General features: G+C 26.8%; 38 protein-coding genes (2 of these 38 running past the window's edge). 8 read left to right on the forward strand and 30 right to left on the reverse strand.

Features of this window, described 5'->3' with window-relative positions; all coding sequences use genetic code 11:
- A protein-coding gene (locus tag ACYQ1T_RS03830; protein ID WP_459831997.1) for a sensor histidine kinase crosses the window boundary here: on the reverse strand, positions 1 to 459 show its 5' end (the start). The gene continues 1,296 nt to the left of window position 1, outside the view; the window shows 459 of its 1,755 coding nt (coding positions 1-459); it begins with the start codon at positions 457 to 459; its stop codon lies off the left edge, out of view.
- Between the two features lie 206 nt (positions 460 to 665).
- Between ACYQ1T_RS03830 and ACYQ1T_RS03835 the strand changes: the two genes are divergently transcribed.
- Complete coding sequence (locus ACYQ1T_RS03835; RefSeq protein ID WP_459831999.1) at positions 666 to 1,394, forward strand: YesL family protein; 729 nt, start codon at positions 666 to 668, stop codon at positions 1,392 to 1,394.
- Positions 1,395 to 1,420: 26 nt separating this feature from the next.
- Positions 1,421 to 2,701 (forward strand): glycoside hydrolase family 125 protein, encoded by a 1,281-nt coding sequence (locus ACYQ1T_RS03840; protein ID WP_459832001.1) that lies wholly within the window; start codon positions 1,421 to 1,423, stop codon positions 2,699 to 2,701.
- A 280-nt stretch (positions 2,702 to 2,981) separates the two neighbouring features.
- Here the strand turns inward: ACYQ1T_RS03840 and ACYQ1T_RS03845 are convergent, their stop codons facing one another.
- The 4 genes from ACYQ1T_RS03845 to ACYQ1T_RS03860 all read right to left on the reverse strand — a co-directional run bounded on the left by ACYQ1T_RS03845 (position 2,982) and on the right by ACYQ1T_RS03860 (position 5,592).
- Positions 2,982 to 3,611 carry a DUF998 domain-containing protein gene (locus ACYQ1T_RS03845; protein WP_459832003.1) on the reverse strand — a complete coding sequence of 210 codons (630 nt, stop codon included), beginning with the start codon at positions 3,609 to 3,611 and terminating at the stop codon, positions 2,982 to 2,984.
- A gap of 150 nt (positions 3,612 to 3,761) precedes the next feature.
- Positions 3,762 to 4,508 (reverse strand): GNAT family N-acetyltransferase, encoded by a 747-nt coding sequence (locus tag ACYQ1T_RS03850; protein WP_459832006.1) that lies wholly within the window; start codon positions 4,506 to 4,508, stop codon positions 3,762 to 3,764.
- 34 nt (positions 4,509 to 4,542) lie between these two features.
- Positions 4,543 to 5,130: a signal peptidase I gene (gene lepB, locus ACYQ1T_RS03855; protein ID WP_459832008.1), complete on the reverse strand. Its 588-nt coding sequence runs from the start codon at positions 5,128 to 5,130 to the stop codon at positions 4,543 to 4,545.
- Positions 5,131 to 5,265: 135 nt separating this feature from the next.
- Entirely contained in the window at positions 5,266 to 5,592 is a 327-nt protein-coding gene (locus tag ACYQ1T_RS03860) for a DUF6054 family protein (protein WP_459832010.1), read from the reverse strand.
- A gap of 170 nt (positions 5,593 to 5,762) precedes the next feature.
- Between ACYQ1T_RS03860 and ACYQ1T_RS03865 the strand changes: the two genes are divergently transcribed.
- The gene (locus ACYQ1T_RS03865; protein WP_459836446.1) at positions 5,763 to 6,317 is read left to right on the forward strand and encodes an Rpn family recombination-promoting nuclease/putative transposase; all 555 of its coding nucleotides are present in this window, start codon (positions 5,763 to 5,765) and stop codon (positions 6,315 to 6,317) included.
- A 182-nt stretch (positions 6,318 to 6,499) separates the two neighbouring features.
- On the opposite strand, the gene ACYQ1T_RS03870 is transcribed toward ACYQ1T_RS03865, so the two are convergent.
- Positions 6,500 to 7,384 carry an ROK family protein gene (locus ACYQ1T_RS03870; RefSeq protein ID WP_459832012.1) on the reverse strand — a complete coding sequence of 295 codons (885 nt, stop codon included), beginning with the start codon at positions 7,382 to 7,384 and terminating at the stop codon, positions 6,500 to 6,502.
- Between the two features lie 31 nt (positions 7,385 to 7,415).
- Positions 7,416 to 8,792 (reverse strand): glycoside hydrolase family 1 protein, encoded by a 1,377-nt coding sequence (locus ACYQ1T_RS03875; protein WP_459832015.1) that lies wholly within the window; start codon positions 8,790 to 8,792, stop codon positions 7,416 to 7,418.
- Positions 8,793 to 9,533: 741 nt separating this feature from the next.
- Here ACYQ1T_RS03875 and ACYQ1T_RS03880 point away from each other — a divergent pair.
- Entirely contained in the window at positions 9,534 to 10,706 is a 1,173-nt protein-coding gene (locus ACYQ1T_RS03880) for a hypothetical protein (RefSeq protein WP_459832018.1), read from the forward strand.
- 147 nt (positions 10,707 to 10,853) lie between these two features.
- Here the strand turns inward: ACYQ1T_RS03880 and ACYQ1T_RS03885 are convergent, their stop codons facing one another.
- The 9 genes from ACYQ1T_RS03885 to ACYQ1T_RS03925 all read right to left on the reverse strand — a co-directional run bounded on the left by ACYQ1T_RS03885 (position 10,854) and on the right by ACYQ1T_RS03925 (position 21,928).
- Positions 10,854 to 11,942 carry an N-acetylmuramoyl-L-alanine amidase gene (locus ACYQ1T_RS03885; protein ID WP_459832020.1) on the reverse strand — a complete coding sequence of 363 codons (1,089 nt, stop codon included), beginning with the start codon at positions 11,940 to 11,942 and terminating at the stop codon, positions 10,854 to 10,856.
- 60 nt (positions 11,943 to 12,002) lie between these two features.
- A complete protein-coding gene (locus tag ACYQ1T_RS03890) occupies positions 12,003 to 14,258 on the reverse strand; it encodes a bifunctional diguanylate cyclase/phosphodiesterase (protein WP_459832023.1) in 2,256 nt (751 codons plus the stop codon).
- Between the two features lie 173 nt (positions 14,259 to 14,431).
- The gene (locus ACYQ1T_RS03895) at positions 14,432 to 14,623 is read right to left on the reverse strand and encodes a hypothetical protein (RefSeq protein WP_459832026.1); all 192 of its coding nucleotides are present in this window, start codon (positions 14,621 to 14,623) and stop codon (positions 14,432 to 14,434) included.
- Between the two features lie 511 nt (positions 14,624 to 15,134).
- Positions 15,135 to 15,863, reverse strand: a complete 729-nt coding sequence (locus tag ACYQ1T_RS03900; protein WP_459832029.1) for a LytR/AlgR family response regulator transcription factor — start codon at positions 15,861 to 15,863, stop codon at positions 15,135 to 15,137.
- Positions 15,864 to 16,071: 208 nt separating this feature from the next.
- The gene (locus ACYQ1T_RS03905) at positions 16,072 to 17,007 is read right to left on the reverse strand and encodes a type I phosphomannose isomerase catalytic subunit (protein WP_459832031.1); all 936 of its coding nucleotides are present in this window, start codon (positions 17,005 to 17,007) and stop codon (positions 16,072 to 16,074) included.
- A gap of 129 nt (positions 17,008 to 17,136) precedes the next feature.
- Positions 17,137 to 17,901 carry an HAD-IIB family hydrolase gene (locus ACYQ1T_RS03910; RefSeq protein WP_459832034.1) on the reverse strand — a complete coding sequence of 255 codons (765 nt, stop codon included), beginning with the start codon at positions 17,899 to 17,901 and terminating at the stop codon, positions 17,137 to 17,139.
- 129 nt (positions 17,902 to 18,030) lie between these two features.
- On the reverse strand, positions 18,031 to 18,480 hold the full coding sequence (locus ACYQ1T_RS03915) for a PTS sugar transporter subunit IIA (RefSeq protein WP_459832037.1): 450 nt from the start codon (positions 18,478 to 18,480) through the stop codon (positions 18,031 to 18,033).
- A gap of 63 nt (positions 18,481 to 18,543) precedes the next feature.
- Positions 18,544 to 19,953 carry a PTS fructose transporter subunit IIC gene (locus ACYQ1T_RS03920; RefSeq protein WP_459832040.1) on the reverse strand — a complete coding sequence of 470 codons (1,410 nt, stop codon included), beginning with the start codon at positions 19,951 to 19,953 and terminating at the stop codon, positions 18,544 to 18,546.
- A 22-nt stretch (positions 19,954 to 19,975) separates the two neighbouring features.
- The gene (locus tag ACYQ1T_RS03925; protein WP_459832042.1) at positions 19,976 to 21,928 is read right to left on the reverse strand and encodes a BglG family transcription antiterminator; all 1,953 of its coding nucleotides are present in this window, start codon (positions 21,926 to 21,928) and stop codon (positions 19,976 to 19,978) included.
- Between the two features lie 251 nt (positions 21,929 to 22,179).
- Here ACYQ1T_RS03925 and ACYQ1T_RS03930 point away from each other — a divergent pair, with 251 nt between their 5' ends.
- Together ACYQ1T_RS03930 and ACYQ1T_RS03935 are read left to right on the forward strand one after the other, a co-directional pair.
- Entirely contained in the window at positions 22,180 to 22,392 is a 213-nt protein-coding gene (locus tag ACYQ1T_RS03930; protein ID WP_459832044.1) for a hypothetical protein, read from the forward strand.
- Between the two features lie 120 nt (positions 22,393 to 22,512).
- Positions 22,513 to 22,680, forward strand: coding sequence for a hypothetical protein (locus tag ACYQ1T_RS03935; RefSeq protein WP_459832047.1), 168 nt, complete (start codon positions 22,513 to 22,515; stop codon positions 22,678 to 22,680).
- 26 nt (positions 22,681 to 22,706) lie between these two features.
- Here ACYQ1T_RS03935 and ACYQ1T_RS03940 read toward each other — a convergent pair whose 3' ends face one another.
- The 3 genes from ACYQ1T_RS03940 to ACYQ1T_RS03950 all read right to left on the reverse strand — a co-directional run bounded on the left by ACYQ1T_RS03940 (position 22,707) and on the right by ACYQ1T_RS03950 (position 25,199).
- On the reverse strand, positions 22,707 to 23,048 hold the full coding sequence (locus ACYQ1T_RS03940; RefSeq protein ID WP_459832049.1) for a hypothetical protein: 342 nt from the start codon (positions 23,046 to 23,048) through the stop codon (positions 22,707 to 22,709).
- A 100-nt stretch (positions 23,049 to 23,148) separates the two neighbouring features.
- Entirely contained in the window at positions 23,149 to 24,534 is a 1,386-nt protein-coding gene (locus tag ACYQ1T_RS03945) for a HAMP domain-containing sensor histidine kinase (protein ID WP_459832051.1), read from the reverse strand.
- Complete coding sequence (locus ACYQ1T_RS03950; RefSeq protein WP_459832053.1) at positions 24,531 to 25,199, reverse strand: response regulator transcription factor; 669 nt, start codon at positions 25,197 to 25,199, stop codon at positions 24,531 to 24,533. The genes ACYQ1T_RS03945 and ACYQ1T_RS03950 overlap by 4 nt, the downstream gene beginning before the upstream one ends.
- Positions 25,200 to 25,426: 227 nt before the next feature.
- On the opposite strand from ACYQ1T_RS03950, the gene ACYQ1T_RS03955 reads away from it, so the two are divergent.
- Positions 25,427 to 26,731: an alkaline phosphatase family protein gene (locus tag ACYQ1T_RS03955; RefSeq protein ID WP_459832056.1), complete on the forward strand. Its 1,305-nt coding sequence runs from the start codon at positions 25,427 to 25,429 to the stop codon at positions 26,729 to 26,731.
- 17 nt (positions 26,732 to 26,748) lie between these two features.
- Positions 26,749 to 28,032, forward strand: coding sequence for an MFS transporter (locus ACYQ1T_RS03960; protein WP_459832058.1), 1,284 nt, complete (start codon positions 26,749 to 26,751; stop codon positions 28,030 to 28,032).
- 88 nt (positions 28,033 to 28,120) lie between these two features.
- Here ACYQ1T_RS03960 and ACYQ1T_RS03965 read toward each other — a convergent pair whose 3' ends face one another.
- From ACYQ1T_RS03965 to ACYQ1T_RS04015, 11 genes are all read right to left on the reverse strand, one after another.
- Complete coding sequence (locus ACYQ1T_RS03965; RefSeq protein WP_459832060.1) at positions 28,121 to 30,709, reverse strand: YhgE/Pip family protein; 2,589 nt, start codon at positions 30,707 to 30,709, stop codon at positions 28,121 to 28,123.
- Positions 30,710 to 30,959: 250 nt separating this feature from the next.
- Positions 30,960 to 31,535 (reverse strand): TetR/AcrR family transcriptional regulator, encoded by a 576-nt coding sequence (locus ACYQ1T_RS03970; protein ID WP_459832062.1) that lies wholly within the window; start codon positions 31,533 to 31,535, stop codon positions 30,960 to 30,962.
- 253 nt (positions 31,536 to 31,788) lie between these two features.
- A complete protein-coding gene (locus ACYQ1T_RS03975; protein ID WP_459832064.1) occupies positions 31,789 to 34,893 on the reverse strand; it encodes an MSCRAMM family protein in 3,105 nt (1,034 codons plus the stop codon).
- Between the two features lie 421 nt (positions 34,894 to 35,314).
- Positions 35,315 to 35,743 (reverse strand): N-acetyltransferase, encoded by a 429-nt coding sequence (locus tag ACYQ1T_RS03980; RefSeq protein ID WP_459832066.1) that lies wholly within the window; start codon positions 35,741 to 35,743, stop codon positions 35,315 to 35,317.
- Positions 35,744 to 35,807: 64 nt separating this feature from the next.
- On the reverse strand, positions 35,808 to 36,422 hold the full coding sequence (locus ACYQ1T_RS03985; RefSeq protein ID WP_459832068.1) for a PH domain-containing protein: 615 nt from the start codon (positions 36,420 to 36,422) through the stop codon (positions 35,808 to 35,810).
- Between the two features lie 294 nt (positions 36,423 to 36,716).
- On the reverse strand, positions 36,717 to 42,089 hold the full coding sequence (locus ACYQ1T_RS03990; protein ID WP_459832070.1) for an endo-alpha-N-acetylgalactosaminidase family protein: 5,373 nt from the start codon (positions 42,087 to 42,089) through the stop codon (positions 36,717 to 36,719).
- Between the two features lie 360 nt (positions 42,090 to 42,449).
- On the reverse strand, positions 42,450 to 43,208 hold the full coding sequence (locus ACYQ1T_RS03995) for a hypothetical protein (protein ID WP_459832072.1): 759 nt from the start codon (positions 43,206 to 43,208) through the stop codon (positions 42,450 to 42,452).
- A 569-nt stretch (positions 43,209 to 43,777) separates the two neighbouring features.
- On the reverse strand, positions 43,778 to 46,984 hold the full coding sequence (locus tag ACYQ1T_RS04000) for an endo-beta-N-acetylglucosaminidase (RefSeq protein WP_459832074.1): 3,207 nt from the start codon (positions 46,982 to 46,984) through the stop codon (positions 43,778 to 43,780).
- Between the two features lie 715 nt (positions 46,985 to 47,699).
- Entirely contained in the window at positions 47,700 to 48,152 is a 453-nt protein-coding gene (locus tag ACYQ1T_RS04005) for a methylglyoxal synthase (RefSeq protein WP_459832077.1), read from the reverse strand.
- 118 nt (positions 48,153 to 48,270) lie between these two features.
- Positions 48,271 to 56,751: a glycoside hydrolase family 94 protein gene (locus tag ACYQ1T_RS04010; RefSeq protein ID WP_459832079.1), complete on the reverse strand. Its 8,481-nt coding sequence runs from the start codon at positions 56,749 to 56,751 to the stop codon at positions 48,271 to 48,273.
- 116 nt (positions 56,752 to 56,867) lie between these two features.
- Positions 56,868 to 57,671, reverse strand: the 3' portion of a protein-coding gene (locus ACYQ1T_RS04015; RefSeq protein ID WP_459832081.1) for a MurR/RpiR family transcriptional regulator. 42 nt of this gene lie beyond the right edge of the window; 804 of the gene's 846 nt are visible here — the last part of the coding sequence; the start codon falls outside the window, past its right edge — the gene reads right to left on this strand; its stop codon occupies positions 56,868 to 56,870.

Genomic DNA, 57,671 nt, shown 5'->3' on the forward strand with positions numbered 1-57,671 from the left:
TAAAGGTTCTACATTTATTTGATTTTGTCTATTAAAGGTACTTATTTCTCCTCTTCCATAACTAATAAATGATATTTCCTTTAAGTTTTCATTTAATCTAAAACATCTTTGAGTAAAATTCTCTATTCCCTTATAATAATAGCTTTTACTTTCAGAAAATTTATCAAGTTTTCCCATTAAATATGAGATTCTATCTGTATTTAAAAAATTTATTATATCATCAGTTACATAATAGTCTGAATACATGTTATTAACTACATCATTAGAGTTATTAGTTATATCTCCTATTGCCTTATTAACATCATAAACAATTTTTTCATTAATGAATAAATTATTATTTCTTACATCTCTAATAGATTTTTGTATAAAAAATATATCTAAGGTTACTAATAAAAATATTATTGCTGAAGTATATAAAAGAAAAACTCTCTTATATAGCATTGATTTTTTTATTTCCATACTACTACCTCATTTTAAATTTTATTTATTTTCATTAAACCATAATAATAATTTTATGAAAAGATTTTCATATATTTTATATTATTGATTTAATGTTCTAATTCTAGAATAATTTATAATTTACCCTTAATACTTTGAATTTTTCATATATATCAATTATACTTTAAGCATAATTCAAGTAAACATTTTCAAGGAGTGTGTTTTTAATGAATGACATTTTTAATCTAGAAAATATTTTTGATATTTTTAACTATATTTTTTGGTTCTTTTTATTAAATTTATTTTTTATGATTTTAAATTTTCCACTTGTAGCATTTATTTTATTTGTTGGAATTAGTAATGCTATTACATATTTACCATTGTTTTTACTTTGCCTAATACCAGTAGCACCAGCCTTAACAGCTCTTTTATATTGCACTGGTAAATTAATAAGAAATAAAAGCTTAAATATATTTAAAGACTTTTTTAGAGGCCTTAAAATAAATTTTAAACAATCACTTATATTATGGATTCCAGAACTTATTTTAATTTTTGTTCTTCATTCCAATATAAAATTTTTTTCAACATCACAATATAGTATTATAACAACTTGTATATTTTCAATACTATTAATTGTATTACTTTGTGTAACACCATATATATTTTTACTAATTAGTAGATTTTCTATGAAAAGTCTTGATATTGTTAGAGCTGCTTTTATCTTAGCTTTTACTAGACCAATTCTTACAGTTTGTAATGTATTGATTCTTGGCTTTGTTCTTATAGTTTTTGAAATTATTCCTGGAACAACTGCCCTTTTTATATCTAGTATTTTAGCATTTTTACTTAGTTTTTCTAACAAGGCATTGCTTAACGAGTTAGAAGGTTCAAGTAATGATAAAGCTAATGTAACTACTGATAGTACCGATGATAATACAAATAATTTAGAAAAATAAAATTTTTAAATAAGAGAGGGAAATTTATGAATCACAATTTAGAAGAGTTAAAAGACATAGTAAAAAAAATTGGAAAAGACTTATCACTTTCTATTGATAACGAAAAGCTAAGAACTCTTTTTTATAACTGTTTTATTAATACTATAGATACAACAGTTGCAATAGATACTGATGATACATTTGTAATTACAGGTGATATACCTGCTATGTGGCTTAGAGACTCCACATCACAAATAGAACAATATTTACCATTTGTTAATAATCATGATATCTTAAAAGATATGTTTAAAGGATTAATAAACAGACAAGTTAAATGTATTCTTATAGACCCTTATGCTAACGCATTTAATAAAGAACCAAATGGTCAAAAATGGGATAATGATATAACTAAAGATAGTCCTTGGGTTTGGGAAAGAAAATATGAAATAGATTCTCTTTGTTATCCTGTAAGATTAATGTATAAATATTGGCGTGAATCTTCCGATATATCTTTCTTTAATGATGATATAAAATCGGTATTAAATATTATTATAGATTTATGGAAAACTGAACAGTATCACTTTGAAAAGTCAGATTATTCATTTCAAAGATTAAATTGTTCTGAAACAGATACTCTTTGTAATAATGGTTTAGGAAATCCAGTTGCTTTTACTGGAATGACTTGGTCAGGCTTTAGACCTAGTGATGATGCATGTAAATATGGGTATCTAGTTCCTGCAAACATGTTTGCTTCTGTAGTTCTTGGATATATAGAAGAAATAGCAGATGAAATATATAATGATTCTCATCTTAAGGAAAAAGCTTCTACATTAAAAGCTGAAATAGAACTTGGAATAGAAAAATACGGTATTATAGATACTGAAGAATTTGGAAAAATTTATTCTTATGAAGTTGATGGTTTAGGTAATCATAATTTTATGGATGATGCTAACGTACCTAGCTTACTATCAATTCCTTATATTGGCTTTAGAGATATAAATGATGAAATATATCAAAATACTAGAAAATTTATACTAAGCAAAAATAATCCTTTCTACTATGAAGGAATTGCTGCTAATGGTATAGGAAGTCCACATACACCTGATAAATATATTTGGCATATAGCTCTTTCAATGGCTGGACTTACTACAAATAATAAAGAAGAAATTAATGATTTATTAGATACTCTTATAAATACTGATGGAGATACTGGATTTATGCATGAAGGTTTTTATTGCAATGATCCAAATGAATTTACAAGAGATTGGTTTGCTTGGTCAAACTCTCTATTTGCTCATTTTGTATATGAAGCATTATTAAAAAATTAAGTTGCCCATTAAAAACTATTAAAATACCACAAATGGTGTTGTAGCATTAAGATACTTATATACAATATAGTGTTTTGCAAGTTCAAAACTAACACAATATATTGTAATATTTATTCTTATAGCCACAGCACCATTTTATTTTTGTTACTAATTTATTTTAGAGTTATTTATAGAACTCATAAAAATATTAATATAATACTTAATATTTTTATAAATTTAAATACATAATATCTTTTAAATATACTTTTACTATCTAAATCATATTTTATAATAGCTAAATTTATAAGCTATTACTTGCAACATATATATACGGTATATATATAAATATAAATGATATTCTTTGCCATAATCCCTTATATGATATTATTGTATCTTTAAATTTATTACTTTTTGAAAGTGCAAAAAGACTAGAAGCAATAACTGTAATAATAAAGCTAATAATTGAAATAACACCTGAAATATTTTCCCCAGCTTTAAAAGATAAAATAGAAATTATAAATGGAGTAATTGTAAATGCTATTAATCCAATAGCTGAAGCAAAACTATGAATTTTAGTATTATTAGACTTTATTTTACCATTTTTATCTATGCTAAAAATAGAAGATATAACGCAATCAAAAATTGCATAAATTAAGATTAATACCAATAATACTTTACTTAATTTTATAGAAACTAAATTATATTTTATATATAAGTTAAAAGATTCTATAATTAATATGCTTCCTGATATTATCATCCAAATATTATAAAAGGTATATACTGGTGAAGATGAACTCCCTAAAATGCTCATTACCATTTTTTTATGACTATATCCCTTATAAAATGGTGCAATAAAAAAAGGAATTATACAATCAAGTACTGAAACCATTATTAATATTATCCAAGAAAAGCTACTATTCCAAAAATTCATGTCGTTACCCCGCCAAATTAATAAACTAAAAATACAGTTTATTTTCTATATAATTGTATTTTTTTATCTTATCGCCTATAAAATATCTTTTTTTATTATCTATATATTCTTCATTAATTTTCCCAAAAAACTATAATTCACTCTATAATTTTATTTTCTTTTTGAATAAAGCTCTGCCCAAGCTGGAAAAAATCCTGAGTTTAAAGCAATATTCTGTGAATGAAAATGGGACTCTACAGTACCATAAAAAGGTACCTTGCCCCGTTTTAAAATTTCATTTTTCAAAAGGGTCACCAAGCTCGTCCCTATACCTTTCCCCCTATATTTAGGCAAAACATCAATACCTATTTGCCACATTGTTTTACTATCTTCACTAGCTCCTGCTATTCCCATTATCTCATTTTTATCAAAAGCTGCAACTGCTAAAATATCTGGAGAAGCTTCATTAAAGGCAAATGCCTCTTCAAATCTATTATCACCTTTAAACTTAATTATTTCTTCCTTTTCATACCACCTTACATTTAAAACCTTAATTTTAGATGATATATCTGGATTAGGTAAATAATAATGATGTACATCTGCTATTTCATGTCCAAATTCTTGTAATTTCTCATCTATTCTTCTTAATTTTGGATACTCAAAAAGCCATGCAGCCTCTCTATTTAATAAGTTATCTTTACACCAAGGTATAATAATATCTTCAGAGTTTATAATTGCCCTATTTCCAAAACAAAGTATTTTAAAAAAACAACCACCACTATTAGAAACTCGTCTTCCATCTATAAACTTATTTTCAACAACTGTATTTTTTTCTTTTTCAAAATCTAACACACTACAATTATAGTCAAGAGCTAATTGATTTTTAGCAATTTGTAAAATTTCATTTTTTGTATACAAAATTATCACCATCCTTAATTACATTTTGTAAGCTTTATTTAATAGTTTCTATCTTATTAAATGGATATACTCTAAATATAGCTTTTCCCTCTACCTGTTTATTATCAATAAGCCCAAAATTTCTACTGTCCTTACTTACCCCTCTATTATCTCCTAAAACTAATAATTTATTTTCTGAAACCTTAATAGGAAAACTAATGTCTCTACTAATAGTCTCGCCCTTTACATAAGTTTCATCTATTTTTTCACCATTTAAATAAACAAAACCATCTTTTATATTTATCTCATCTCCAGGAACTCCAATTACCCTTTTTACTAAACTAATATTATCATTTTCTCCCAATATAGAACTTATAGTATTTTTAATATTATCAATAATATTACTTCTTTCTTCATTTTCAAAAAATATAATTATATCTCCTCTTTTAACTTCAAAAAAATTATAACTTAATTTATCAATTAATAATCTATTCCCATTGAACAATGTATTCTCCATAGAGCTTTGTTCAACTTTTGCAACTGCTAACACCTCAGTATTTATAAATAATCCTATTGAAAATGCTAATACTATTGTAAATATAAAACTTTTAATTTCTTTTATGACTTTTTTATTTAAATTCATTTTATCCCTCCAATACTTTTTATTTTCTCTTTTCTCATAAAGTATGTCACCTTTATTCCTTTATATTACTTCATAATTTAATAAATCTACTTTGCAAATATGAACTTTTAAATATCTTTTGCTCTACACGCTATGTTACCTTATCTGATATTCTGATAATATTTTTTCAACATCCTCAACAAGTTCATTTTCTGCTCCCCAATTAATATTTAATGCACCTGCTCCTGCAGCTGCTCCAACACTTTTCACTTTCGTATATCCATCCATATTATCAATTATAATTATAATTGCAGCTTTACTGTTGTTTCTAAAAAAGTACTTTTCGTAAATTAAAGTTAAAATATATTTATTATCCCCAATACAGTATCTTGATGAGTCAATAAACTCGTACTTTAACTTTTTTTCTATTAAGTTTTCAACTTCTTGTGGTGAAATACTAACTTTGAAAATACCCTTTGCCATAAAATCCTCCTTTTTGTTACCTTCATATATATTAATTATAACTAAATAAATCATAGATTAAAACTTCTCATCTTAATATTCTTAATATTTAAATAATAAAACTATAACTTAAGTTCCTAATTAGATTTTAATTTAAATTAATGATATAATTACAATAAACAATGTAAATAATTAAACTAAAAAAGACAGTATGTATAAATATATTAGACTTTGATACACTAGATACAAAAAAATATCATAGTATATTTAAAATAAAAGAAGAAGAAGAAAATTACATATTAACTGATTTGTTAGAAATACATTTTCTAGAAATGAAAAAATTAAAAGGCTATAATGAAAATGATGATTTATCCCAATGGATAAACTTTATAAAAGCAGATTCAAAGGATGTTTTAGAAAGTATGGCAAAAGTAAATCCTAACATCGATAAAGCTGTGCATGTTTTAACAACTATGAGTCAAGATAAAAAATCAAGAGCAGAATACCTTTCACGTGAAATGGCACTTCATGATGAAGCTACTAGAATAGAAGAGGCTATGGAAGAGGGCTACGAAAAAGGTATCGAACAAGGTATCGAACAAGGTATTGAAAAGACTAAAATAGAAGATGCAAAAAATCTTTTACGATTAGGTGTAGACTATAATCTAGTTGTTAAAGCTATAGGATTAAGTTCTGAAATAGTAAAAAAACTTTCGATAGAAGTTTTAGAAGAAAATAATAATTAATAAATACTGCCAGTAGATAGATTTTGTATAAGTCAACTCTCTCTACTGGCACTTATTTTAATTATTATATTTAATTGTAAATTATGTTATTATTATGATAATTATTTTTACATATCCACTATTTTTACGTAGAAAATGTTATAGAGGAAAATTAAAAAAGTGAATAAACAACCGTAGACTATTTAATAAAAATATTCATTTAAGTGATGTGCTAATGCACCTATAAGATTTGCATCTTTTTTATGTGTACAAGTATTTACTATAGGCTTTATTTTAGCAATGCTTATTTTACTTAATAAATAGTCTATTTTTTCATTTATTCTTTTTATAAAGTCTTCTCTATTGCTTATTGCTCCACCTAATAATATTATTTCTGGATCATAAATATATTGAAGATTATATATTCCTTTAGCTAAATTCATATAAAATGTATCTATAGCTTTTATGCAAAATTCATCTCCATTTTCAGCTGCTTTAAATACTTTTTCTCCATTCCATGACTCATCATTATAATGCTTTCTTACTTTTCTTACAAAGGACATAGTTGATGCAACATCACTAAAGTTTTTATACTCTCCATCAATTTCTTCCATTATCATATAACCAAATTCTCCACCGTGAAGATGCTTTCCGTGATGAATCTTTCCATTTTTAACTATTGCTCCACCAATTCCTGTTCCACATACTACAAATAGCATATCTTTAATATTTTTTAAGTCTCCTGAAAAAACCTCTGCTAAAGCTGCACAATTTGCATCATTTTCTATGCTTATAGGTAAACCTACTTTTTGTTTTAATATTTCCTTCCAATTAGGTCCATGTATGCATGGTACTGCACTGCCTCCTCCAATAATTCCAGTCTTTGTATTTACTGCTCCTGGTGCACTTATTGCAACACCTTTAATACAATGTAATGTTTTTACTTTATTAATCCACTCTACAATTGCTTCTATAAATTCCTCTAAGTTATGAGATACATAAAGAGTATCTTTTAAAGTTAAATTTCCACTTTCATCACTTACTGCAACCTTAATTGAAGTTCCACCAATATCTAAGCATGCATACATATTAAACCCTCCCTAAATTATAAAATTCCTTTTAAAACCCATTATTTTCAGTTAAATTTTTAAACCATCTACCACTTTTCTTTATAGTTCTTTCTTGAGTTTCTAAGTTTAATGAAACTAATCCATATCTATTTTTATAAGAATTTAGCCATGACCAATTATCTATAAATGTCCAAACATGATAACCGACACAATTTGCCCCTTCTTCTATAGCCTTGTGTAACCATGTCAAATGATCCTTGTAGAAGTTTATTCTATAATCATCTTGGATAACACCATTAACTAAGAATTTTTCTTCACCTTCCACACCCATTCCATTTTCAGTAATCATCCATTCTATATTGTCATAATTATCTCTAATATTTATAGCAATATCATATATACCCTTTTCATATATTTCCCACCCTCTATGTGGATTTATCTTTCTTCCTGGCATAATGTAATGATCATAATAATATTCTGGCATAAATGGTGCATCTGGATTTGGCATATGCTCTTTTGCACAAACTCTTCTTGGCTGGTAATAGTTTACGCCTAGAAAGTTTATTGTATTTTCCTTTATTATTTTCAAATCTTCCTTTGATGCTATAGGCATTAAATCATGTTTCTTAATTATATCAACTAAATCCTTAGTAAATTCACCCTTTATCGCTGGATCTAAGAAACTTTTATTACAGAATAAATCTGCTATATAGGCTGCTTTTAAATCACTTTTATATTCACTTCTTGGATAACAAGGAGAAAGATTTATAATCATTCCTATTTTCCCATCTTGTCCTAACTCCTTATAGCTTTTTATTGCTAGAGCACTTGCAAGTGCAGTATGATAAGCTACTTGTACAGCAGCTTTTGGATCTACTTTATATGGATAGTGATATCCTAAATAATATCCACATTCAACATGTACCATTGGTTCATTAAATGTAAACCAATGCTTTACTCTATCCCCAAATATCTCAAAGCAAGTCTTTGCAAATTCACCATAATAAGAAACTACATCTCTATTTTCCCATCCTCCAATATTTTGAAGTTCCATTGGCATATCAAAATGAAATAAATTAACAAATGGCTCTACTCCATTTTTTATCATTTCATTAATTACATTATTATAAAATTCTACTGCCTTCTCATTAACTTCTCCAAAGCCTTTAGGAAACATTCTTGACCAACTTATAGATAATCTAAATGAATTATGTCCTGTTTCCTTTAAAAGACCTATATCATTTTTATAATTTTTATAAAAAGTTGATGCATTATTAGGACCTATATTATTATGAAACCTAAAGTTTTCTGTTTCATACCAATAATCCCATATATTTTTCCCTTTACCATCTTCATAGTTTGCTCCCTCTGTTTGAGTAGCTGAAGCAGCACTACCAAAATAAAATTCCTTTGGAAATTTAATCATAGCATTCACTCCTATTCCTAAAGTACATTTAATAAATACTTATTTTAAACGATTACTTTTATTCTTAATATTTTTATTTTAACATTATTAAATTATACTTTATATAATTCATTTTCTACTTTTAGTGTTCTATTTTTATAATTTTTTAGATACTACTCCTCTAATACCTATCCTTTCATAATCTTTCTAAAATATTTCTTTCTCCCAAGTTTATCTGCGTTACTTTCAAATTATATTTTTTACTTATATAACTTATTACATAAGATAATACATAACTAGTATAAATTACATATACACCATTTTATTTCTCAATTATAGCTTGTTCTGTAATAAATGCTACTAGCTAAAAATCAAATATACAATTTTACTAAATTATAAAAAGAAGCTTTCTCTAGATGATGAATACTAAATTACAAAATTTTATTTATATATTTAATAACTATCAATATACAACTTTAATTTATAATTTAATTTAATTTAAATTTTTATTAAAGCTACTTTAAAATTGTACGATATATTATATATACTATTAATTTATTATAAAAAATAAATTAATCTTTCGTAGAATTATTTGCCTCTTGAAAATTATATAATCTTTATTAATGTTTTCTTCATTGTTATTCTCAACTTTTCTAGGAAGATACTTATTTTTTTTAAAAAACTATTATATATCCTAGTATTGAGAAAATTAATGTTCATATAAATTAACAAAACAATAATATATATTAGGAGGGAAAAAATATGATTAAATTATCAAAAAGTATAGCTATACTTACAATCACAAGTTCAATAATATTAGCTAGCACATCTACTACCTTTGCTTATGGGAAACATAATTATGATATGGAATCTACTAATTTATTAGGTGGACGTCATAATACTTATGTAGAAAGAACAGATCCATATTTAATTGTAAATGTTGATGGTATAGATGAATTAACTAGAGAAATAGCTCTTAGAATACCATATTGTGAATTAGGTGTTATCCCAGGCCAAACTATAAGTTATAAAAGAATTATAGATTTAATACAATCTCAAGTAGATTCTACTGCTGGTAGTGATATTTATAAAGTTAAAGGATTTGTTGATAATACATATCTTATAGAAGGATACTCCCAAACTTCTATTGAAGTTATAAATGGTAATGATATTATATTTCCTATAGTGTCAAAAGATATAAAACAACCTAAATATTCAATAGTTGGAGAAGTCTTACTAGAAAAATTACCAAAAGTAGAAAAACCAAAAGAAATGATTAATACTATAGATGTAATATATACTCCAGAATTTTTTCTTAAATCTAGTGAGACTGGAATAAAACAATTAAGTTTATTTCCTGAAATAGAGTTAGGGAAATTAAATGCTGGATATAAGATATCATCAAAAGAACTACAAAAATATGCACAAATTGAATTAGATAAAAAATTTGGATTAGGAAAATATATTATAGAATCAAGAAGACTAGCTTTTTCTAGAAATATATCTCAAACTAATATAAATGAAGACTATCAATTATTATCTGAATTTGAATTAAATGAAAATTTTGAATACGAAGTTAAAAGTCAATATAAAGATATAAAATCTGATGAATATAGAGATTTAATTGTAGATAAATTTTATGTTAAAGAAAATGATACATCTAAAGAAGTTATTAAAGAGGAAATTAACACAAACGCTTCAACTAATACTATTAATGCTTCTTTAAATAACTCTTATGATTATAATGATAAAGATTTAATTTCATTATTAAATGAATTCGAAGAATTTTTAAATTCCGAAAATTCAAATTTTAGTATTGATAACAATAAAATAACTGATGATTTAAATGATAAGGAAATATTAAATCTTTTAGAAAATATAAATAATCAATTTGATATATATTTAAACCAATTTTCATTAGTAACACCAGAGTAAACTAAATACTTTTTAGTTAATACTTAAATTTATTATACTAAAAAAAATAGGATTCACATTAATTTAATTGTGAATCCTATCTTTTTTCCTAGTATCAAACTTATTTTGATACTAGACCATTTTTAATATATTATTACATTAGTATTTTTAATACATCGGACTACTAGTTATGCTACTATCATTATCTCTTGGAGCATAAATATTAACTTCTCCAAAAGCTCCAGTCTTTATAGTATAGACATTAACTTGAGGATTACCTAAAATCTCATAGGATAGCCCTCCATATTGTGCTGGTGCTAAATACCCAACTTCGTTTCCTATTACTGGTGCTACATTAGTTCTATAAACCCTCCATGTAGCTACATTAGGGCTAAGATTTAAATATCGTTTTTTACTAGTGTTAGGTCTTATTGAACTTACATTTTCAGGAGCTGTACTTATTGTCCAATCTGGATCTCCTGGTGGAGTATAAATATTAACTACTCCAAATGTAGAAGTATTTATAGTAAATACATCACTTTGTGGATTAGCTAAAATTTTATATGATAGACCTCCATATTGTGCTGGATTTAAATATCCCACCTCATTTCCAACAACTGGTATCTCATTTGTTGAATATACTCTCCAACTACTTACATTTGCACTTAAGTTTAAATAATAGCTTTGAGTTATTGTTGGTTGATTTACTGGTGGTATCGTAATTGTAGGATTATTTGGCTTAGTTATTACACTATCTCCTACTAACCCCCTAACAATAGCTATTGCTACATTTTCTGGATTATACATACTCATATCTGATGTGTCTATAAAAAAACATTCTATTAGCATAGCTTGCATATTAACTCCACCTACTAGAGCTAAATCAGATCCATCCTTTATTCCTCTATCTAAATATCCTAAAGCAACAATCTGATTTAATACATTTACAGCTTCTTTAAATGCTATTCCCTTTTTTGTATATATTTCAGTTCCTTTCCCCCCACCTGAATTTAAATGAATAGAAACTGACAAACTTGCTCCTGATGCATTTATTTTCTCTACTCTAGTTTTTAAACTTTCTGAAATGCTATTTGCATAATCTGGTGAAACTACTATTACAGTATTCCCCAATGCTTCTAATTCTCTTTTTACAATTACGCCTATTTCCCTAGTACATTTTTCCTCTCTATATCCATTACCACTTGCTCCAGTATCAGCTCCACTTAAAGTGTGACCATAATCTAATGCAATTTTCATGTTATCACCTCTATATTTAAAATATGCAATTTTAAATATTTTGGTTATCTTATTTACATATTATTTTTCATTGATTATTTTTAATTGCTTCTTTTCAAAATCTGTTACAGTCATAGGTTTTGCGTATAAATATCCTTGAACTAAATTACATCCTATACTTTTTAAAAAGTTTGCTTGGTCTATAGTTTCTACTCCTTCTGATATTACACCTAAATTTAATTCTTTAGCCATCTTTACTATATTAGATATAATTATTTTTCCTTTTTCAGACTCACTTTTTCCCTTTAAAAATAATCTATCTAATTTAATAATATCAATAGGAATATCCTTTAACATATTAAGCGATGAATATCCTGACCCAAAATCATCTAATGATATTTTGAAACCTATTTCCTTTAATTTATTTAAAGCATATATTAATATTTTAGAATCCTCAAATATTATACTTTCTGTTATTTCTATTTCTATTAAATTTGGTGGAATCTGATATATATATATTATCTCTTTTATACTACTTAAAAAGTATTCTATGTTATTTAAATGAACCCTAGATATATTTATTGATATAGGAATCAAGTCAATATTTTCATCCATCCATTTTCGTAGATATCTACAAGTTTCTTTTAACATATAAATGTCTAAGTTTATTATAAAACCATTTTTCTCAAAAACAGGTATAAACTTATTTGGGCTTATAATTCCTTTTTCAGGATTGTCCCATCTTGCTAAAGCTTCTGCACCTATAAGCTTATTTTTATTCATGTCATATTTAGGTTGGAGATATAATTTAAATTCTCCGCTACCTAATGCATTATACATGCAATTTTCCATTTCCTTTTCTTCAATTAACTTCTCTTTTAATTCAATGTCATAAAATGCTATATGATTATTAAAATTATTTTTTACTGTTTTTCTTGCTGCCCCTGCATAATCTATCATTAAATTTAAATCTATTTTAGTATCTACTATTCTATAGACTCCAAAAGCTAATAAAAATCCTTGAAAAAATTTGTTTTCTACACTATAACTATGAATTTTGTTATCTATTTCTTCAATTCTTTTTATTATATCCTCATCATCTTTATATTCCATTAATATTAAAAATAAATCATCTTGAATTCTACAATATAGTTCATTATATATCAGGCTTTCTTTTAAAACTCTAGACATATGTTTTATAGCTTCATTTCCAATTTTATATCCTCGCATTTCATTAATAAGCTTAAACTTATCAACATCTAATTGAATAATTGCTAGCTTTTTATTGCCTTTTGATTTTATAACTTTCTTAGCATCTATTTTAAACTTCGTTAGGTTATTTTCACCTGTTACTTCATCTACAAACGCCATTTTTTCTAGCTTTTTTTCAATTTTATTTCTATATATAATTATGTATGTAATAGTTAATAAAAACACTAAAAATATAAGTAAAACTAAGTACATTATAGTTCTAATAACACCTATTACATTAGAAAATGCAACATCGTATGGAACTGCTACTAATGAATACCATTCCTTTTCAATATTAAGTTTAGTATAGCTAATAAAAGTTTTATCTTTATCTTTTACTACTAATCTGATTCCATTTTTTCCATCCTGTAAATCATTTGCTAATTCATCAACAGTTTTATTTACTTTATCAATATTTTCCAAATTGGGATTCGAAAAAATATTTTTATATAGTTTGTCCTCATTATTACTCTCTGATGATAATATTACATCTCCATTTTTATTTATTATTTTAGAGTATCCCTTTTCATTAAAACATTTAAAAGAAGCTATATGATTTAATAATTCTGCTTCCTTTATAACATATAAAACTCCATCAACTTTTCCTTCATTAATTATAGGAACTGAATATAACATTATATTTTTATTAGTTTCTGGATCAACAAATGTACTAGATATATATCCTTCTCCATTAATTGATTTTAAGAAATATTCTTCCTTAGATAAATCTTCAACCTTGTCTTCTGTTGAGTATCCTATACCATTAATATCAATAATACCCATTCTAAGAAACGAGCTTTTACTATTTTCTAATTTTAGATATTTTAATACACTTTCTTTTCCATAGGATAGATGCATTGTTACATGATTAGCAATACTCTTAGTATAGCCATAGTTATTATAAATTCTATTCTCTATTGCAATTGCATTTTTTCTTGATAATTCAGTTATATACTCTTTTGTCTCTTCACTTAATATTGAACTTACAATATTAATAAATGTTGAAGTAATGATAATAATAATTATTACTGTTATTAATAGAATCATATTTATACTTACAAAATTTTTTTTTGTACTTTTTGACATTTACATCCTCCTTAATTTATTTTTATATTTATTTAGAACACTCTCTATATCACTTTTATTAACGGTTATATATATTTGTATTTATGCTATATTCTAAAATCTCTTTATACTCTATATCTGTAACAATTAAACTACTTTAAGCAAATTATTAATCTTAATTTCTTATATATCTATTAATTAATTTCTTTATTATTTTCATAATTGCTTTTTAATCCCATATCTTTTTTTTTCATATATTCACTATAATAAATCATTTGTTCTTTAACAGTAAGCTCGTCTACAAACTGACTTAAAAGAAGCACCTCTTCACAATTTCCATATTCAATATATAACTGCCCCAGTCTATCTCTTAAATCATTATCCATACTTCACCACTCCTGTAGCCCCCATATTCATTCTCATTTTCCCCTCTTTTGTAATTATTAATTTTATTTTAATATTTTGAAACTAGTAATTCATTTTATATTCTAGTATATTTTAATTTTAATATCGTGAAATTTACATAAAATAGCCAATTAATGTTGTGAATTGTAAATAAATATTTTATTTAAATCATAAAAGGGCTATTTTATGATTTATTTTCTCATAAAAACAACCCTTAAATCATCATCAATACTTACCAATTTTTACATTTTATTTTTATAATTTCCTTACATTCAATATATTTATGTAGTAATAAACACCTCTTTATATTTATCGTAATGTTTTAGTTAATTATTTAGTTTTTTAACATATTATTTTAAAATAATAATTTTATGTTTCTATAAAATATATTTATATATAATTAAAATTGCTATTGAACATAAAAATATAACAGTTTTTAATTTAAATATTTTATTATAATAATATTTACTTAATTGAATCTTTCTTTATTCTTTAGTTACTTTCATCTTGACATAAATATTTAAAATATGCTTTTTTCACATCATTACTTCTTGCTCTACTTAATAATATCTTCTTTCCTGACTCTACATGTACTGTTGCGGAAGTTATTTCCCTAATCTTAGCTATATTAACTAAATATGATCTATGAGTTAAAATGAAATTTTTATTTTCCAATTGCTTTTCTACATCATTTATTTTTCCAATAAAATTTATTTCTTCTAGATTAGTATGTACTGTTAAAACTCTATTATTAATTTCTATAAACTCTATATCATTTAAGTTTATAACCTTTACAAAGTTAGAATTATTTATAACTAAAAATTCTTTTTTATTATCTTTAAGTTTTAATAAAGCTCTATTTAATGCTAATTTTATTTTCTCATTTGCATTTTTCCCTTTTATAATGTAATTTAACGCTTCTACTTCATATCCATCTAAGATGTGTTCTGTAGTACTTGTTAAAAAAATTATCTGCATTTTTTTATCAAAAGTTCTAATTTCTTTTGCTGTATCTATTCCACTAATACCTTTCATTAATATATCTAAAAATAATATGTCATAGCTATAACAATCTTTTTTTAAATAATTTAAAAGTTCTTCTCCTGAACTATAGCAATCTATTTCAAAGCTAATATTTTCTTTTTTAAATAAGTCTATTATTGTTCCCTTTATGCTGTCTCTAAAGAAAAATTCATCATCACAAATTGCAATTTTAATCATATATTCCCATCCCTTCTACTTCAAAACATATGCAATATGTATTCCATTTTTTCTAATTTATGCCACCATAATTAATATTATATATCCCTAAATATTCATTGTCCAACACTAATATTATTATTAAAATTGTAATTAAAAGTATATTTAATTATTTCATAAAAATAATAGCGTAGTTAGTAATTTTTATTTTGCTAACTACGCTTATTAATTATATTACAGGATAGCTTTTAAGTATTGTAAGTTTTCCTTTTATTTCATATTGACCAAGTGTTGCTGGAATTAAATAACTATCTCCCATTTTTATCTTTTCTGAGAAGTTTTCACCATCTATTGTTCCATCTCCATCTACACAAGTAATCATGAAAAATCTTTCTTTGTCACTTTCTTCCTTTGCAGATTTTTCTATTATATATTTTTCTATTCCAAAGTATTCATTTTTACATAGTAAGCTCTTTTTATACCCATTAAACACTTTTTCTTCTCCATGAAGATTTTCACATTGAAGATCAAAGTTTGTAACATCTAGAGCTTTTTGTACATGTATTTCTCTTGGTCTTCCATAATCATATACTCTATAAGTTACATCACTATTTTGTTGTATTTCAGCTATTATAACACCTTCGCATATAGCATGTATTAATCCACTATTTATAAGGAAACAATCACCTTTTTTAACTTCTATCTTATTTAAGTATTTTTCTACTTCACCTGATTTTATTGCTACTTCAAACTCTTCCTTAGTACAATTCTTAGTTCCTACAATTAAGCATGCACCTGGCTTTGCATCCATTACATACCAAGCTTCTGTCTTACCATAATCTCCTTCATGCTTTGCTGCATATTCATCTCCTGGATGAACTTGAACTGAAAGCTTTTCCTTTGAATTTATTAATTTTATTAATAAAGGTAACTTTTCTAAGCTTACCTTAGTTCCAACTAATGCATGACCTTGACTTTTTATTAAATCATCAAATCTAGTTCCCTTAAATTCACCATTTTCTACTACTCCGATACCATTTGGATGACAAGCTATGTCCCATGACTCTCCTATTTGCCCTTCTGGTAAATTATCTCTAAAACTTTCTAAGTCTCTTCCACCCCATATTTTTTCATAATAAAGGTTTTCAAATCTAATTGGATACATTTTAATTCCTCCTATGCTACATATAGTTCAAAATATAAATATATTGTTATTACGCACTCTATGCTGTAAATTATACATAATTATAAATAAACTTCCTATTATAAATTTTCTATAAATACAGGCAAAATTTTAGATTTCTTTTATAATAAAATTCTCTATACATTCTGCAACTGATGAAACTAAATAATTTGCATGTTTTTTAAGTTCTTCTTCTACATGATGAAATGTAAAAGCATTATTTGTTACATTAAACATAGTAACATCATTCCATGAATCTCCTATTGTATATACCCTTGATTTCTCTATTCCAGTTCTCTTTGCCACACATTCTACTCCATGTCCCTTTGAGCATCCTACTGGAACAATATCTATATATACATCATTTCTATAAGCAATAACTTTACTTCCATATTTACTATTTATATTATTTTTTAAATCTTCAATATATTTTATACTCTTATCTGGTATATAAATTGATATTAGGCTTAAATCCTCTTCTATATTATCAACAGCTTTTACTCTTATTTTATTTGGATAGGGTAGATTATCCCAATCTGTTAATAAATAAGTTTTATAACCTGACTCTACTGAAATAGCCATACTATCTTCTTTATAATCATTTAGTATATCATTTATAGTTTTACTTTCTATTATTTCATGTTTAACCTTTTCCATTGCCTTATTTATTATTAATGCCCCATTTAAAAGAACATAATAGTCAGCTTCAATCTTATGATCATCCTTCAAAAAGGTTATACCATTATATGGTCTACCTGTTGAAACTACTAGTATATTATCATTTTGTAGTTTCTCCACAGCTTGTCTATTTTCACTACTAATATTATTATCCTTTAACAAAGTTCCATCTAAATCAGTTGCGAGTAACTTCCTCATATAACTCTCCTTAATTAAAGTTCAATTTTAAGTATATTTTCCTTAAATTGTTATATATAATACTATATCACTTTACTATACTTTAAGCCAGAAAATCGCTAAGACCTTCTGGCTTAAGGTTATTTTATATTATCTTGTTGTTTTTTCTATTAATAATTCTTCTATTACTTTTTTATCATTTGTCTTAAAAAGTTCTTCTTTAAAATCATCATCCATTAGACTTACTGCTAATATTTGAAGAATTTTAAGATGTTCATTTCCTTCACCTTCTGGAACTGCTATAAGAAATACCATGTTTACAGGTTCATCATCTAAGCTTTCCCATTCAATTCCTTTAGAGCTTTTTCCAACAACAACTGTAGGTGTTTTAACCCAAGCTGATTTTGCATGAGGTATAGCAACTCCATCACCTATTCCTGTAGTAGACATTGCTTCTCTTTTTTTAACATCTTCCACATAATTATCTACATCTAATAATCTTTCTTCAATTAGGCTTGCTAAGTGCTTTATTGTAGCGAACTTTTCTGTTGTTACTAAGTCTAAATCCATATACTTTACATCAAATAATTTATCGTTCATTCCAATTACCTCTTTTCAATTATTATCTATTTTTTCTTATATATTTTTATATTTATTATATAACTAATTTGCTTTTCTGTCTCTTTTAGCTTTTAAGTAGTTAACCATTAATGCAGTTACTATTGAACCTGCTACTATTGCTAATAAGAACATTAATACTCCATCAACTGCTCCCATTAAAGCAACTATTGGTCCACCGTGAGGAACTCTATCTGCAACCTTTGCAAACATAGCTATATTAGCTCCTACTATTGATCCTACTATTAATGATGGTATAACTCTTAGTGGATCTACTGAAGCAAATGGTATAGCTCCTTCTGTTATTCCACAAAGTCCCATTGCAAATGCTGCTTTACCTGCATCTAATTCATCTTGGCTATAATATTTCTTTCCTATAAATGTTGCAATTCCCATACCAATTGGTGGTATAGCTATTGCAGCTGCTATTGGTCCCATTATTTCTGGTCTTCCTTCTGTAATCATTGCAACACCAAATAAGAATGCAACTTTATTTACTGGACCACCCATATCAAATGCAACCATTGTTCCTAATATAGTTGCTAGTACTACAGAACTTGCTCCTGATAAGCTTGCTAAGAAGTTAGTTAACCCTTCAAATACTGAAGTTATTGGTCCACCTAATACTAATATAAATGCTAAGCCTGTTGCTAAAGTTGTTAAAATAGGAATTATAATAATTGGCATTATTGGTTTTATCATATCTGGTACTTTTATTGATTTTAAACCCTTAGCTATATAACCTGCTAAAAATCCTGTTACTATTCCACCTAAAAATCCTGCATTTGCTTCTGATCCATAGAAAGAACCATTTGCAGCTATGTATCCACCAATTAATCCTGGTACTAAACCTGGTCTATCAGCTATTGAAAATGCTATAAATCCTGAAAGTACTGGTACCATAAATGTAAATCCTGCTCCACCTATTTGTTCAATCTTCTTCCAGAATGAACCCTCTGGTATAGCAAGTCCCCCAGCAGTTGGCTCTCCACCAAAGGCTAATGCTAATGCTATTAATAACCCTGCAACTACTACAACTGGAATCATATAAGAAACTCCACCCATTAAGTGCTTATAGAATGCTGGTTGCTTTGACTTCATTTCTTTTTTTGCTTCAGAAACTGATTTCATTTTCTTAGCACCCTTCTTTTCAACTTTTCCATCTAAGAATTGTTGAATTAAAACGTCTGGTTCTTTAATTGCCTTACTTATAGGACATTCTATTATTGCCATTCCTTCAAATCTTTCTAGGCTTACAGCTTTATCTGCTGCTATTATTACCCCATCAGCTTCTCTTATATCTTCATCAGTAATTATATTTTCTGCTCCTGATGATCCTTGTGTTTCTACTTTTATTTCTACACCCATTTTTTTTGCCATCTTATTTAGCTTTTCAGCTGCAATATAAGTATGTGCTATTCCTACTGGACATGATGTTATTGCTAATAATTTCATTGAAGTTTCCTCCTTAAATAATTTAAAATTTATTAATAATTTTTATAAATTCACTAAAGTTATTACTTTTTATAATTTCAAGTACTATATCAATATCTATAATACTTTTATATAATCTTTCTAAATTGCTCTTCCATTGATGCTGATCCTTTTTTGCCATGCATATTAAAAGAACTACCTGAACATTTTCTTTATTCCATTGAATACCCTTCTTTAATATTGTTACTGCTATAAAGGATTCTTTAATATCCTCATGCATAGTATGTGGTATTGCTACTAAATTTCCTATTTCAGTACTTGCTAAAGCTTCCCTTTTAAAAATTTCATTTTGAATCTCTTTATTTATGTAGTTATTTGTCATTAGAAATTCTGTCATAAATTCTAATAACTCATATCTATCGTTAATATCTACATTTTTGAAAAATAAGTTCTTTTTAAACTTACTAATTAATGAATTTTCCTTTAAGCTAGTGCTATCTAACTTATCTTCAATTAAACTTACTTCATCTTTATCTAAAAGATTTTTAATATGTATTACTTTATTAGATTCTATATTTAATGGAACTGTTGTTATTATAAAATCTACATTTTCTAAAAAATCATCTTTAAATTCATACCATGGAATAGTATCTGATATAATAAGCCTTCCCTTAAACTTAGCTTCTAATTTTACTTTTAATAAAAGTGAAGTTCCAACTCCTGTTGTACAAACAATAATTGCTTTTTTTATAGTATTTTTATTTATCTCTTTTATTATTTCAAGAGATGCTGCAAAATGTAATGCTAAAAACCCTATATCGTTTTCACTTAAGGTAACATTTGCTTCCCTTCTAATTATTTCATTTGCTAAAACTCCAAGTTCGAAGGAAAATGGATATTTATTTTTAATTATTCCAAGCATATTATTTTCAATATTTATTTTATATTTTGCTCTATTTATGGAAGCCTTTAAATGTGTTCCTAAAAAGTCTATAAGTATCTTGTCCTCTGTAAGGTCAACATTAAACTTTTTATTTATTTCACTTAATATTTCTTTTGTTAACTTTTCATTATTCTCTTCTAAAATATGAACACTACATTTAATACTTTCTTTATCAGAAGCTATAAGACTACTTCCGATTATATATTTTGTTATATAGCATATCTCTTCTTCATTAAGGTTAATATTTATTACATTTTCTATATCTTCACAGATACTTTTAGCTATTTTCATTTTAGGTTCTTTATTAAATTCCTTTAAAATCTTACTACTATAGCTTACATTTTTACTATCAATACATCTTACTATCATAATAATTATTCTAGTAAACAAGTTTTGAAAAGCTATATCTGTTAATCTTAAGTTATATCTTGTAATATTTTCCTTAATAATTTCTTTTATAAGTGAATAATCTTCTAATTTAGTTTTTTCTATAAATAATTTTTTAAAATGATTATATAGAAATTTATTATTACTATATAAATTTTGATTTATAGAACTTCTTATACACTCTTCACTTCCTGAAATTTTTATTCCCTTATTACTACTTTTCTCTATTTTTATATTTTTTTCTTCTAAAGTAGCTTTTGATAACTTAATATCATTTTTTAAGGATGATAAGCTTACAAATAATTCATCTGCTAAATCTATTTGAGTAATTCCTTCTATATCTTCCATGTCATTTAGTAAAAGCTTCATTATAATATATTCTGCTCTACCTTCTGCTGTTAGATTAATGTTATTTTTTTTCTCATCCATTATATTTAAAAACTCATCAAAATTTTTACTATTATTAATCTTAAGGAAATATCCTTTTCCTTTTTCTGATATTATTACAGCACCTTGACTTTCTAAGATATAATTTAACTCCTTTACATCACTCCTTATAGTTCTAGATGAGACTCCAACTGTAGTACAAAGTTGCTCTCCTGTAACTACCTTATTGGTATCTAATAGTATTTTTAATATTTTTTCTAGCCTTAAATTAATTATCATTACTATCACCTTGACTTAATTATAAACTTTGTGAAAACCTATTCATAGTTATTTAATTTCCGCTATAAAAGGAAATATTCTGCGCTTTTTTTATTTAATTTATTCTTATTTTTTTAAAATAATTATAAAACTATCATACCAATTATATATATTTATTATGAAAAGTAAAATTAAAAAGTTATTTTTAGAATATTATACTAGGCATTAATTTTATAAAAAATCAAATACTAGTATTGTAAGGAGGGATTTTGATGACTAATAAACATAAAACTTATACACCAAGTGAACGTACTGGATATGCACCTAAAGCACACTCTCTTGAAAGTCTAGGGAGTAAAAATCAAGGTAGTACATCACTTCCAAATACAGTAACAGATGATATTGCAGTTAATAATATCGTTACAGCTGAATTTGACTATACAGAACATAATGATGTTGATAAAGATTTAAATGTAAATCCTTAATTAATATTCTTTATATTTTGTGTAATATATTTATTAATTAATCAATTTTTTCCGACGGACAGCATGTTTTATTATAAATCTAAACTCTTCAAGGGGAGTTTATAGAAAGGAGAGATTTTTATGTCTAAGAACAGTAACAATAAAAATAGAAAAAATAATGAAATAATTTTTTCCGCTGGTAAAGGGGTAGCTAATCCTATCACTTCTTATAACATATCTACCTCTTTTTATGAATACCCAGCTAAAGAACAAATTGCGAGGAAGAGTAAATCTAATAAATTTTTCTAATAAAAAAGTGGCCTAAGCCACTTTTTTTATTTTTGCCAACATTCGCCTTTACGCATCATTCTTTGGCCATTATTTCCTTGTCCTTGTCCTTGTCCTTGTCCTTGTCCTTGTCCTTGTCCTTGTCCTTGCCTATTGTAACATTCCCCTGATCCTGTTCCATCACAATTTTCTAAATTACAATTTCCTTTTCCTGTTCCATTGCAATTTTCTTTGTTGCGACCTTCACCATTACATAAGTAATTTGTATTTTCTTCCTGTGTAATTACATTATCTTCTGTTGGTCCTTCAGCTTCACTAGCAAAAGCAACCATTCCTGTTCCTATACTTAATGCTCCAATTAAAGTTAATGATAAAAGTAGTTTTTTCATTTTTCTTCCTCCTAAAAATATTCTATATTTTTTTGTTATTTATAGAATACTCTTAAGCTTTAATAGTATATTGATTAAATTGTGATGAAACTGTGAAAGTTTATTTTTTTATTATTAAATTTTGTGGGATTATAAAATAAAATTCTGAGCCATAATTTATTTTGCTTTCTACTCCTAAATCAAAGCCATGTGCTAATATTATCTCCTTAGAAATAGCTAGTCCTAAACCCATACCTCCACTTTTATCATCTTTATAATATCTATCCCAAATGTATTTTAATTTCTCTTCTTCTATTCCCTCTCCATAATCCTTAATTCCAACCTTTACTCCATTACTAATTTCTTTTATATATAATGTGATTTTATTATTATTTTTTGCATGTTTTTTAGCATTATTAAAAAGATTTTGTAGCACCCTAAATAAATAGTTTTCATCAATTTCAATATATAAATTTTCAATATTATCCACATTAATATCTAAATTATATTTAACTTCCTGTGGATTAATTGTTATATATTGATTTACTAATTTATAATAACTATTTTCTAAAAATTCATTTAATGAACTTAATTTCTTTTTTATTATTTTTTTATTATCTTTGATTTTTGATAATTCAAGTATTTCTCCAACTAATAAATTTAAAGAATCCACTTCATTTATTATATTTTTACTATACTCTTTTACTTCTTCTCCGCTTACTAGCCCATCATTTATTACCTCACCATTTGCTCTAATTATACTTAATGGTGTCTTTAAATCATGACTTACATTTGCAATAAACTCTCTTTGCATATTATCTTTTATTTCTAGTTCCTTAGCCATTTCACTTATGCTTTTTGATAAATCCTCAATTTCATCATTTGTATTTATAATATACTCACCTTTATAAATTCCCTTTGATATATTTTCTGCTCTACTTTTAAGAACAATTATTGGCTTAGCAAGTTTATTTCCCATATATATAGCTAATATTGTTGATATTAATAATGACATAATTAAAATAGTTATCATTATTATATTTACACTTTTTATAAGCTGCTTTGTTCCTGAATAGCTTTTATAAACAATTAAATCACCATATGAGGTACTTCTTTTATAACTTATATATGATTGACCATTTTTACTGTTAAATATATCTCTTTCCTTTAAATTCATAAGATCTGATGGATTTAACTGATTTACCCCCATCATACCTTGGCCCATCATCATTCCACCATGCCCCATCATTCTATTTGATGATGTAACCTTGTGAATATTTATAATCTCACCATTTTTTAATAATACAGCTGTTATATTTGCAAGTTCTAAATTATATCCCTTATCTAAAGATTCTAGGACGTAATTACTTGTGTTTTCTAAATCATTAAACTCATTATTATTATAAATATTAGGAAGTAAATAAGTAATTAATCCGAATCCAACAATAGATATTGCTAAGTTTATAATTACTAAATACTTTATTATTCTTTTAGTTATTTTTTTCATTGCTCTACTGTAAGACTATATCCTACCCTCCATACAGTTTTTAAATTTTCTTCAAAAAAATTAATTTTTTCTCTTAATTTTTTTACATGTGTATCTACAGTTCTTGTATCTCCATAAAAATCATATCCCCAAACCTGTACTATTAAATCTTCCCTTGTAAATACTCTATTTTTATTTTTAATAAAGAATTTCATTAAATCAAACTCCTTTGGAGTTAATATTACTTCTTTATTATCCTCAAATACTCTTCTATTATCTTCCTCTATTTTTAAGCTTCCATATTCACATAACTTTTCTTCTTTTATCTTTGAATTTAATCTAAGTTTTACTCTAAGTACCAATTCTCTCATACTTATTGGCTTAACCATATAATCGTCTGCCCCAAGTTCTAGTCCAAAAATTCTATCTTCCTCTTCACCTCTTGCACTTGTAATAATAACTTGAGTATCCTTGTTTAAGTCTTTTATCTTTTTAAGTAAAGACCACCCATCCTTATAAGGCATCATTATATCTAAAATTATTAAATCATATTTATTTTCACTTATTAAATTCTCTGCTATTTTCCCATCTTCAGCAGTATCTACATTATATCCCTCTTTAGTTAAATACATACCACTTATTTCTCTTAATTGCTTTTCATCTTCAACTATCAATATCCTCTTCATTTTTTCCTCCTTAGACCATATATTCTTAACTACTAATTATAAATATAACATTTTACATTTTCTTTTAATATATTTTCTATTTTAATCTCCATTTTTTTGAGTTATTCTATTCTTTATATAAATATAATATAATAATACTATTCAGTTAACAAATTTTAACAAGAGTTAATACTGTTTTAACTAAATTACTTTATAATTAAATTATTCAATTTAAGTAGGGGGATTATATGAAAACCAAACATTTAGTTGTAATATCCTTTGATGCTGTTTCATCTGAGGATATAAAAAAACTTAAAAATCTAGAAAACTTTAAGTATTTAATTAATAATGGAAGTCTTATAGAAAATGTAGAAAGTGTTTATCCAACTTTAACTTATCCTGCACATGCAACAATAGTAACTGGAAAATATCCAAAAAATCATGGAGTTGTTAATAATACACTTTTAAATCCATTTGATTCACATCCTAATTGGTATTGGTATAGAAAATATATAAAAGGAGATACACTGTATGATCTTGCAAAAAATGCTGGTTTAAGTACATGCTCTCTTCTTTGGCCTGTTACTGGTAGAAGCTCTATAGACTTTAATTTAACTGAAATTTTCCCAACAAAGTCATGGCATAACCAACTTATTATGTCTGCCTCTTCTGGATCTTTAAAATATCAATTAGAGCTTAATAAAAAATTTGGTCACTTAAGAAAAGGTATTTCTCAACCTTACTTAGATAATTTTGTTCAAGAATCTGTAAAATATACAATACTAAAATATAAACCTAATTTAATGCTAATTCACTTTACAGACGTTGATACTCATAGACATTATTGTGGATATGATAGTAAAGAAGCTAATGAAGCATTAGTTAGACATAATGAACGCTTAGGAGAAATAATATTAACTCTAAAAGAAGCTAATATATTTGAGGAAACTACAATAGTAGCTTTAGGTGATCATAGTGCCATTGAAGGTGATAAGATGATTAAGCTTAATGTACTATTTAATGATAATAATTTATTAGAAGTTGATTCTAATGGAAAGATAAAAAACTATAAAGCCTTTGCCAAAAGCTGTGATGGGTCTTCATATGTATATCTTAAAGATAAAAATGACTTAGACGTTAAAAATAAGGTATATGAACTAATATCAAGTTTAAATACAAAAGATACTACTCCAATAGAATTTATATTAGACTCAAATGAAGCTTCTTTAGCTGGTGCAGATGATACTTGTACATTTATGGTGGAAGCTAATAAGAATTACTACTTTATTGATGAAGCTTTTGGAGATGTAATTGAAACTGTAAATCCAGATCATGTTGGTAAACTTCCTCATAGAACAAAAGCAACTCATGGTTACTCTCCAACAAAAGATAATTATGGAACATTTTTTATAGCTTCAGGTCCAGGAATTAAAAAAGATGTTTTAATAAATAAAGGAAGGCTTATAAATCATGGTCCCACACTAGCAAAACTTTTAGGATTAACTTTAAAAGATACTGATGGAAAAGTTGAAGAGAGAATTTTAAACTTATAGCCCATAGGAGGTTTTTTATGAAAGGGTTAAGTAAAGAAGAAAAGAGCTGGGTCCTTTATGATTGGGCAAATTCTGCCTATTCAATGACAATTACTTCAACAATATTACCTATATACTTTAAAATGGTAGCTGAATCTGGGGGAATGTCTTCCTCTAATTCAACTGCATTATGGGGATATACTATTTCTCTTTCTACTATGCTTGTATCTCTTCTTGCACCTATACTTGGAACTATTGCAGATTATAAAGGCAATAAAAAGAAGTGCTTTAGATCTTTCTTTTCTCTTGGAGTTCTAGCAACATTAATGCTTGCTTTTGTTCCTACAAATAATCCAACTCTGCTCCTTATATGTTACGGCTTTACATTAGTTGGCTTTGCAGGTGCTAATATTTTCTATGATGCATTTTTAGTTGATGTAACATCAAAAGAAAGAATGGACAAAATTTCATCTTTAGGCTTTGGTATGGGATATATAGGAAGTACGATACCATTTATTATTTCAATAATTATTGTTCTTTTGGCACAAAAAGGAATTATTCCAATTACTATGCCAATAGCTTGTAAAATAACATTTCTTATTACAGCTCTTTGGTGGGGTACTTTTACTATTCCACTTTTAAAAAATGTCAATCAAATTCACTTTATTGAATCTGAACCAAGAGTTGTTGTAAACTCATTTAAAAGACTTAGTAAAACTATAAAAGAAATACGAAAACATAAAAATATATTTCTTTTTCTCCTTGCTTACTTTTTCTATATAGATGGAGTTGATACTATCATAGGTATGGCAACTTCATATGGTACTGACCTTGGAATTTCAATGGTTTCTTTGCTTGTAATATTACTTATTACACAATTTGTAGCATTTCCATTTACAATATTATATGGGAGACTTTCTGAAAGATTTGGAGGAAAAAAACTTCTTTTTGCAGGAATTATAACTTATATGGTAATTTGTACTTATGGATATTTTATTAAAACAGCTCTAGATTTTTGGATACTTGCTATGGCAGTAGGTTCTGCTCAAGGAGGAATACAAGCTATATCAAGATCTTATTATGCTAAAATGGTTCCAAAAGAAAATGCAAATGAATTCTTTGGATTTTACAATATCTTTGGAAAATTTGCTGCTATTATGGGTCCTTTCCTAGTTGGAATAATAACACAAGTTACCGGCGAAACAAAAAATGGAATTATTAGCTTAATATTATTATTTATAATTGGCTTTATTGTTCTTACTAAAGTAAAAGACGTCTCTTCAAATATAGATGTTACAATTAATAATAACTGTGAAAATTAGTTTGTTAAAATAAATATGTTTATTAAAATAAAAACAAGTCCTATTAGATTAATTTAAAATCAATCTAATAGGACTATTTTTCAATATTTTAAGCTACAATATCTGATTTTCTACCTTCTATTTTTTGTGCTATTCTTTCTCCTACATTCTTTAGAGCAACTGATATTCCTAAGAATACAACTAATGCTACTGCTAAGATTGCTATGTCTTTTCCTAATATGCTGTAGTTAATTACATCTGCTGAAATTACTTCTCTTAATGCTTCCACTGCATAAGTAAATGGCATAAATGGATTCATTGCCTTAAAGAAGTTTGGAACAATTTCTAATGGGAATGTTCCTGCACATGATGTAAGTTGAACAATTAGAAGTACTATACCTAAAAGTCTTCCTGCATCTCCTAGTAGTGAAATTAAACATTGAATTATTGCTACAAATACAAGTGATAAGAAAATATTTGTTAATACATATGCTGTAACACTCGTTGGTTTTAACCCAAGCATTAGTACTACTACACTAACAAGAACTGCTTGTAATACTCCTACGAAGGAATATGATAAATACTTTCCTACTACCTTATCAAATTTAGACATTTCTTTATCATCTTTTATTGTTGATGGTATTACAAAGAACATCATTATTGCACCAATCCATAATGATAATGGTATAAAGTAAGGAGCAAATCCTGTTCCATAGTTAGGAACCTTATTTACTGCATTAAATGCCATATCAACTGGTTCTGACACAAATTCACCCATAACTTCTGATGAATTTACAAGTCCATCTTTCATTTTGTCTGCGCCTTCAGTAAGCTTTTCATTTAATTCCTTTGTTCCATCAAATAACTTATTAGCTCCATCTTTTAACTCTGGAACCTTTGAATTTAATTCTCCAATTCCATTATTTAATTGGCCTTGTCCATTAAGTAATTTACTAGAACCATCTTTAGCTGATGATAATCCAGCTGCTAACTCATTTGAACCAGCTGCTAATTTACTTGAACCATCTACAAGTGCTTTAGATCCACTATAAAGTGCTGTTACTCCATTGCTTAATGCAGGTATATTTGAGTTTAACTCTCCTAAACCATTATTTAAATCTGTTGCACCTTCATTTAATTTAGTTAAACCTACACTTAATCCACTAGTATTTTGTTGTACAGCTTTTAATCCTGCTCCAAACTTTCCAGTATTAGGATCTAAACCAGCATAAAGCTTATCTAATCCACCACTTAATTGTTGAACTCCTGCTGATACATTTGAAACATTAGATATTAATTTTGCTGTTCCACCTGCAAACCCTTTAACTAAACCTGAATATTCTTGTGTTTTTGTATTTAATTGTGCTATTGAATTATTATAATTTATTAATCCTGCTTGAAGTTTTGCTATATCTCCTGAACCATCAGCCATATCTTTTTGCATTTTAGCTATTACTTGTAATGCTTGATTTATTGCAGCATTTTTCTCTTCCACTGTTCCTGAAGCTAAACCTTTGTCTAAAGCACCTTTCATAGCATTTACTGCTTTTCCTGAATCTGAAACAGACATAATTAACTTATTTGTTCCATCATTTATCGCTTGGTATCCATCTTTAGCAGCTCCAACTCCGGCTACTAATTTATCTGTTCCTGGACCTACTCTCTTAGCTCCATCACTTAATAATGCAATTTCTTCTTGACCTTCAGCAAGTTTACTATTTAAAGTATTTGCTCCAGCCTTTAATGCTCCAACTGATGGATATACTTCTGTTAAATAACCTTGGTAAAGCTTGTTAGTTCCATCTGCTAATAATTTTGATCCATTATTAGCTGTTCCTAATCCATCTTTTAGTAATCCTGATCCACCATAAAGTTTATTTACTCCATTACTTAATGTAGGAACTTTTCCATATACTTGTGAAAGACCTGAGTTTAATTGGTTTACTCCACCATTTAAAGTGCCAAGACCTCCTGCAAGTTCATTTGCTCCATTACTTAGTTTATTTATTCCATTGTTTAAATCACCTTGTCCACTTAATAAAGCATTAGAACCATCATCTAATTTCTTTACTCCATCAACTAATTCTGGAACTTTGTCATTTAAAGTTGTTACTCCATCATGTAACTGCTTGCTACCATCTGCAGCTTTTGTTATACCATCTTTTGCATCATAAAGATTATCAAAGGTTACCTTAACATAGTTTTCTGTAATTTTTTTAACTACGCTTGCTTTTAACTCTGCTTCAACCTTTGAGTTTATTTGAGCTGCTAAGAAGTTTCTTTTATCATTAGTAACAAAATCTATATTTGCTACTTCTGGAGCCCCTTCTTTAGCTGAAATAATATTTTCTGAAAAGTCTTTTGGAATTACTACTTTTGCATAATAATCTTTTCCTTCTAGACCACTATCAGCATCTTCTTTATTGGTTATTTTCCAACCAACTTGAGTATTATTTCTCAGCTCGTCCTCTATATCTTTTCCATAGTTCACCTTGTCCCCATCCATTGTAGCTCCCTTATCTAGGTTTACTACAGCAACAGGAACATCTTCTATTTTGGCATAAGGATCCCAAAAGGCATATAAGTATAATAGTGAATACAATAATGGCACTATGATAATTGCTATAATTGATACTCTTATGAACCTATTTTTAAATATGCTCTTAATGTCCTCCCCTGCAATCTTTAGAAAATTCATCTGATCACCTTCTGTTAAAATTCTTGTACTGGTTAGTCAGTACAGTATATGTTATTTATACTACTTTTGTACTAGCTAGTCAATATAGTTTTTGAAAAATTTTTTTTATTTTTTTCTGTAAACATTTAATAGCCCTAAACCGAATTTTATTCAGCTTAGGGCTATTAAAAATTATTATTTACATATTATTAATTTTAATCGTTATCAAATTAACTTAGTTATTTGCTTTAGTGCTCATTTGGAATTTTCTCTATTTTTCTACAACATTTATTCCATGATTAAGGTATTTCATAAACTTTTCTAAAACCTCTTCGTGATTATATTCATCTTCATTTAATATTTCATATAATGCTGATGATACTAAAATCCCAATTAATCCATAGCTTAATAGTTTAGGGTCGTCATTTTCTATAAACCCACCATCTATAACGGCTTTAAACTTTTCTGAACTTTGATCAATTAAAGATTTTATTTCTTTTCTTAAGAAATTATTTCTCTCTTCTGTTCCCCATAATTGGCTCATAATCACCTTAAATAAGTCTTTATTTTCATATACGTATTTAAGCTGAACTTTAGCTGAAATTTTTATTATTTCATATGGATTTTGTATATTTTCTGTTGCTTTACTTACTTCTTCATTAATTAAGTTTATTCCTTCTTTTATTATAAATAAGAATAACTCCTCTTTACTTTTAAAATGATAATATAAGCTTCCCTTTGCAACACCAGCACGTTCCACCACTTCATCCATGGTAGCACCCGTATATCCATAGCTAGAAAAAACTTTAATAGCTGATTCAAAAATAGCCTTTTTCGTTTTGTTCACTATAACCTCCACCTTTTCTGACTAATCAGTCTAAATATGATTTAATTATATCACTTGAGATTTTAATTTCAATACCCTTATTTCTCTATGATATTTTCTCTCTAAAAAATATATCCTTTTAGGTATTTTCCTATTAAGTTTTATAAAAATCAACATATATAAATAAAGTTAATAGATTATTTAAAATTTAAATACAAAAAAGGCATGAATTTTATATTTTATTTTAAATTCATACCTTTTTTATATTAAGCTTTTATTTTTTTCTTATTAAGAAATATCCTAAAGCTAGACTCGCAACTCCCAATATTACTATTCCTGTTGATCCTAAAACAGCCCCTGTATAAGGTATCTCTTTGGTTATTTTGTTTTTTTCATTATCTTTATTACAAGATTCATTTTTAGAAATATTTTTATTGTTTTCTTTTTTAGGATTATCTTTGTCTGATTTATTTATTTGGTTTTCTTTATTTATATTATTTTTATTGCTATCTTTTTCTGGATTATTTTTATTATCATCTTTATTTGTATTATTCTGGATTGGATTCTCTTCTTTAATTGTATTTGTAAGTGTAATGTTATAATCTTTAACTTCTCCTTGTTCTATAGTTATATATTTAGATTCTGATTCTTTTATATATCCATTTGGTGCTTCTATTTCTTCTATTTTATACTTACCTGGAACTAACATTATTTTAGCTAATCCATCTTTATCTGTTATTAAATGTTCAATAAAGTTACTATTAACATCTTTTATAATGAATTTTGCACCTTCTAAAACCTTATTTTTATAAACTGAATCTACTTTTTTAATAGTTACTTCGTACTTATCTTTTCTATTTTCAAAAACTAACTCAACAGCCTTATCTTGCTTTTCTTTTATAATGAATATTTGTGGCTTAATTGACTTAATATATCCATCTGGTGCTTTTATTTCTAAAGCATTATAAATACCTGGTCTTAATTCTACTGTAGCAATTCCATTTTCATCTGTTACAACTGTTGTTATATTATTTCCAAGAAGATCTGTAATTTCAAATTCAGCTCCTATAAGTTTCCTTACATCATCAGCATCTTTCTTTATTATTGTAACCTTACCTTTTATAGGCATATTATTAATAACAATTTCTATTGCTTTAGTTTCACCACTTTTTACCTCTATATTTTTAACTTCATTTAACTTTAAATATCCCTTTGGAGCAGTAATTTCTGAAAGCTTATAGTTTCCTGGCACTAAATTTATTGTACCTATACCATCTTTCCCTATTGTAATTGGTCCAAAAGTTTCACCTTTTTCATTTGTAATTTCAAAGGTTGCTCCCTTCAATATTCTGTTGCTATCTTCTGAATCGACGTTTTTAATTATAACTTCATATCGCTTTTTTCTATTTCCTATATTCCCTATATCTAAAACACTTCCCAAATCATCATCATTTATTGTAAAACTAATTTTATTATTATTAATAACATATCCATTCGGTGCTTGTATTTCTTGAAGATAATATTTATCATCATCCTCTAAAGATGAAGTAATTATGCCATTTGCATCACTAGTTAAAACTTTTATTTCTTCTCCATCCTCATCTTGCAAACTAAATTTAGCTCCTTGTAAAAAGGAATTGTTATTATCTGAGTCCACCTTTTTTGCTTTAAAAGCATATCCTTTTTTAGTTGTTACCTTATTAGTTGTTGTACCATTTATAGCTGCTGCATTTTCTATAGTTGTTCCATCTGGGACATTTGTAAAATCAGTTAATATATTTACAAAAACTTTTTCATTATATTCTAAATCATTATTATTTGTAACTATAACTGAATTATTTTCTTTGTCTATTTTATAGGTGAAATTTTTTGAAACCTCTACATTTTCTATTTTCACATTTTTATCTAGTACATCTGTTAACTTAATATATCCTTTTTGAAAATATCCATAACAACTAATATCTATAGAATATTTAACTTTTTGACTATCACCTTTTTTTATTGCTTTAGTATCAACTTTTTTTATTGCATTTATAGCACCTGAGTTCACTTCATATCTTACAACATCTTCTATTGATGTGCTTGTAGAATCATAATTTAATTTAGCTATATTAGTATAAGTCATTCTTCTATCTGTAACCTTAGTAGTATAATAAACAACATATTTTTTATTGCTATCTCCAAATTTTATAGAGACTTTATTTGCTTCTAAATTGTATTTATATTTATCTGTTACCCAATTAAACTTTCCTGCTATATCATATTCACCGATTTTAATACCTTCTTCTTTTAAAAGCTCCATTCCCTCTGGAATATTATCTTCAAGTGAAATATCTGTAAGATCTTTATTATTAAGATTTATATATAAACTGTAATTAACCTTTTCTCCTATTCCTTGAACAAAACGAGTTTCATAATCGCTATGTTTTTTAATAATAGTATCATCTTCTTTAACCCTTACAATAGTTTTACTTTCAATATTTTCTCCATTATCATCTGTTAATTTAGCTGTATTTATATATTCCTTCTTATTAGCTACAATTTTCATAGAATATTCTAAATTATAAATAGAGTTTGTATCGGTTAAAACTAGTTTTAATTCATTTTTATTTAAAGTTATATTTTCTCTCAATTTTTCTGTTGCATCTATCTTATCACCATTAGCTAGTATTTCTGTTATCTTCACAGAATCAGTTATTAATTCTGTTCCATCTGGCATATTATCAACTACTGTAACATTATTTAAATTTGAACGTTTTTCATTTATATATATTACCTGCGTAATAGGCTTTCCTTGAAGTGGTGGTACAATTTTTGCTGAAGGTCCACTTCCCTCATAAGAATAAGAGCTTACTATGCTCTTTAATAACATTCTATCTATAGTTGGATTGTCTGGCGGAGTTGGATTAACCTTTATATTTATAGATTGTATAACTCCATTTATTTGTGCAGTTACTTTATCTACTTTAGTTTCTTTCACATTTGATGCTACGGCTTTAATTTTTATATATCCACCAATTGCAGTTTCAGCTCCCTTTCCAAAAGTTGCTTTAATAGTTGTTCCATCTACTTTTACAGAACTAAAATGTTCTAATGGATAGGTAGGCCTTATGTCCGTAAATACATCTGGTAATTTAACTTCTAAAATATCCCCCTCTTTTATTGCCCCTGGCCCATTTTTTAGTTTATACTCAACAAAAAATTCAACCTCTTCTCCATTTTGAATTACTTTTTTAGTTGTTGTTAAACTTAATACTATATTGCTTTCATCAGCTAAAACACCTCTAGGTGGGTATAATAATCCAAAAATTAAACTTATAACAACAATTAAGGATGTAAAAGAAAATCTTTTAAGCCTATTTCTTCTTCCTTTATTCAAAGCATCATACCTCCTATTAAATATAAAAATTTATACTTACTAGTATGACTATATGGTACAATTATTTATTTTGTTACTTTCTTCTTTTATCATTAAATAATATATATATTCTTTTTAACTTATTTTATTATTTATATTCATAAAACAAACATAATTTATTCATAATTTGTTAATAATTATATAAAAAAAAGGGATGATTATTATATTCTAATTCATACCTTTTAAAAAAATTTTAATTATTATATTTTTTCATATATAATATAGTATAGTGTTTAGTCGATTTTTGTTAATATTAGTCTTATTTTATTATTCATATATTAATATATTGGTTTGCTTATACTTTTTTATTTAATTAATAAAGAGGTTATGAACGAATATACACCCTTAAATATATCCTTCATAACCTCTTTATATTTCTAAACTAACTTTCCCATAACATTAAATATTCTATAAAACCAGAATCATCATTTTTTTGTTCCTTTTTAATATTAAATCCACAACTTTTATAAAAGTTAACTGCATTTATATTTTCAACATATACACATAAATCTAAACTTTTATATATAGATTTACAGTAATTTAATAGCATTTTTCCTATACCTTGTCTCTGATGATCCTTTGCAACAAATAATGCTCCAATAAATGATTCTTCTACGATACTTATAAATCCTTGAATTTTACCATCTTCCTTATATATAAATGTTTTTGAAGATGGTATATATTTATTTTTAACAAAATTATAGTTTTCAATCCAATATTCTTTTGGAATAAAACTATGAGCTGAAATAGTAGTTTTTAACCATATCCCCATAACCTCTTCAATCTGTGAATCCTCTAATTGCTTAATCATATTTTCCCCTTCCATTCCCCACTATCTTATACTAATTTCTATAATATATAAATTGTTATATAAATTAATTATTTATATAATTTTTAAATACATCTGTGAAATCTTTCTGTTTATATGTTTTTCTTCCTTCCTTTATCCAATTAAAAGAATACTCATTAATATTCTTAAATAAATTTACTATATCACCATCTTGTATTTTACTTGAACTACAAGCTGTTGCTGCTATATTTAAGCTTTCTTCTGTTTTTTGAAGCATAATTTCATTTTCTTGAACAATTTGCCCAATTCTAATTAAAGACTTATAAAGATCCTTAAGTTGTTCTATTTGCGATTTGTTTACATCAATAGAAAAACCTTCTTCACCTATTATAAATTTAATTTCACAGTCTAAATCTACAGTTCCTGCAGTTTCTAAATAAACCTTCTGTATTACATTTTTATAATAATCATACCTTTTAACTAATCTTTTTTTACTCACGACAGATGTTCCATCTACGTGAATTAAAGCTAAATTAGTAAAACAATATTCATCAGTTCTTGATTTTATCATAAAAAATATTTTTTCCCCATCTTCATGCATTATATAATCATCAGCATCAACTTTATTAAAATCTTTTGGATCTATTATTTTACCAATATCACTTAATCCTAAAGCATCTGAAGCTAATTTTTTTAACATTTTATTACCTCCTAAATGTATTTCTATATATTTTATCTGCTTATTTAATAATAACATAGACTGAATTTTCAAACAACTAAACCATATAATTAGAATTTATTTTACAATTTTTTCATATATATTACTTTATTTTCAAATACTATCCACTTATCTTAAATATTTTTAATTCTAAAAATTAAATAATAATATGAAATTAAAGACAGTAGACAAGTTTCTTTAAAATTAAACTTATCTACTGTCCAAATTTATAAGGATTTATTTTTTGCTTTCTAAATATTTATAATTATAGTATTTTTATTTCCTCTTTTTAAATATTAAAGCTCCGATTGTTGCCATAATAGTTCCAAAGAATCCTAATGCTGCTCCTGAAGTTCCTCCTGTATAAGGTAAAACTCCAGTCCCCTTACCTTCACTAACATTACTATTAACTTTACTGATAGTATCAATAGCATTTGTAGTATTAGGCTTTTTAGTATTTTTTTCTTTATTAGTTTTATCTTTTTCTTTATTAGTATTAATATTAGTATTTCCACTGTTGTTATTAGGATTAATATTAATATTAGTATTTCCTCTATTGTTATTAGGATTATTAGTGTTATTTTCACCTTTATTGTTTTCATTAGTACTATTGTTAGTAGTATCACTAGCTAATTTCTTTAATTCTTTTATAGCACTTTCTAAATTACTCTTAGCCTCATCTACCTCATTTTGTTTTGCATCTTTTTTTGCTAATATAGCATTTGCAGCATCTAAAGCTTCTTTGTAAGGTTTCCAAGTTTCTTTAGTATAATCTTTTTCTACTAAATTAGAATTTAAATTAACTACAACTTGTAATTTATCCTTATCAACCTTATTTACTGGTGGTACTTCTTCTTCACCAGCTCCAACTTTAAGTGTTACAGAATTAGACTTAATAGTCTTTCCATTTAAATCAACACTAGCAACTAATGTTGTTATTCCATCCTTTAGTCCTATTATCTTTTCACCTTCAACTTTAGCAATATCTTTATCTGATACTATATACTTAACTTTAGCATCCTTTAAATCAGCCTTTGAACCATTATTCATTAATCCATTTAATGAAATTAAAGAAATATCAAATGGATTTTCTCTGTCTAAAGTATTAACTGAAAGACCTAAATTAACTTTATTAAGCTCAGGCTTTTTAATAGTATCATCTATTTTAGAAACATAAATATTATCTAAAATAAGATCAGCATATCCTGATTTTTTATCTATTGATATATAATAATCATCTTTATCACCAGTTGTAAATTTATTAGTTATACTCTTTGGATTAGTATATTTTCCTTCTTCAATATTAGTACTATTAAGAGGAATACTCACTAAGCCTCCATTAGATTTAGATTTAACATTTACTGTATACTTTGGAGTATCATCTTTAAGAGAATATAAGAATCCTAATTCATAAGTTGTATTTGGTTCTAATTTAAATGTAGATTCTTCTGTTATTAGCATTTCACCTTTTTCATTTGACTGTTGATTAGTTTTTAATGAAAATCTTCCATCAAGAACCCAATTCATTTTTTGTCTTCCATATAAATCTTTTTCAGCTAAGTGGCTTCTATTTGAAGTACCTCTATTAGGTCCTAAGAAAAATGGTGTAATACCTTCATCTACATTTTCAAAATCTTCGTAGAATATATATCCATCTTTATTAGTATGTCCTGGATGTTCCCAAATTCTAAAATCATCTACAATTACATCTCCATTTCCTTTAGCTGCATCAATATAAATATTAGCATTAGTAATGCCTTCTGGAACCGTAAATTCTACTTCCATTCTTGTAAAGTTATCATCTAAATACTTATGGCCTTCACCAGCTCTTTTTTCAGCACTTCTAGTTATTATATTAGTTTCAGTTTTATCTCCACACTTTATACCTAACGTAATTTTTCTATTTCCATCATTTTTAACCCATGCAGATACAGAGTAAGTTTTTCCTGATTTTAATCCTTGAATATTTTGAGATATTTTACCTTGTCCGTTTGAAATAGAAACTACATCATTTCCTGCTCTTCTAACTGCTGTTTCATTTATAAATTTAATATGATCTGTATTTCCTTCTTCAGATTCCTTACTCCAAGTTTTCCATTCTTGAGAATCAAACCCATTATCTTTAATAAGTACTCCTTCTCCCCATGAATCGATTCTATCCTCAGGTATTTCTCCTTTAGTTACAATATATGGAGTATTTTGTTTAACATTTAAATTTACCTTTCCATTAATAACATCTACAGTACCAACTTTGACTCTACCTAAATCAGTTAATTCATATACATATACATTACTTAAATTTCCCCAAGACTTTGGTAATTCCCATTCTGAAGTAGTCCCAAATGGATTCCAATGATAAATTTTATCTTCTCCATTTTTAAAGTTCCACTCTAAAAATAACTTAGTTTTACCTATACCAGTTTCCCCTATTGTATTTTCAGGAGTAGTTGCAACTAATCGTCCATCTTTATAGTAGTTAATATCTGCTCCTTCTCTAATAGCTTTCAAGTTTTCATTGAAAATAACTTCATCATCAGTCATTTTCATAATATCAAAATGTTGCATGTATTTAGTTGGCAATACTTGATTATAGAATGTATATAATCCCTTTTCTCCTTCTATAGCATGATTATTGCCCCATCCATTTGATAATAAATGTTTACTTCCTTTTAATAATGGATTTGCTAAAAATCCATCTTTAGTGCTATTTCTTATAAATCTTAATATTTCACTTGTACCACCTTTGTTTGGATACGCAGGATCTGCACCCCAGTGATTCCAAATTACATGTTCTTCTAAAGGACTATGGAATTCAGTTGCAACTGGATAGCCTAAATTATTTAATTTTTCACCTAACTGATGAGCATTCCATCCATTTCCTGTATAAACATCAACATATACCCATCCTAAATCTGGCGCATCTTTTTTAAGTTGATCTAATCTTTTAAATAAAGCTCCAGTAGTTAAATCAGCTCTTTGGTTAACATAATATGCTTGATCTAGCCAGTTCCATCCTTTAGCATTTTCATTAACTATTCCATCTGGATATTGAAAAGCATCTAATTGATATTCTGTAGCATTAATATGCACACCAAATTTAGCATTATATTTAGATCCTTCTTTTATTAAAGTATTAAAATCTTTAATTCCACCTTGCCTTATACCAAAATGTCCGCAATAATCTGGAATAACATCATCATGACCTTCTCCTTGATATCCTTTTTCAAGAACCATTTGCCCAAAACCATCTGTATAGTTATATAATTTTTTAACTGTATCTAATGTTCTTAGGAATGGACTTTGAGTATACCCAATGTTAAAAGCTATATAAGAAAGACTATCTTTAATCATTTCTCCTCCCATAGGTGCTTTAACATTATTTCTATATTGTATAGCAGCATCTTGCCAATCTATGTTCTTATCATCATTCATATCTTTTGTTATAAATACTTCAGTCCATAAGTTTTCTTTATCTCCATAAAACTTAATATCAGAATTTTCAACTTCTCTATAGGTCCAAGTTCCAGTTCCAATTCCTGTAGACTTATAACCATTCTTATTTTTAGTATTAAGAAGAATTCTATTAGAATATTCAATAACATTATTATTCATAGTTATAGCAAAATTATTATCATTAATAAATGCATAGGTTTTATTTTTATTAGATGGTTCAAGATTTTCTACTGTATTTATTTCATCAGTTATTTGATGCCATTGACCTGTTGATAATACTGCTGCAATAGCACCACCATTATCACTTCTTACAGTTGCAAAACTATTATTTGGGAAAGCAACTTTCTTAACTAGGAAATCACCTGCTTCTTTTATATTAGTTACTTCCATTCTTATTTTATTATTTTCAACAGATATAACTACTGTTAACGTAACTCCAATTTCATCTATCACCATTGTATAATTAGCCTTATTTTCTTCTAAAGAACAAGTTACAACTGGAGAATAATTCTTTCCATTTATAGATACTTTATTAAATCTATCCTCTTGTCCAACTAATATAGAACCATCATCTTTCCATTTATATTGAATTACTCTTGGAAAAGTATTATCAAGAGTAACAACCATTTTATCTGATTCAATTGATTTAACTTGAACTTCTGGCAATTTGCCTTCATTTTCCTTAGCTATTTCTTCAACTTTAACATTATCTAAAGTTATAGTTTTATTTGCAAACCAGCCTACCAATCCAATTTTGCCTGCTGTATTTGGAAGCTTATCTGATATGGTAGTTCCTATAACATTACCATCTATTAATAATGTCATTTTATTCCCTTCAACTTCCAACTTCATTCTATATTTTTTATTAGCTTCTAATTTAAATGATCCAGGAAAAGAGCCATAGCTTTCAGATCCATTATTACTTGACTTCCATACCCATGAGCCAGCATCATAACAAATAGCTCCCCAATTATCTGCATCTTTAATTCTAAAACCTAAACCAATTCTACCTGTATCACTATTTACGGTAAAGTCCGTTTCATATGAAAAGTTTTTAATATTAGGTGATGCCATATCAGCTGATATTGAAACTCCATTCATTGGAATATTAACAACTCCATTTTCTACTATAGCCTCTTTATCTATTGGCTTTAAAACTTTCCAGTTACCACTAGTTTTTGAAGTTTCAAAATCAGTTGAGTAATTTATCTTTCCTCTTACATTTATATTTGCTTTAACCTTAGGAGTTCCCTCTGCAGCTCCTTTTATTTTTCCTTCAACAATAAAATTTCCAGCTGTATTATATTTTGATGGATCAACATAATCCCAAATCACAACTTCTTGTCCAGCAGTACCATCACTATAAGTTACATTAACCTTATAAGGCAACTCTGGATTTACTTTTAATAAAGTTTCTAATGATATATCTTGAATTTTCGCTATACCTGTAACAGCATCCTCATCTAAAGACTTAATTTTTAAATAGTCAACAGCTATATCCTTATTATCAAACCATGTTCTATATCCAAATTTACCTGCTTCTGTAGGGAAGTTTCCTAAGGATACAGCTCCATTAAATATTTCTTTCCCATTTACAGTCAAAATTACATTACTTCTTTGAACTTTAACATTCATAGTTACCCATTGATTACCTTCAATAGTTGGTCCTGAAATATCATCTTTCCAGGCAGTTGAAGTTTCTATTAACCACTTGCCTGCAGCTGTTTCTCCACCATTGTAACCAATAAAGCCATAAGAATTTGCATCCTTCCCCCTAAATATAATACCAAATCTCCCTGCTTTCTTACCTTCTTCTGGGCTTATTTTAAATCTAACTTCTGCTTCAAAATCCTTTACTTCTGGACTTTGATCCTCTAAAAATATAAATTTATTTCCCTTTGCAGCATCTCTTTTAATTTGTAAGTATCCATTCTTCCCTTCTGTTTCTGGCACTGGATTATCCATATTCTTAATAATATTTCCTCCTCCGCCTAAGGTTGTCCATGAAGTACTTGAGTAGTCTGCATACTCTTGATTATACTTATAATTTGTCTCTTTTTTTTGTAATGTAGCTGCATTTTCCGTAGGTGCATTTTCTATAACTACAGTTAAAGGATTTTCTTCTGCTAAAGCAGAAACTGGAATTTGACCCATTGTTATAGCAGCTGCTATAATAAGTGCAATGTTCTTATTCATATACTTTCCCTTCATAAATATCTCTCCCCTCAAACCATGAATATGTTTTCATGGTATTATTTTACTATATTTCCATTTTATTTAAATTAACAAAGTTGTTGTTTTTATTAATAATATTGCTATTTAGTTAACTTTATTAAATATTTGTTAATATAACTCTTGTAATTTCTATTAATTACATTATTGTATTAAAGTATAAAATTTATATAATTATATACAAAAAAAAAAGAAGTGAAATCTCACTTCTTATAATATATTTTTAATTTTTTTATTAATTAATAGCCACTCTATATATTTTTTACATCCATAATATTATTAAATGCTTAAGTTATAGAAAAATTATATTAGAACTACACTAAACTAATACTTAGGATCATAAGTAATTTTATAATATATATTATTATCCTCTATTCTAATAACTTCTGAAGTATTATCATCTATTTTATTATAGAATTTTATATGTTTGTCATATTTTCCATTAAAATATCCTTCAACGTATTCATTTATAACATTATAGTCTAAATTATTATTTTCACCTATAATATACTTCCTAAACTCATCTAATTTTGAGTCCTTAAACTTAAAATCTTTATCTATATTTTCTATTGAAGACTTAAAAAGAATATCTGCAAATATCCATTCCTCATTTTCAATATTATTTGTTAAATTTGTTGAATTAATACTTAAATCTATATTAAATCCTTCTTCTTCAGTAAAAAAATGAGTAGATTCTGCTCCATTTAATTTATTAATTAATAATTCTCTATTTTCTTCTGAAGATAATGCTTTAACATCCTCTAAACTTTGAATGTATTTCAATTTTAAGGAGTTTTCTTTAGAAAATTCCTTTACTTTTTCTAATGTGATTAAATAATTATTTGCTATATCATCATTTCTAGTATTTATATCTGAAATATTATCTCTATTAGAATTAAATCTATCTGGAACAATAAAAATAGCATTATTTAAAGATTGCCCCTCTTTATAAGTGTAATCTTTATAATTAATGTTCTCTACTTCTCCATTTTCCTTATTTTTTAAATCTAATCCACATCCAGATATTATTATAGAAATCATTATAATTAATAATATTTTTATTTTTCTATATTTAACTTTCATATTATATATACCTCTTCTTAAATTAATATAATAAATTTATTTTTCACTAAAAATTTTTATTTATTATATTTAGTATTTAAATTTAATTCTATATTACTTTTTCTTCTATATATTATTTTTTATTAAAATTAACCTTATGAAACCTTTCTGTAAAGTTTTTTTTAATATTCTAATATTATTTTGATTTCATTTTAATTAGTCTTTGTACTTATTAATATAAAATTAGTCTTAGACTTAATATATATTAAGTTGTATATTATATAAGCTTCTTTGATATCATTAAAATTCCACCTTTAATTATTATTAATTACTAATATAACATCTATTTATTTATATAATTTAGATTTTCTTTTAAAATTTCTTTAATTATATGTAAATTCCCCTAAAATTTTTGATTAATTTATGATGACCTTATAAAATTTAAAAAATTATTTTTTAAAAATCTTTATTGAAGCTTTCCTTTTCTTATTTAAATATAATCTCATCGATAAAAAATAAAAGCTAATACCATTTAGCATTAGCTTTTATTTACCATAAATTTAACGTCTACACTAGTTTTAATAAGTAGCTTAATTATCTTTTGACTTAACTATTATTTCTATCTTTCCTTTAGCTGACGCCTCCTTATTCTCTTTATATGATACTTTAAATTTAGGCGTAGCTTTCATTCCAATGCTCTTAACTTGAAGTATTATATCTCCTCCATATTGATTAAAAACAATAGGCTTTAATACTGTTGAAGTTTCATCATCTAATACAGGAATACTAACCTTAACTGGAAATTCATCATCCATATTTTTATAATAACTTACTATGTCTCCAGGTTTTAAATCTCCAACTTCTAATATTCCATAATATTCTTTATATAAAGCTGCCCTTGGATTTACTTGATAATCTACAATAGTAAATTTATTAGGTATTTTAGTTACCTCCCAATTTTCATTGTCATAAGATACACTTAGCTTAATACTTTGTTGCTTTCCTTCTTGTTTAGTTGCAAAGTATACTCTTCCATTTTCAACTCCAAAATCTAATCCAGTAAATTTAACTTCCCCATTTTTTTCAGATACTTTGCTTGCAAATGGCTCCTTATCATTTATATTCTTGTACAATAATACTTCATATCCCTTTGGTACATAATGAAATAAAACTTCATCATTTACACCTTTATTATTAGTTGCCTTAACAGTATTCATTGGTATATTTTCAGTTGTAGGTGTATATGAATTTTCAAATAATTGAAATTCGTAGATTCTTATAGCCTTCCAAGGTGTAACCCCTGGATGATCTATATATAACCTAAATATTTGTCCAGTTACAGGTTCTTTTAAATTTCTATCTACAATCCCTTTATTATTATCTGTTACAACATCTACATCTTTAAATTGTCCACTTTTATCCAATACTTGCAATCTAAAATCTTTTGTATTTGTATCTTTAGCTTCTCCTCCAGCCTCTCCGTGCATTGTTACCCATCTTTGAATTGTTTTTTCTTCTCCTAAGTCTACTTCTAACCATCCACCATACATGCCTGTAGTTGTACACCATTTACTATTATTCTCTACCGTTCCATCTACAGCTTTTATTGCAGGTTCACCAGAATTTTCTGTACTTGCCTTAACACTTTTGTTTAAAGCAAGATTAATTGGATGCTCTTCATTTGGCACTTCTGTTGAATCACCAGGCATATTCCACTTAAACTTTAATGCTTTAGATTTTCCTCTATTAAAATTCTTATCAACTGCAACTACCTCAAAATTAAATTCTGATTCATTTTTATATCTATTAAATGGTGATATATAGTATGAATTATTATAAGTTGCCCCTACAAACTCTTTATTACCATCTGGCTTAACTCTATAAATTTCGTAAAAATCCACTCCACTTACATCTTCCCAATATATTCTTGCTTCTGCCTTTTGCGCATTATGGAAAAGTTCATCGTCTAACATAACTTTACTTGGTGCTGAAAGAGTTTTATTTTCACTAGCTTTTTCTATTGATATATTACCTATATTTATTTTATAATCTTTTATATCTTTTTCACTCTCAAACTTTAATGATATTGCAGATATTGTTTTTCCTACATAATCACTTAATAATATCTTAGCCGTATTCCATTCACCTGGTTTTCCATTTTCAACATCTAAGAATTTAAAGTTTCCTTCATCATAATTTTCTCCAAAACATAATCCTATTTTCATATTATTCTTGTCTAATGGTGTTTTATAAGTAATTGATAATTCAGTAGTACTATCCGTTACTTTTAAATTTGTACTATACAATTTAATATGATTTGGATTATCAGCTTCTAAATTTCCTTTAACTACTAATGAACTTCCACCATTAAATGCATCACTTCTATCAAAATCTGGAGTTAACTTGGAACCATTTGACTCTACTATCCATCTCCATGTTGGTAAATAATCTTGAAGTGCTCTATTATTCCATGCTTTATCTCTTGATAACTTACCATCTATATAGTATGCCTGTCCATGTCCTAAATTAAAATTCGTAATAAATGGTAAATCATTTATAGCTGATTTATCTGCTACATAATTTGAAAGTCCTACCCACCGTTGAGTTGTATCTGAATTTGAAGGGTCTCCACTTGGACCTACCCAAAACTTTTGATCATGTTTATAGAAATCTTCTATCCCATTAGCCATTGAGAATGTTGAGTTTGGACAATACATTGCTAAAGAAAGTTTTAATTTTCCTTCATTATCTAGTAAATGCTCAACTGGAAATCTGTCATTGTATGCATTTTGTTGAACTTCTACCCCTGCATATACATCATATTGACTTCTACCAACATCTTTAGCCGTCTTAATACTCATATCAACCTTACTTAAATTTGGATATGATGATGAAGTTCTATCCCAATTATAATTCAAGAAAAATTCATCTGTTACTCTCTTTCCTTGATTTTGAAAAAAGCCTACATTTCTAGGATTTAATGCATCTTGATAACTAACCGGACCATCTGTTGTCATAGAATCATACCATCCAATTCTTATATTAGGAGCTTTTTCATGGATATATGTGAAAAATTCAACCATAAGCTTAGCATCTTCTTTATTACATCCATAACTTTCTTGATTTATAAACCATCCATCAAAGCCATAAAAATTTGCCATCTGTATCATTTTATCTGCAACTAGAAAACTACCATCTTCATTTTTAACTAAAAACTCTCTTATCTGCTTAACATATTCATCATCACTATTTGGACTTGATCCCCATGGGAATCCTACAGTACCTAATACTGGAACACCATTTTTATGTCCTGCATCAATTACATCTGCTGTTGGTGGGACAAATATTCCTCTACTTGATCCCCCCCAATAAACATAAGAGTCAACATATTGCCAATATGAGAATACATAAGCATTTTCTGTATCACCACCTTGTGATGGTGCATTATCTGTTTGTGGATTAGTTAAAGCACAATTCATTATTTTAGCATTTGGATTTGCATTCTTATTTACAACTGATCCTGTAAACCTATCTTTTAACTTTATACTAGCCCTGTTATATCTTACAGCTTCATCACTTTCAGGAGTCCACTGTAATAAAGTTTTTATACTATATGCATTTCCTATAGGTTGAAGTGAATTCTTAATTGAATAGTTTGATAACACTTCCTTTCCTTGAACTATTTCAGCCCTTACATGTGCTGTATGTCCTTGAATGATCATTGTTCCCATAGCAAGTGCCACTGCACAGACCATTGCTTGTGAATTTCTTTTTTTTCTGAAGCTTCTTTTTTTCATAATAATACACTCTCCTTTTACCATAAATAATTTTTATGATTATTTAATTTACATATTTTTTATTAAATAAATATATGTATTTAATAAATTCCCATTTGCGTATTTAATAACCACTTATTAATATCGTTTACATTAGAGATTGTAAAATTTTCTTTTTAATATAGAGTAGCTTATTCCCCATTGCCTTTTTACTATATATTAACAAATATTTCTTATTTTGTAAAATATTTTTTAATAAAATTATAATTTATTTTTAATTTTATTATGTTAAAATTTAATTGGTATAAAATTCATATTTTTTTATTTAATTTATAATTACTAATATTATTTAAAATCTATTAATAATTCATAATATACTTTTTAAAATTTTATATCGGATAGTTTATTAAAATAAGATTATATTGAATTATCAATAATTAATTCAAAAATCTTATAATTAAATTAATAAAAGTCTCTGTTATTAAAGATTAGTACTTTTAAAATTAATATAGATAATTAAAATCAATTAAACTTATTTACAAAATAACACCGTCAACTAATTGTGTTGACGGTGTTATTTTAAGTAAAAGAATAAATATTTAATTGTTTAAATATATCCTTGATTATTTCTATCGAAACCTCTTGAAAAATACTAGACTGAAAATTCATATCTAATCCCTACTTATATAGTCACAAACTAATTTTAACTTATTTATCTATAAAATATATATTTTTATTAAAAGTTATCTTTTCTTATTCTTGCATAGTAATCTACTAAATTTCTATCATATTCCTCATCTAATATTGGTGAATTTAATAGCATATCTGCTGATGATCCACTCATTGCAATTGCTACATCATATAGCACACCAATTCTAAGTAGTGCTTTTACGTCTGGATCATGAGGTTGCGATGTTAATGGATCCCAAAAGAATATCATTATATCTATTTCTCCATTAACTATACTTGCACCAATTTGTTGGTCTCCACCCATTGGACCACTTTTAAACCCCTGTACAGCTAGTCCCGTTTTTTCGTTTATAAGTTTAGCTGTTGTTCCAGTTCCACAAAGTATATGATTTTTTAATATATCTTTGTTTTTTTCAGCCCATTCAATAAGTGCTTCTTTTCTATTATCATGTGCTATAAGTGCTATTTTTTTAACCTTATTCATTTTGTACATACCCATAGTTTCCTCCCCTATATGTTCTAGTAGAATTATAGCATACTGTTTTTTATTATGAAAATGATAAAAGCTAGAAATTTATAAATATTTATAAATTTCTAACTTTTTGTTTAATCATTCTTTACCATTTTACAAGAATATTTATTTTCCCCATATTCTTTGGGATTATATCACTATTTAATGGTTTCCCATTTATTTCTATTCCTTTTTCTTTTGATTTTACAACATTAATTGTATAATCTTCATTTTCATTTTTAATATTAATAGTATATTCATTCCAGCTTTCTGGAACACAAGGAATAATTTTGTATCCCTCTCCTTTTATCTTTCTTAGACCTAGAATATTTTCAATTCCAACCTTATACATCCAACCTGAAGCACCAGTATACCAGCTCCAACCACCTCTACCACCGTGAGGTTCTTTTATATAAACATCAGCTGCCATTACATAAGGTTCTACTTTATATGTTCTTGCCTCTAACTCTGTATTAGAGTGATTAATTGGATTTATCATATTGTAATACTTCCATGCCTTATCCCCTAAGCCTAGCTTTGTTAATGCAAGAATTACCCAAACAGCAGCATGTGTATATTGCCCACCATTCTCTCTAACTCCTGCTACATAGCCTTTTATATATCCTGGTTCTAAATTAGACTTATCAAAAGGTGGTGCAAGTAACATTATTAATCCTTTATCTTTACTTACTAAATATTTATCTAAGGCCTCCATAGCTTCTAATGTTCTTGACTCTTTACCAGCTCCTGAAATAACAGACCAACTTTGTGCTAATGAATCTATTTTACACTCATCATTTTCTCTTGAACCTAAAGGTGTTCCATCATCAAAGTAAGCTCTTCTATACCAGCCTCCATCCCAAGCATTTTCTTCAAGGTTTTCTCTTACAAATTCTTGGAACTTTTCATACTCTTCTTTTTTATTCGTGTCTTTCATATGTTCACATAACTCTTTAAACCCATCAAGGATTTTATATAAGAACCATCCAAGCCATACACTTTCACCTTTTCCCTCATTACCTACGGTACTCATTCCATCATTCCAGTCACCGCTTCCCATAAGAGGTATATTATGCTCTCCAAATTTTAATCCTCTATCTATAGCTTTTATACAATGCTCATATATAGTTCCATCCTTTGATGAATTATTAACTATTGTATATCTTTCATCTTCACCATCTCTTAAAGGTTCATCCTCTAAATATGGAGCCTTCTCATACAATATGTCATAATCTCCAGTTGCATTTATATATTCTATAGTAACATATGGTAACCATAATAAATCGTCAGAAAATCTTGTTCTTATTCCTGAATTTACAACTGGATGCCACCAATGCTGTACATCCCCTTCAACATATTGCCTTTGTGCACTTCTTAAAATCTGTTCTCTTGTTATATTTTCATTTAACATTCCTAAAGACATTGAATCTTGAAGTTGATCTCTAAAACCATAAGCTCCACCTGATTGATAAAAGGCAGTTCTTGATAAATATCTACAACTTAATGTTTGATACATAAGCCATCCATTCAATAAATAGTTCATAGAGTCATCTGGTGTCTTTACTTGTATATTTCCTAGGAAATTTGACCAATATTCATTTACTTTTTCTAATTCTCTGTCAACTTCCTTTATATTTTTATATTTATTTATCTTTTCTTGCATTAGTTCCTTTGTTTCTTCTTGACCTAAAAGTACTACAACTTCCTTTTTTTCTCCAGCTTTTAAACTAATCTTAATAGATGAAGCTAAACAAGGATCTAATATTGCCCCAGATTTATTTGATAAACCTTCTTCTTTTAATGCTTTAGGTAGACTTAAATCTTCACCTATACCTATAAATTCTCTTCTATCTCCAGTAAAGCTTATATTTTCTCCACCTTGTATAGACAAATAAGCTTTTAGTTTACCAAAATATTTTGAATAAGGATTTTGACCCCATATATAGTCTTTCTCAGTATATGTACTTATATATTTAGCACTTGCATAATTATATACACCAAGAACTAACTGTGCGTAATAGAATAATGATATTTCTTTATTACTTGATGATAAATTTTCAAGTGTTACTCTACAAAGCTTTAAATTTTCTCCCTTAGGACAAAAGACCTTCATTTCTCCACTAATATTATATGCAGTATGTTTAAAAGTAGAGTAACCAAAGCCATGCTCTATAATATATTCTCCACCATCTCTAACAGGTTTAGGAGTTATACTAAAGTAAACACCTGTAGTATTATCTCTTATATATAAAGCTTCCCCTAAAGGGTCCATTACCCAGTCATTACTCCAAGGCGTTATTTTATTTTCCCTACTGTTTCCACACCAGGTATATGCTGCTCCCACCTCGGAAATATGGAAGCCAAAATCCTCATTAGAAATGACATTGATCCATGGTGCTGGAGTATTTTCATAGTTTTTAAGCCTAATTATATAACTATTATTTTTCCTATTAAATCCTCCATAACCATTAAAAAAGTCTAATGACTCTTTATCAAAGTCAGATTTCCCTTTTTCAGTATTTCTAATTTCTAATAAATTATTCTTATGAGATGTTTCTTCTAGATGGATATTTTCCTCTTCTACTTCCACTTTTATTCTCTTTATACCTGAAAGTTCCTTATGTCTTATATAATTTTCTTGAGTTTCTGGATAAGCTTCTCTTAATTGCTTAACTAAAGCTCCATTAGAGGAATCTACATATAGTTTTGAAATCCCAATTAAGAAATCTTTTATTTTCTCTCCCATAGTAGCTTTATTATGTATAAAAATTCCTGATGCTTTATTTATTAAATCCCTTGATGGTGAATTTCTAATAGTTGCTCCAATATTCTTTTGTAAAGGCTCTTCGTAAGAAATTTCCTCTTCATTATATATAACTAAATCACTCTTAAGACCTTTAGTTCTAAAATAATAATGCATATTAACTAATTGCCTTACCAAATCAATATCTTCATCGCATTTAACATCAAGGATTATAATTGGTAAATCACCAGAAATACCATAAGCCCATAAGTTTTCTTGATTCATACTTATATTTTTTATATACTCTTCTCTATTATTTCTTCCTGTGTGTAAAAATAATATATATGATGATAATCGTTGATATAAATTAGCTTGTGCTGATTTAATTCCTAAATATTTAAGTTCTAGTTGATTAAAGTGATTATAACTTTCTAAAGTAGTTTCTATTTTACTAAAATCTCTATACTTTTTAGCTAAATTTAGTACTTCTTCCTTAGAGTCTCCTACTAAAGTTATATAGCAAATTTCTTTTTCCTCTGAAGCTTCAAGCTTCACTCTAGTTCTTAAACTCATTATTGGATCTAAAACAATGCCGACAGTATTATTAAGTGGAGCATCATTATCCATTGCTTTAGGAGATTTTAAATCTCTATTTCTTCCAATAAAATTTAATCTAGAAGTTTCATAAGTTAAAGCTCCATAATTTCCTCCTTTAACATAAGCTGTATGTAATATGTAAGGAGTTAATCCACCCTTTGCTCTTGCCCTTCTATTTCCTATTAAACTTTCTGTTTCTTCATCATATTCAGTACTTATAAATAAATTAGAAAAACTAGGATGAACTGTATCTCCTTCAAAGGATTGTAAAGTTACCTCTAAATAACTTGTTATCTCAATAGTTCTTTGTTTTTCTCCATTATTTTTTATAATAATTTTTCTTATTTCAACATCATCTTCTGGTGATAAAGTTACTTCATAATTTGTTTCAATATTTCCTTCTTTTCTTTTAAAAGAAGCCTTATCCAATGTAAATTCAATTATTTCATCTTTATTATTTTCTCTACAAGGTTCATAGGTAGCACTCCAAAAATCATTTGAATTTAAATTTTTTATATAAAAGAACATACCTGATGTATCTGTTGTACTATCTCCCTTCCACCTATAGATACTCATATCATTCTTTTTAGAATATCCACTTCCCGTTCCAGTTATCATTGTTGAATAACTTCCATTTGACAGTAATAAAACTTCTGGATTTTCTCTTTTACCACCCTTAAATACTCGTGGTACAAAATTTTCTCTTTCAATTCTAGCTTTAGAAGTATATATATCTACTTCCCTTTCAAAGGTTATATTAGCTGGTATCTTTTCTTTTAATAATAATTCAACAGCTTTAATTTCTGGTATCTTATGAAATCTTTCTTGAAGTATATTCTTATTTAATACATTATCTAAAGCCATTAATGACATTCCTAAATGGTGAACCATATAACATCTAACATCTTTTTGTTCTTTTTTATCTTCTTCACCTTTTGTATAATCTATAGCTTCTATAAAACCATACTTACCAGTTGCACCTATACCTTTAAGTCTTTTTAAGTTTTCTACAGCACTAAACTTATCATATGGTAATGTCATTATTGTAGAGTATGGTGATATAACAAGTTCATCTTCAAGACCTCTTTTTAATCCTATTCCTGGTACTCCAAATGCCTTATATTGATAATTTTCAGAAGCATCAAAATGATAGTATGCAGACTCTGAAATTCCCCAAGGTATTTGTTTCTTTTCCCCATAAGCTTTTTGAGCTTTAATCACAGATGAGTATGTTAAATCCCATAATGTATTATCAAAGCATTTCATTATTTGATAAGGCATAAAATATTCAAACATAGTTCCACTCCATGAAACTAATGTTTTCTCTCCAAATGCTTTAGCCATATTTCTGCTTAAGTTATACCAATGCTTCTTTGGAACTTCTCCTCTTGCTATTGATAAAAATGAGGCTATTCTTGCTTCTGACGCCATTAAATCGTAATATGAATTTCCAAGTGAATTCTCTTCTAAATTATATCCAATAGAAAATAATCCTCTTTCTTCGTTATATAAAAATTTAAAGTCCATTTCTTTTATTATTAAATCTAAATTATTTATTATATTTTCTATTCTCTCATTAAAATCTTCTAATTTTGATATTTTCTTTTGTAGTATTTTTTTATATTCATTTCCAGAAGCATTACTTATATCTTTTAATAGATTTATTAATTCTATTAATGTAATTTGATTATCATAATTTACTTTATCTTTTATTAATTTTTCTATTCCATCAAAGATATAATTATAAAAATCTACTTTTCTTTCTATTTCATTTTTTAATTTATTTATCCAATAATTATCTTTTTCTTCAAATTCACTATTTTCTTTTCTAAGTTTCTTATTTATGTCTAAAAGACTTTCTTCTAAAAGATATTTATAGTCTATTAGCTCTATTTCATCTGGTAATATATCATATATTTCTTCTTTAATTTCTTCTCTTACAAGTGAATATGTATCTTTTAAAGAGCTTAGTTCATTTTCTCTAATAAGTGGTTTATTTTTAAATTCTTCTAAGGTATTTTTTATTATTAAAAGATATCCTAAAAGATTACCACTATCTACTGTAGATACGTAACGTGGCCATAATGGTTTCTTAGTTCTTGTATCATACCAGTTTAAATAATGACCATGAAGTTTTTCTAAATCCTTCATTCCTTCTAATGAATTTTCTAATCTATAAACTACATCTCCTAATGTTGCATATCCTAAATCGTATGAAATTAAATTTGTTATTAATCCCATTCCTATATTAGTTGGTGATGTTCTATATGCTAATCCCTTATAAGGTTTTTCTTGAAAATTATCTGGTGCTAAATAATTATTTTCTTCATTAACAAAGTCCTCATAATAAGCCCACGTACTTCTACTAATAACTCTTAAAAATTCTTCATCTTCTAATGATAATCTTTCACTAATAACATCTTCCCTTTTAGATATCTTATATGCAATAGCTGGTGCTAAAACCCAAAGTAAAACTAATACTAAGTTTATTAAACCTACTATAAAAGTTTCTTTAAATGATAATAAAAATAATACTACTCCTATAGCTGGAGATATCCACATAGTTTTGTAATACCATGAAAGTGTATTAACTACTGAGGATTCTACATCTGATGCTGTTTTCCATTGAAGCAAATTCTTTTTTGATATAAGTGTTCTATAAATTGTTCTTATTATAGCATCAATCATTAAATATGCTTGATATGGGATAAAGCTTAATATAAGTATTATTTGTTTTAAGCTTTTAAATGTTCCCATTAATTTATTTTTAGGAGTAACAACAAAATCTGTTACAGTAAATACAAGTGGTATTATTATAGCTAAAAATAATAATACTGCAATTTGACCTGCTCCATTAAATAAAGTTAATGTTAAAATTAAACCAATTAATAAACTTGGTGCAACTAAACTCCTTCTAAGGTTATCGAATATTTTCCACTTAGATAATAAGCTAAGTTTTGATGAAAATAAAAAGCTAAAAAGTTGCCAATCTCCTCTAACCCATCTATGAAGTCTTAATGCACTTGAAGCATAAAAAGCTGGATATCCATCTATAACTTCTACATCTGTTACTAAAGCACATCTTGCAAATATACCTTCTATTAAATCATGAGATAAAATTTTATTTTCTTGTATTTCATCTTTTAACATATTATAAAAGGTATTTATTTCTAAAATTCCTTTTCCAGTAAATATACCTTCTTTAAATAAATCTTGATAGGTATCTGATGCTGCTGTAGAATAACCATCTACCCCTGCATCTCCTGCAAATATTTTAGAAAAATACGTTTTATTTTTATCTTCTAAATGTACACCTACCTTTGGTTGCATTATTCCATAGCCTCTAATGACCTTTTTATTTTCTATAACTGGCTTATTTAATATATGAGCCATAGAAGCAATTAATTTTTTAGCTGCTCCTAAAGGTAAAAATGTATCTGAATCTAATGTAATTATGTATTTAGCATCTTTTAATGTGCTTATATCACTACTAATTATGTTATAGCTAGTTGGCTCCCCTTTTATAAGAGCCATAAATTCCATTAATTTTCCTCTTTTTCTTTCGTATCCCATAAATATATTTTCTTTTTCATTGAAAATTCTTTCTCTATTAAAGAAATAAAATTGATTTTTTCCGTCTTTAAAATATTTTTCATTTAATTTTTGTACTATTTTCAAGGCTTCTTCATTTATTATATTATCTGTATCTTCTTCTTTTGTTTTGCTATCTTTAAAATCTCCAAGTAGTGCAAAATATATGTTTTTATCTCTATTTGCTAGATAATATAGTTCAAGTTTTTGAAATAATTCTATAGCCGTATTTTTATTTGATAGTATTGTAGGTATTACAACTATTGTCTTTTCTTCTTTTGGTATTCCATTAGAATAATCTAACTTTGCTATATGATCTTTAGGGTAAATTTTAGCTATATTCCAGTTAAACAATGCTATCACTATTTCACTAGCTGGTATTAGCATTATTAAAAACGCTATTATGTATTGTGTTAATGTAAAATTTAAACCTAATAAAGATATTAATAGCAATACTCCTAAATCAATAGCAAGTGTTGTAAGTGTTATTGATGAAACATATTTAATTGGAGATACTTTCTTTTCTATTTTTTTGTTAAAGTTAACCGCTTTTAATAATTCATCTAACCCATTATCTATTATGTAATATCCAACATGTGTTTTATAAAAAGCACTATCTTCATTTATTGCCTTTTCTGCTAAGTCTAATACCTTATTTACTAAAATAATTTCAGAAATATTTGTTTTTCTTGATATATATTCTATCTTATGTCTGTAATAATCCTTAGTTTCAAAATCCATATTTTTATATAATTTTGCCGGGTCTTTACAAAGTATTTTCTCAACTTCTGAAGTTTTATTGAAGAAGCTTTTCCAATCTATTGCATCTATTATTCTTAAAGAACTAATTATTACTCCTATAGAGCTTTCTATTGCTCCTTCTTCCATATGCTCTTTTATTATTTCATTTTCAAATGAATTTTTTTCCTTTGTTTCAAGTCTATTTAATGCAAAATTATAGACTCGTTCATCTTCTATTGAATTATCTCTTAAAATCTTAAAAAATCTATCTATAAATTCTGCTGAAAATAATCCATCATGAAGACTTTTATCATCTCCCATATATTTTTCAGTTTCAGTTATATTCTCTTCAAAATTATTTTTTTTCTTAGGATATTTCTTTTCAAGCTTTTCTAACATAAAATCAATTTTCCCATTATTAATTGAGTCTATGATAGTATTTGCAAGCTCTTTAGCTCCCGCTCTTTGTTTTTGTATTACTACCATTTTGTTAGTTACTTCAGCTAAATTTATTATTAGTGAAACTCTAAGCATTAAAGGAAATGCCCATAGTTCCCCCATAGTAAAGCTTTCATTCATTGAATTTACATATTCTATTAACTCTTGCTCCTCTATTTTTCCATGGGTGTTTAATTCATAATCCTTTGCATAAATATATATTCTTGGACATGAACCTTCTTTATCTTCTACAGTAGGTAAATTAGCAAAATAATTAAATGGTAAATTAAATTTTATTTGTTTATATTCCTTTTCAATAAGATAAATATTATCAAGTAACCACTCTCCAGCCCCTATAATATCCTCATTGTGTTTTACTAATTTATTAATATATCTATGGTTGTGTACTATGCCATTAAAGGCATCATTTAGCTCTGATAAAACTGTTTTCCTACTGCCTACTGACTTATTATCCATTTTAATACACACTCCTTTTCATAAGACTAAGGTTATTATTCCCAAGATTATTAATTATTAATCATTTATAAAAATAAAAAACGTCAACTATAAAATACTAGTTGACGTTTTTTTATTTAATTTTTTAATTCTTTAACTGCATTTCTAGTTACTATTAATTTTTCTTCTATCTCTTTTAGATTATTTCTTGCCATTCCTAAAAATAACATATCTATAACTGCTAATTGAGATATTCTTGAACTCATAGCACCTTCCCTTAATGATTTTTCTACAAATGGTATTTTAAGAACTATATCTGATAAACTTGCTAATTTATTATTTATACTTGCCTTAGTTATAGCTATTACAGGTATATTTATTTTATTAGCATTTTCTACACACTTTAATACTTCTCTTGTTTCTCCTGAATATGATATAGCTATTGCTACATCTCCTGGTTGCATTAATATAGATGAAGTTATTTGCAAGTGACTATCTGAGTGAGCTATACATCTTTTATTTATTCTTGATAATTTATAATAGAAATCTAGACCTACCAAACCAGATACCCCTATGCTATAAATATATATGTTTTTAGCGTTAATAAGTAAATCTATCGCCTTATCAAGTTCTTCTTCCTTTATTAGTCCAACAGTTTTATCCATTATAGAATCAAAAGAATTTTTTATTCCATAAATTATATTTCTAGTAGATAAATCCTTGTCTAAATACTCGAAGCCAAGAGCCTCTTCATTTTTATCTAAGCTAATAGATAATTTTAATTTCATTTCATTTAAACTACTAAATCCCACTTTCTTTGCAAATCTTACAACTGTTGGAGCTGAAGTATTAGTAGCATCTCCAATTTCCTTAGCAGATAATGAAATAATACTCTCCTTTGTTAAGAGTAAATAATCAGCAATTTGCTTTTCACTCTCTGT

This window comes from Clostridium carnis (assembly GCF_054657435.1).

Excerpts from the sequence above, each read along its gene's own strand:
- ACYQ1T_RS03835 (WP_459831999.1), top strand. The coding sequence starts at position 666 with ATGAATGACATTTTTAATCTAGAAAATATTTTTGATATTTTTAACTAT.
- ACYQ1T_RS03840 (WP_459832001.1), top strand. The coding sequence starts at position 1,421 with ATGAATCACAATTTAGAAGAGTTAAAAGACATAGTAAAAAAAATTGGA.
- ACYQ1T_RS03845 (WP_459832003.1), bottom strand. The coding sequence starts at position 3,611 with ATGAATTTTTGGAATAGTAGCTTTTCTTGGATAATATTAATAATGGTT.
- lepB (WP_459832008.1), bottom strand. The coding sequence starts at position 5,130 with ATGAATTTAAATAAAAAAGTCATAAAAGAAATTAAAAGTTTTATATTT.
- ACYQ1T_RS03860 (WP_459832010.1), bottom strand. The coding sequence starts at position 5,592 with ATGGCAAAGGGTATTTTCAAAGTTAGTATTTCACCACAAGAAGTTGAA.
- ACYQ1T_RS03870 (WP_459832012.1), bottom strand. The coding sequence starts at position 7,384 with ATGTATGCATGCTTAGATATTGGTGGAACTTCAATTAAGGTTGCAGTA.
- ACYQ1T_RS03875 (WP_459832015.1), bottom strand. The coding sequence starts at position 8,792 with ATGATTAAATTTCCAAAGGAATTTTATTTTGGTAGTGCTGCTTCAGCT.
- ACYQ1T_RS03880 (WP_459832018.1), top strand. The coding sequence starts at position 9,534 with ATGATTAAATTATCAAAAAGTATAGCTATACTTACAATCACAAGTTCA.
- ACYQ1T_RS03885 (WP_459832020.1), bottom strand. The coding sequence starts at position 11,942 with ATGAAAATTGCATTAGATTATGGTCACACTTTAAGTGGAGCTGATACT.
- ACYQ1T_RS03890 (WP_459832023.1), bottom strand. The coding sequence starts at position 14,258 with ATGTCAAAAAGTACAAAAAAAAATTTTGTAAGTATAAATATGATTCTA.
- ACYQ1T_RS03895 (WP_459832026.1), bottom strand. The coding sequence starts at position 14,623 with ATGGATAATGATTTAAGAGATAGACTGGGGCAGTTATATATTGAATAT.
- ACYQ1T_RS03900 (WP_459832029.1), bottom strand. The coding sequence starts at position 15,863 with ATGATTAAAATTGCAATTTGTGATGATGAATTTTTCTTTAGAGACAGC.
- ACYQ1T_RS03905 (WP_459832031.1), bottom strand. The coding sequence starts at position 17,007 with ATGTATCCAATTAGATTTGAAAACCTTTATTATGAAAAAATATGGGGT.
- ACYQ1T_RS03910 (WP_459832034.1), bottom strand. The coding sequence starts at position 17,901 with ATGAGGAAGTTACTCGCAACTGATTTAGATGGAACTTTGTTAAAGGAT.
- ACYQ1T_RS03915 (WP_459832037.1), bottom strand. The coding sequence starts at position 18,480 with ATGAACGATAAATTATTTGATGTAAAGTATATGGATTTAGACTTAGTA.
- ACYQ1T_RS03920 (WP_459832040.1), bottom strand. The coding sequence starts at position 19,953 with ATGAAATTATTAGCAATAACATCATGTCCAGTAGGAATAGCACATACT.
- ACYQ1T_RS03925 (WP_459832042.1), bottom strand. The coding sequence starts at position 21,928 with ATGATAATTAATTTAAGGCTAGAAAAAATATTAAAAATACTATTAGAT.
- ACYQ1T_RS03930 (WP_459832044.1), top strand. The coding sequence starts at position 22,180 with ATGACTAATAAACATAAAACTTATACACCAAGTGAACGTACTGGATAT.
- ACYQ1T_RS03935 (WP_459832047.1), top strand. The coding sequence starts at position 22,513 with ATGTCTAAGAACAGTAACAATAAAAATAGAAAAAATAATGAAATAATT.
- ACYQ1T_RS03940 (WP_459832049.1), bottom strand. The coding sequence starts at position 23,048 with ATGAAAAAACTACTTTTATCATTAACTTTAATTGGAGCATTAAGTATA.
- ACYQ1T_RS03945 (WP_459832051.1), bottom strand. The coding sequence starts at position 24,534 with ATGAAAAAAATAACTAAAAGAATAATAAAGTATTTAGTAATTATAAAC.
- ACYQ1T_RS03950 (WP_459832053.1), bottom strand. The coding sequence starts at position 25,199 with ATGAAGAGGATATTGATAGTTGAAGATGAAAAGCAATTAAGAGAAATA.
- ACYQ1T_RS03955 (WP_459832056.1), top strand. The coding sequence starts at position 25,427 with ATGAAAACCAAACATTTAGTTGTAATATCCTTTGATGCTGTTTCATCT.
- ACYQ1T_RS03960 (WP_459832058.1), top strand. The coding sequence starts at position 26,749 with ATGAAAGGGTTAAGTAAAGAAGAAAAGAGCTGGGTCCTTTATGATTGG.
- ACYQ1T_RS03965 (WP_459832060.1), bottom strand. The coding sequence starts at position 30,709 with ATGAATTTTCTAAAGATTGCAGGGGAGGACATTAAGAGCATATTTAAA.
- ACYQ1T_RS03980 (WP_459832066.1), bottom strand. The coding sequence starts at position 35,743 with ATGATTAAGCAATTAGAGGATTCACAGATTGAAGAGGTTATGGGGATA.
- ACYQ1T_RS03985 (WP_459832068.1), bottom strand. The coding sequence starts at position 36,422 with ATGTTAAAAAAATTAGCTTCAGATGCTTTAGGATTAAGTGATATTGGT.
- ACYQ1T_RS03990 (WP_459832070.1), bottom strand. The coding sequence starts at position 42,089 with ATGAATAAGAACATTGCACTTATTATAGCAGCTGCTATAACAATGGGT.
- ACYQ1T_RS03995 (WP_459832072.1), bottom strand. The coding sequence starts at position 43,208 with ATGAAAGTTAAATATAGAAAAATAAAAATATTATTAATTATAATGATT.
- ACYQ1T_RS04000 (WP_459832074.1), bottom strand. The coding sequence starts at position 46,984 with ATGAAAAAAAGAAGCTTCAGAAAAAAAAGAAATTCACAAGCAATGGTC.
- ACYQ1T_RS04005 (WP_459832077.1), bottom strand. The coding sequence starts at position 48,152 with ATGGGTATGTACAAAATGAATAAGGTTAAAAAAATAGCACTTATAGCA.
- ACYQ1T_RS04010 (WP_459832079.1), bottom strand. The coding sequence starts at position 56,751 with ATGGATAATAAGTCAGTAGGCAGTAGGAAAACAGTTTTATCAGAGCTA.